The following is a 52,738-nucleotide window of genomic DNA, read 5'->3' as shown; positions in this document are numbered from 1 at the left end:
GCAGGCTCCCTCCCACAAAGGACTGGTGTTTGTCAGCAAACTCTATGTACACCACCACATCACTGTGGGAGCGAGCCTGCTCGCGAAGAGGCCGGCACCTTCAACATCACTGCTGTCTGACACGCCGCCATCGCGGGCAAGTCTTGCTCCCACAGGGGATTGGGGGGGGTGGGTTGAATTGGATCGGGTAGTCCATTCGGACGAAGCCACACATCGCCAGTCGCCATAACGTGCCTCTACAACAATAAAATCCATGTCGAGGTTCGCCATGCGAAAAGCCACTTGTGCCCTGTTCATCCTCGTTTGCGCCGGCAGTACCGCCAGCCTGTGCGAGTTGTTCAAGAATGAAGCCTACCGCCCGACCACGGCGTATTTCAGCTGTTCGAGCGCGGCCATCAACTGTTATCCGCCGCTGGTGCGCAATCTGCTCCCATAAAAAAACCACCGGCCCTGTAAACAAGACCGGTGGTTTTCAGTGTTTCAAGGATCAGGTCGGCAACACACCCCGTGACCGCGACAGGGTCAGCGCCAGGTCTTCGATCATGTCTTCCTGACCGCCCACCGTACCGCGTCGCCCCAATTCCACCAGCAACTCACGAGCCGCAATGCCGTACTTCTGCTCGGCACGCTTGGCAAACAGCAGGAACGAACTGTAGACCCCCGCATACCCCAGGGTCAGGGCATCGCGATCGAGGCGGATCGGTTGGTCCATCATGGGCACCACCAGGTCTTCGGCAACGTCCATGATCCGGTACAAATCGACGCCACTGTTGACTCCCATCCGCTCCAGCACCGCCACAAACACTTCCAGCGGCGTATTGCCGGCCCCGGCGCCGAGCCCCGCGACCGAACCATCGATTCGCGCAGCGCCCGCTTCGATCGCCGCCAGCGAGTTGGCAATCGCCATGCCCATGTTGTGGTGGCCATGGAAACCGACTTCAGTCCCGGTATTCAGCCCGGCGCGCAAGGTGCCGATCTTTTGCGTCACTTCGTCGGGCAGCATGTAGCCGGCCGAGTCGGTGCAGTAGATGCAATTGGCGCCGTAGCTCTCCATCAGCCGCGCCTGCTCCAGCAGTTGTTCGGCGCTGACCATGTGCGCCATCATCAGGAAGCCGACGGTGTCGAGGCCCATCTTCGCCGCCATACCGATGTGCTGGCCGGACACATCCGCCTCGGTGCAATGGGTCGCCACGCGAATCGTCGACACCCCGTGTTCATGGGCCATCTTCAGGTGATCGAGGGTGCCGATCCCCGGCAGCAACAACGCCGAGACCTTGGCCTGCTTCATCAACGGGATCACCGCCGAGAAATATTCCTCGTCGCTGTGGGCCGGAAAACCGTAGTTCAGCGACGCGCCGCCCAAGCCATCGCCATGGGTGATTTCGATCAGCGGCACACCAGCCGCATCCAGGCCGGTCGCAACGCTGATCATCTGCTCCAGGCTGATCTGGTGCTGCTTGGCGTGCATGCCGTCGCGCAGGCTCATGTCGTGCAGACGGACGCTTTTACCTTGTAAATTCATGCTCATCTCCACTCAGCGAACGGGCAGTTGCAGGGCGCCCTTGTGGGCTTCTTCGGCGAACATCTCGGCGGTGCGCAAGCCGGCGGCGGTCATGATGTCGAGGTTGCCGGCGGATTTGGGCAGGAAGTCGCCCAGGCCCTCGACCTCGATGAAGATCGACACCTTGCGCCCGTCGAACACCGGCCCGTTGATCAGCTTGTAGCCGGGCACATAGCGCTGCACTTCACGAACCATTTCCAGCACCGAGGTGCGGATCGCATCCTGGTTCGGCTCGTCATCGGTCAGGCAGTGGATGGTGTCGCGCATCATCAGCGGCGGCTCGGCCGGGTTGATCACGATGATGGCCTTGCCGCGCCGGGCACCGCCGATCCGTTCCACCGCACCGGCCGTGGTGCGGGTGAATTCGTCGATGTTCTGCCGCGTGCCCGGGCCCACCGAACCGGAGGAAACGGTGGCGACAATCTCGCCATAACTCACCGGTTGCACCCGCGACACCGCCGCCACCATCGGGATGGTTGCCTGGCCACCGCAGGTGACCATGTTGACGTTCATCGCCAGCGTTGCCGCGTGTTCCTTGAGGTTGACCGGCGGCACGCAAAACGGGCCGATGGCCGCCGGCGTGAGATCGATCATGATCACGCCCAGCTCGTTGAGCTTGCGGCTGTTTTCGGCATGGACGTAGGCCGAGGTGGCATCGAAGGCGATGCGAATATCGTCGTCAAGAACGTGGGGCAGCAAGCCGTCAACACCCTCGGCGGTGGTCTTCACCCCCATTTCCCTGGCACGTTTGAGCCCTTCGGATTGCGGGTCGACGCCGACCATCCACACCGGTTCGATCCACTCGGATCGATACATTTTCATCAGCAAGTCGGTGCCGATGTTGCCGGGGCCGATAATGGCCGCTCTGAGTTTCTTGCTCATCCGGTTAAATCCCCACAGGTCAGGCGCAGAAAGACACCCGGGCACTGCCCAGGCCATCGATGGTCAATGAGAAACTGTCGCCGGCACGGGCCGGTTCCAGCGGCACCAGCGAGCCCGAGAGAATGATTTCCCCCGCCTTGAACGGAATGCCGAAGGCGCCCAGGGTATTGGCCAGCCAGGCCACGGCGGTCAGCGGATTGCCCTGCACCGCCGAGCCGAGGCCCTCACTGAGGGGCGCACCGTTTTTCGACACGCGCATGCGCAGGTTGGGCAGGTCCAGCTCGCGCGGGTCGACCTGGCTGTCGCCCAGCACGAACACCCCGCAGGACGCATTGTCGGCAACGGTGTCCTGGATGCGGATGCGCCAGTCGTGGATCCGCGAATCGACAATCTCGAAACACGGCATCACGTATGCGGTGGCGTCCAGCACATCGGCTTCGGTGATGCCGGGGCCGACCAGATCGCGCTTGAGCTTGAAGGCAATCTCACCTTCGGCCCGGGGCTGGATCAGCTTATTGGCAGACAGGGAAATCCGGGCGTCATCGGCGAAGGACATTTGCCGGGTGATAAAACCGAAATCCGGCTGATGCACATTGAGCATCTGCTGCACCGCCGCCGAGGTCACGCCGATTTTCTTGCCGACGATCTCATCCCCGGCCGCCACTCGCCGTTCGATGCTGTAGAGGGAAATGTGGTAGGCGTCTTCGATGCTGATCGCCGGCCAACGCTCGGTCAGCGGCGCCAGCGTGCGGCCGCTCAGCAGCGCCTGATACAGCTCTTCGCCGAACTCGCGGCGCAATTGCACGCTCATCGGCGGGCCTCCCCGAGGAATGCGAGGCACTGGCGATTGAACCGTTCACGGTGCTCGACCTGGACCCAATGTCCGCATTCGCTAAGCAGCACGAATTGAATATTTCGGCAGTGCTGCATCATGGTGTGTGCGCCCGACACCGGGCAGAATTTGTCGTTCATGCCCCAGAACCCGAGGATCGGGCACTGCAATTCGCCCAGGCGCTCGGTCATGTTCGACACTTGCATGGTCGACAGCACGCAGACCGGCTGCTGCTGCACCACGGCCACTCGTTCGTTGACCGTCTCGTCGCTGATCAGGGTGTCGTCAAACAATTGCAGCGCCAGCAAGCGACGCATGCCCGCCGCGTCGTTCAGCTCACCCTTGGCGAAGGCCGCGCCCATTTTCTGGATGCCTTCCATTTGCAGGTAGTACTGCTCTTTTTCCATCAGGCCACCGGGGGCCATCAGCACCAGGCGGCTGACCCGTTGCGGCTGGTCGAGCGCCAGTTTGATCGCGATGGCGCCGCCCAGGGAGTTGCCGACCAGCACGCATCGCTGGATATCCAGGGCGTCGAGCAGACCGCTCAGGGCGGTGACGAAGAAATCGAGGGTGTAGAGGGTGTCGGGTTTGTCCGAAGCGCCGTAGCCCGGCAGGTCGGGGACGATGACGCGGTAGCCCGCGTCGGCGAACACCGGGTAATTCTGTTTGAAGTTGCTGTGACCGCTGGCACCCGGTCCGCTCCCGTGAACGAAAATAACCGGCTCGCCGCTGCCGATGTCTTGCTCGCCGATATCTTGATAGTGCAGCTGCAGTCCATCCGGCAGCGTAACGAAGTGCCCTTGCGCTGAAGCGCCCATAAGGTGTCCTCCCGGCCTGTTGTTGTCATCGGATTATTCCGAGGGGCCGGGCAATCAACATCGTCCGACAGGACTACGCGACGGCAGGAGCCGGCTTGCCGGCGAAGGCGTCCGCCTTGGCGGTGCACGGCTCGAGGTCCTCTTCGCTGGCAAGCCAGCTCCTACACAGCCTCGTCCTCTAGTCTTATCGGACGTTGGCCAATGGAGTCGCCAGACCTAGCATCGGAAGCATTTCCGAACCACAAGACGAGGCACCCCATGCTTGATCCGATGGACTTTCGCGGCAAAGTGGTACTGGTTACCGGCGGTGGCAAAGGGGTCGGGCGCGGCATCAGCCAGCGCTTTCTCGAATGCGGCGCCGACGTCGTGATCTGCGGTCGCGAAGCCCCGCAGACCTTGCCAGCCAGTGGCGGGCGTGAGGCGCTGTTTGTGCCTTGCGATCTGCGGGATGTCGAGCAATCGGGGCAGTTGATCGAGCGAATTGTCGAGCGCTTCGGTCGCCTCGATGTGCTGGTCAACAACGCCGGCGGCTCACCGAACGCCGAGGCCGCCAGTGCCTCGCCGCGCTTCAGCGAATCGATCATCCGCCTGAACCTGCTGGCGCCGCTGAATCTGTGTCAGCAGGCCAACCGGGTGATGCAGGCGCAGCCCGAGGGTGGCGCGATCATCAATATCTGCAGCGTCAGCGCCACCCGCCCGTCTCCCGGCACCGCCGCCTATGGCGCGGCCAAGGCCGGGTTGCTCAACCTGACCACCTCGCTGGCCGTGGAGTGGGCGCCCAAGGTGCGGATCAACGCCGTGACGGCCGGGTTGATACTCACCGAGCAGGCAGCCATGCATTATGGCGACGACGCCGGAATCGCCCGGGTGGCAGCGACCATTCCGTTGCAGCGCCTGGCAAATCCTGAAGATATCGGCGATGCCTGTCTGTACCTGGCCTCATCGCTGGCACGTTATGTCAGCGGCGCGGATATTGCCGTGCACGGCGGCGGTGAACGACCTGCGTTTCTTGACGCGGCCCAATCCCATTGAAAACCAGGAGTTGCACCATGTCTGCGATTGCCAGCCACAGCGTCCTGCTCGACCTCAGCCTGCCAGCCGCGTGGGCGAAATTGCGCGACCTGAGCCTCGCCCCGCACTACGTACCGGGCTTGACCGGTTGCCAGTTTCACCCAGGCGCCCATGAAGGCGTGGGCGCCAGCCGCCGGGTGTTTCGAAAGGGTGGGCAATGGCTGGATGAGACCGTGGTGCAATGGCAGGAAGGCGTCGGCTTTGTGTTGGTCCTGCACAAGGCCAGTGGCGGCGCACCCTTCCCCTTTCGCGAGGCCTGCTTCAGCTACACCCTGCAAGCCGAGGGCGACGCCACGCGCATTACCACCCGGATGAGCTACAGCCTGCGCGGTGGCCGGCTGGTGGAGGGGTTGCTGGGCAAGGCGTTCAACAAGGTGGTGCGCGAGATCGCCCTAAACCTCAAGGCCTATTACGAAACCGGCAAAACCCAGAATGCCGATCTGGTTCAGGGACGTACGTTGAACTCTGCCCTGTAAACACCACTTTCCCTGTGGGAGCAAGGCTTGCCCGCGATGGCGGCTTGTCAGGTGGCATTGATGCTGGATGTGCCGACCTCTTCGCGAGCAGGCTCGCTCCTACAGTGGACTTGCGTCGACCATTGAAACTGGAATCGAGGCTTAACCTTGTGGGAGCGAGCCTGCTCGCGAAAGCGGTGGGTCAGCCGACATCACTATTGGATGTGCCGGCCTCTTCGCGAGCAGGCTCGCTCCTACAGTGGGTTTGCGTCGACCATTGAAACTGGAATCGAGGCTTAACCTTGTGGGAGCGAGCCTGCTCGCGAAAGCGGTGTGTCAGTCGACATCACTATTGGATGTGCCGGCCCCTTCGCGAGCAGGCTCGCTCCTACAGTGGGTTTGCGTCGACCATGGAAACTGGAATCGAAGCTTAACCTTGTGGGAGCGAGCCTGCTCGCGATGGCGGTGGGTCAGCCGACATCACTATTGAATGTGCCGGCCCCTTCGCGAGCAGGCTCGCTCCTACAGTGGATTTGCGTGGACCATGGAAACTGGAATCAAGGCTTAACCTTGTGGGAGCGAGCCTGCTCGCGAAAGCGGTGTGTCAGTCGACATCACTATTGGATGTGCCGGCCCCTTCGCGAGCAGGCTCGCTCCTACAGTGGATTTGCGTCGACCATGGAAACTGGAATCGAGGCTTAACCTTGTGGGAGCGAGCCTGCTCGCGAAAGCGGTGTGTCAGTCGACATCACTATTGAATGTGCCGGCCCCTTCGCGTTCAGGCTCGCTCCTACAGAGGTTGATTTCGCTCCAGAAGGCCTTCATCGAACGGATCTTGCCGTCGGCATCGAACTCCATCACGTCGATCACGTGCAGAGAACACGGCTGCCCTGCCCACTCCATGTCGACCCGAAACGGCATCGCACCGCAACCGTTGAGTGTTGCACGCACCGGCCCCGTCAGCGTCGCCGATACTTTGCCGGTGCCCAGCCCTTCACGGTAGAAGCGTTCGATGGCGACGATGCCCTGCAGCGGTGTTTGGCCGACCGGGTCTTCAACGACGGCGTCAGGCGCGTAGAGATCGAGGATGCCGTCGATATCACCGGCATCCACCAACTCCACATAGCGCGCCATGATCGCCTGAATCTGTTGTGCACCGATCATTCAGACCACCTCGAACAATGCGGCAGCGCCCATGCCGCCACCGATACACATGCTCACCACCACGTAACGCAAACCGCGGCGCTGGCCCTCGACCAATGCGTGCCCGACCATTCGCGCACCGGACATCCCGAAAGGATGCCCAATGGAAATCGCCCCGCCGTTGACGTTCAAGCGGTCGGCGGGAATACCCAGGGTGTCGCGGCAGTACAGCACCTGGCAGGCGAATGCTTCGTTCAGCTCCCAAAGGCCGATATGGTCCATGGTCAGGCCATGGCGCTTGAGCAGCTTTGGAATCGCATAGATCGGGCCAATGCCCATCTCGTCCGAATTGCAGCCCGCAACCGCCATGCCGCGATAAATCCCCAGCGGTTCCAGGCCACGTTTTTCCGCCATTTTCGCGCTCATCAACACCGAGGCCGAAGCGCCGTCGGACAGTTGCGAGGCGTTGCCGGCGGTGATGAAGCGGCCCTTGTCGCTCCACTGGCCACCCGGCCATACCGGCTCGAGCGCATTCAGGCTTTCTCGGGTGGTGTCGATGCGGTTGCACTCGTCGCGCAGCAAGGTCACGGTTTCAAAACGGGTTTCGCCCGTGGCCTTGTCGACGATGGCCTTGCGGCTGGCCAGCGGTGCCAGTTCACGGTCAAAGCGTCCGGCACTCTGGGCCAGGGCGGTGCGCATCTGGCTCTGGTAGCTGTATTCGTCCTGCTCTTCACGGGAAATGCCGTAACGTGCGGAGACGATCTCGGCGGTTTCGATCATCGGTATATAAGCGTGCGGATCGAGTTCGATCACCGCGCCGGACTGGTTGCGATACAGGTTCTTGTGTTTGTTCTGCACCAGGGAAATCGACTCCAGGCCACCGGCCACGGCGATATCGATTTCGTCGCACATGATGCCTTTGGCGGCCATGGCAATGCTCATCAACCCCGACGAGCATTGGCGCTCGACCGCCATCCCGGCGACGGAAGCCGGCAAGCCGCCGGCAATCGCGCACAGGCGCCCAAGATTGTAGGACTGGGTGCCCTGTTGCGCGGCGGCACCGATGATCACATCGTCGACTTCCCCCGCCTCGATGCCGGCGCGGCGAACGGCTTCGCGCACCACGTGGCCACCCAGTTGCGGCGCTTCGGTGTCATTGAACGCGCCGCGAAAGGCCTTGCCGATGGGCGTGCGGGCGGTCGAAACGATGACGGCTTCTTTCATGCTCAATTCCTCGGAAATACTGCTGACTGACTCAGGCGGGGTAATAGCGGCTGATGGTGTCGACCACGCAACCGGGGCGTTCCTCGCCCTCGATCTCGACGCTGACGCGGATGGTCGCCTGAACGCCGCCCTTCACTGCCTCGACCGCGACCAATTGCGCGCTGCCCCGTACTCGCGAGCCGACGCGGACCACGGCGGGAAAACGCACCCGCTCGCAGCCGTAATTGACGCCCATGGCCAGGCCGCGCACCTCGACGATCTGCGGAAGAAACAGGTTGACCAGGGACAGGCTCAGGTAGCCGTGGGCAATGCAGGTGCCAAAGGGTCCGCTGGCAGCCTTGACCGGATCGACGTGAATCCATTGGTGATCGCCCGTGGCCTCGGCGAACCGGTCGATGCGTTCCTGCTCCAGAAGCAGCCAGTCACTGACGCCCAGGGCCTCGCCCACGGCGTCGGACAAGGCCAGGGGCGTGTCGAATATACGTGGCATGTTCAAGCCCTCTGGCTGGACACCGACAACACTTCGCCGGTCATGTAGGAGCTGTAATCGCTGGCCAGGAACATCATCACGTTGGCCACTTCCCAGACCTCGGCGGCGCGCCCGAAGGCTTCGTTGGCGGCGAGCTGATCAAGCACCGCCTGGGGTGCGGATTTGCGCAGGAAATCGTGCAAGGCAATGCTCGGACTGACCGCGTTGATGCGGATGCCATGTTCAGCGGCCTCCACCGCCGCGCAACGGGTCAGCGCCATGACCCCGGCCTTGGCGGCGGCGTAATGCGCCTGTTCTTTCTGCGCCCGCCAGCCCAACACCGAAGCGTTATTGACGATGACCCCGGCCCGCCGCACGATCATCTTCGGCAGCATGGCGCGGGTCATGCGCATGGTGCCGGTCAGCGTCACATCGAGGACCCGGTTCCACTCATCGTCGGACATCTCCACCAGCAGCCGTGAACCGCCGAGCCCGGCGTTATTGATCAGTACATCGACGCCCTGCAGATCCCGCTCGGCGCCGGCGATCAGTTGCTGCACCTGGGTTTCGTCAGCGACGTTACAGACCTGGCTGAAAACCTGTTCAAGACCGGTGGTCTGGCGGATCTTCGACACCGCTTCGGCCAGCCGGCCTTCATGGATATCGCTGATCATCAAGGCGCGGCAACCTTCCTCGGCCGCACGCACGGCGGCGGAAAAACCGATGCCGGCGCCCGCCGCCGCGGTGATCAATACCGACTTGCCGCGCAGCAGGCCGTGACCTGCAACATAGTGAGGAACAGACATGCAAAACTCCTTGATCAGGTGCGCGGACGCGGTTCCTTGGGCATTCCCAAGGCGCGCTCGGCGATGATGTTGCGCTGGATTTCGTTGCTGCCGCCGTAGAGGGTGTCGGCGCGACTGAACAGGTACAGCGACTGCAAGCGGGTGAGTTGATACGGCGCGGCTTCGAGCAATTCGGCTTCGGCGCCGAGCACGTCCATCGCCAACTTGCCGAGGCTGGCGTGCCAGGTCGACCAGAACAGCTTGTAGATGGTCGCCTCCTTGCGCAGCGACCCGTCCTGCGCACCGGAAAGCATGCGCAGCGAGTTGTAGCGCATGATCCGCAGCCCGCTCCAGGCGTCGGCCAGACGCTGGCGCATCACCGGATCGCGCGCGGCACCGTTGGCCTTAGCGATGGCGATGATTTCGTTGAGTTCGTTCTGGAACTGCATCTGCTGGCCAAGCGTCGAGACACCACGCTCGAACCCGAGCAGCGCCATCGCAATCTTCCAGCCCTCCCCCGGCTCGCCAATGATGTTGGCGGCGTCGGTGCGGGCGTCGTCGAAGAACACTTCGTTGAATTCCGAGGTGCCGGTCAATTGCTCGATCGGCCGTACGGTAATTTCTGCCTGGTCCATCGGCACCAGCAGGAACGACAAGCCGCGATGGCCCACGCTGCCGGGCTCGGTACGGGCGATCACGAAGCACCAGTCCGATTCATGGGCCAGCGAGGTCCAGACCTTTTGCCCGTTGATCACCCAGCTACCGCTGGTTTCGTCCAGCGTGGCGCGGGTCTTGACGTTGGCCAGATCCGACCCGGCGCCCGGCTCGGAATAGCCCTGGCACCAGAACTCGGTGCCGCTGACGATGCCCGGCAGAAAGCGCCGATGTTGCTCGGCAGTGCCGAACGCGGCGATGGTCGGACCGGCCAGGCCTTCGCCGATATGGCCCATGCGTCCGGGACCGCCGGCGCGGGCGTACTCTTCGTGGAAAATCACTTGCTGACTGATCGACAGGCCGCGTCCGCCGTGTTCCGGCGCCCAGCCGACGCATGTCCAGCCACCCTGGGCCAGTTTGCGCTCCCAGGCTTTGCGTTCCTCGGGAAACATGTGCTCATCGCCCGGCCCGCCGCGAAAGCGCAGGGGCTCGAATTCACCGCAAAGGTTGGCGCCCAACCAGTCGGCCACTTCCCGACGGAAACCCTCGTCCTGCTCACTGAAACTGATCTTCATGGCTGCTCCCCGAGAATCACTGTGGCAATCCGCTCGCGATGCCAGGCCGGTCGTCCGAGAAAGCTCTCGCTGGCGCGGGCGCGCTTGAAATAGAGGTGCGGGTCGTATTCCCAGGTGAAACCGACGCCGCCGTGCAACTGGATCGATTCGGATGCGCAGTGGAAACAGGTTTCAGAGCACTGTGCCTTGGCCAGCGCCGCCGCCAGCGGAAGTTCGGCGGCCACTTGCGGGTCGCCCGACGGATCGAGGACTTCCTGGGCCACGCATGCCGCGTAATAACTGGCCGAACGGGCGCATTCGACTTGCAACATCATGTCGGCGGCACGGTGTTTGAGGGCCTGGAAACTGGCAATGGGACGGCCGAACTGCTGGCGCTCCTGCATGTAGGCAACGCTCAGGTCGAGCACCTGCTGGGCACCACCCGTCTGTTCGGCGGCCAGGCCGATGCAGGCCAATTGCAGGGTTGTCTCCAGCGCAGGCCAGCCGGCACCGAACTCGCCAAGCAGGCAGTCGGCGTCGAGATACAGGTTCTTGAGCTGGATCCGGGCCTGGCGCCGGGTCTGGTCCATGGTCGGCAACATCTGCCGCTCGATCCCGGCGCGCTTCGCGTCCACGGCGAACAGGCTGATACCCGACTCGCCGGCCGTTCCGGGCGATCGCGCGGCAACGATCAGGAGGTCGGCGCCATGGCCGTCGAGGACATGCTTGAGGGTACCGTCGAGTACGAACCCGTCACCTTCGGCAACCACGGTTGACTGGATATCCTGCGCCGACCAGCCATTCGCGCTGCTGAAGGCCAGGGTCGCGGTGAGGCTGCCGTCGGCGATCGACGGCAACCAGCGTTGCTTCTGTTCCTCGTTGGCCGCCAGCAACAACGCAGGCGTGGCCATGCAGGCGGTGGCGAAAAACGGTGAGCACAGCAGGCGACGGCCCATCTGTTCCAGCAAAATCGCCAGTTCGACGAAGCCCAGGCCAAGCCCGCCGTACGCTTCGGGAATATGGATCGCCGGCCAGTACATTTCGCGGCACAGCCTCTGCCAGAGAGCCTCGTCGAAACCTCGCTCGCTGACCATTGCCGCTCGCACGGCGGCAGAGTCCGACACATCGGCGAGAAAACCCTCGGCCGATGCGCGGATCATTTCCTGTTCGTCGCTGAATGCAAACTCCATCGCGGCGCCTTCTGCTCGTTAAGCGGGGCGCGCATGGCGCAACACCCCTTTGAGCTTCGAGTTTGGCGTCCGCCGAACGCGGCAGAATCGTTAGCCCTGCCTAGTCCGAACGGGCGATGTCGCGGTGATGGTTTTGCGAAGGGAGCCGATCAGCGGCAATCGGCTGCGAGGTGGACGAGCAGCGCTGCGTGGTCCGGTTTCAAATAGGGTTCGACTTCCCCGACCTTGCACGCTGCCAGTCCTTGCAGTTCCGGCTCCAGGGGCTCCTGGGCGAACAGGAGCCCCACTGGACGGTTGCTGCCTTGCAACTGCGCAACTGTCAGCGGTGTCACCGGCCGGCCCATGTAGTAGACCAGGCGGATATCCGGCTCACCAACGCTGTAGGCTTTCTGGCCCGGTTGCCCGGCGGCCAGCGTGGCGACCTGCTCAAGGCCACCGACCCGATGCGACAACACCCGGGCTTCGACGAACATGTAAAACACCACAAACCCGGCCAGCATCACGTAAGGAACCATGGCCAGGCATGCCCGCCAGCGCCCCTTCGCGGTGTCGAACACCGCGGCCCAATGCATCGCCAGCAGCAATGCCATGGAAGGGTAAATCGGCAGCAGATACTTGCCGTGCTTCTCGGTGAAACAGGAAAAGACCAGCAGCGGCAGCAGGCTGCAACACAGCAGCATGGCGGCCTCGCGGCGCGCGCGGATCATTGCCCAGAAGCGCCGGGGCTGAACAAACACGATCAGCCAGAACGGAAAGAAATCACCGGCCAGGTACAACAGATAGGCGTACCAGGCCTCGGCACCTTGACCGTCGATCTTCTTCACGATGTCTTCGTTGACGATCGATGCCCAGATGCCCCATCCCTGGTTCATGGACACTGCCACATACCAGGAGCCGCCCAGCACCAAAGCAATCAGCCAGCCCCAGCCGTCGCACAGATAGGCCTTGGCCCGGGCATCGCGATAGATCAGGGCGTAAGCCAGGATCGGCGCCGTCACCCACAACAGGCAGACGGGGCCCTTGGTCAGCAGTGCACAGCCTAAAAGCACATAGCTGAGTCGGCTCCAAATGGCACGGCCCTGCTGGAAAATGAAGTGCCAGGCCGCCAACAACGCGCCGAAACACAGCAAGGTCAGCAGCATCTCGATTTCCGAGCGACGGGCGAACAGGCTGAAGGCCCCGTTCGCGGCCAGAAACACCACCGCGAACAAACCGGCCTGGCGTCCGGCCTGCCTGACGCCGTACAGATAGGTGCCGATGCAGCACACCGTCGCGGCCAGCGCCGACGGCAAGCGGACGCTCCATTCGGACAAACTGCCCAGCACCGCTGTTGAAACCAGGCCCGCCCAATAGAAAAACGGCGGCTTGGACAGGTACAAGTCGCCGTTCATGTAGGGCAGCAGCCAGCTCCCCGCCTCACGCATTTCCCGCACGGTGACGGCTCTGCGGGCCTCGTTGACACTGAGGAATGGCACACTGCCCAGTCCCCAGAAAAACAGCAACGCAATGGCTACGGCGGCGAGCAAGGCGACAGTGCGCAACGACAAAGAACTCAGGATTAACCTCATCAGGATTTCTCCCCACGCAATACCTGAGAACTCTTCGTTTTGGCGAGCCCGAAGAACAGATCGGGCTCACCGATGATGTACAACTCGAGTAATCCTGCTTTCCTTGCTTTACTCATGGGTTCTCTCAATCCCAACTAAAACGATACACATGTCCAGGCTGTCCCGGATGGCATTGGCCGTTATCGGCATCGGCGCCGACGATCGACCATTCGGCACGGGATGTTTCGCCCAATTCATGGGCGGCCTCGGGTTTGAAACACTTGCCCAGCAACTCGTCCGGGACCAGGGCATAGGCCTTGGGATTCTCGCGCAGCCACTTCGCCGCTTGCTCGACCGTCGAATCAGCCATGCCGAAATGCACGATCGGCTGACGGGCCAAGAGCCAGTGCCCCTCACGCCAGTTGACCAGCACCAGGTCCGCGCCGTGCGTCATGGTATTGGCCTGCGCCATGATTGCTTCGTGGGGGTTGTCGCCTTCCTTGATCGGTTCGATGAAACCACGGGCGAACCACAGCGCGAACCAGCATGCGACCAGTACCGGGAATACCCGGCGCAAGCGTGGGCGTTGCTTGAACCAGCGTCCCAGCAGCCACGGCATCAGTGGCGCGGCCGCCAGCACCAGCCCCGGCAGCGCCGGGTAGATGTACAACTTGCGCTTGCCGGCACTGATGCAGAAGAACAGCACCACCAGCGCGACCCAGCCGAGCAGCACCAGCACGCGGCCGTCGCGCTTTTGCAGTTGCCGGCGCCAGGCCGGTATCAGCCAAGGCAGCGCCAGGACCAGCGGCAGCCAGTATTGCGGGATGACGTTGGTGAAGAAGTACCAGAACGGTTCGCGGTGATCCCACGAGGCGGCGTAGCGCCCGGCCGTCTGGCGCAGGAGGATTTCCCGGGCGTAGGCGACTTCGTCAGCCGTGCCATTGAACACGATGGTCAAGGCCAGTGGCAGCAACCAGACAGCAATTGCCGCCAGCATCACCAGCAACCCCAGCAGCCACTTGCGCGCCTCGCCCGGCATCGCCACCACACCAGTCCAGCGCTTGCGCACCGCGTAGCCATACGGAATCAGCAGCAGCGCCGGCAAAAAGCCCACGCCTTTGGTAATCACCCCGATACCCATGGCCGCGCAGCCTATGTAGAACCAGCGCCACGCGGGGCCGAGCAACAAGTGACGCGCCAGACCGTACAGGCCCAGCGTGGTGAACAGCACCAGGAAGCTGTCGATCTGACCGGTGCGCAGGATGCTGTAGGTCTGATAGGTAGCCAGGAACAACAGCGCGGCATTACGCCCGATGCGCTGGTTCCACAACCGGCGCCCCAGGTCGTAGACCATCGCCGTGACCGACACCGCCGAAAGCAACCCCGGAATATAAAGGGCCAGGTTGGGCTTGCCAGTGAGCCAGGCGAAAAACGCCACCGTCCACATGAAAATCGGCGGCTTGTCGCCGTAGATCTCACCCGCACGGTGCGGAATCAGCCAGGAGCCGTGATGCAACATTTCCAGGGCCACGCCGAGGAAACGTTCCTCATCGACGTTCTGTGCCTGACGCAGCCCCAGGCCGGCGCCGACCAACAGCAAGGCGAGCAGCATCAGGCCCAGGCATTCGATCCTGGGCGATAACGATCGGCGCATGACTTATTCCTTGAGGTGTTTGCTTTTGGCAATCAATTGCAGGTTGCGCAGGTACACGATCGAACCAAAGGCCTGACCGGCAATGAACACCGGGTCCTGCCGGTAGATGGCGTACGCCAGCAGCAAGGTGCTGCCGACGATGCTCAAGTACCAGAAACTGGTGGGAATCACGCTGCGCTTCTTGTATTCGCTGTACAGCCACTGCAAGACAAAACGGCCGGTGAACGCGATCTGGCCAACGAAGCCGATGACCAGCCACAGGGTTTCACGGGTCATGGTTATCATCCTTCGATCTCTTGGGCAGTGGTATTCAGGCGCGTGCGCTTGATCAGCCACCAGACGCCGATCAGGTCGAGAATGCCCACCAGGGCGCGGTCGATGTTGCCGTACTTGGACACCCCGGCCGTGCGTGGCCGGTGGTTGACCGGATGGACGATCATTCGGCCATTGTGGCGCTGGATCAGTGCCGGAATGTAGCGGTGCATATGGTCGAAATACGGCAGGCGCAGAAACGCCGCCCGTTCGATCAGCTTCAATCCGCAGCCGGTGTCCGGGGTGGAGTCCTTGAGCAGGCGGCGACGCAGGTTGTTGGCAAAACGCGAGGCCCAGCGCTTGCTGGCGGTATCGCGGCGGTTGACCCGGTGCCCGGCGACCAGCTGTACATCGACCATGCCCTGCTTGCCCTGCACCAGTGCCAGCATGCCGGGGATGTCCGCCGGGTCGTTCTGGCCGTCGCCATCGAGCGTGGCCAGCCATTGCCCACGGGCCTCTTGCGCCGCGTGGTACAGCGACGTGCTTTGCCCCAGCGACTGCTCGTGCCGCAGGATGCGCAGGGTACTCAGGCCGTCGTGCTTGAGCTGCCGCAACTCGTGCAAGGTGGCGTCGGTGCTGCCATCGTCGACCACGATGATTTCATAGGATTCATCAGCCAGGGCCGCGCGAACTTCTTCAAGCAAGGGCTTGAGGTTGTTCGCTTCGTTCTTGGCTGGAATCAATACCGATACAAAAATGTCCTGGCTCATAGAGTCCCCTCTTTTTTTTCATTTTCTGTTATCAGAGGTGAACGCTTCATATCTGATAAAACTGCCGATACCACTTCACAAACTCCTTCACGCCGGTGGCAACGGCCACCTGCGGACTGAAATCGATCCACTCTGTCAGGGCCGAGATGTCGGCCCAGGTCTTGACTACATCCCCGGCCTGCAGCGGCATGTAATTGCGCTTGGCCGGTGTGTCCAATGCCAATTCCAGGCATTCAATGAAATCCATCAGCGCCACGGGCTGGCCGCGACCGATGTTGAACAGGCGATTGACGCCCTTGTCCGGTGCGGACGGCACCGGCGGACGGGTACGCAGACGGGCGATACTTTCGACGATGTCGTCGATGTAGGTGAAGTCCCGCGCCATCTCGCCCTGATTGTAGACATCGATGGGCTGGTCTTTAAGGATGGCCTTGGTGAACTTGAACAGCGCCATGTCAGGCCGGCCCCAGGGCCCGTACACGGTAAAGAAGCGCAGACCACTGGACTTGATGCCATACAGATGGCAATAACTGTCGGCCAGCAGTTCATTGGCGCGCTTGCTGGCCGCGTACAACGAAACCGGGTGATCGACGGCGTCTTCGACGCTGAACGGCAGCTTGCTGTTGCTGCCGTACACCGAGCTGCTCGAGGCGTAGATCAAATGCTCCGGACGATGGTGCCGGCAGGCTTCCAGGACATTGACGAAGCCCACCAGGTTGGATTGAGTGTAGACATCCGGGTTGTCCAGCGAATAACGCACGCCGGCCTGGGCAGCCAGGTGCACCACTTCGGTAAACCGCTGCTCTTCGAACAAGGCCAGCAACGCCGGTTTGTCGACGATGTCCATTTTCCGGAAACTGAAGCCCGGCAAGGCCTCCAGTTCCTTGAGTCGCGCCTGCTTGAGCGTGACGTCATAGTAATCGTTGAGGTTGTCGATGCCGACCACCTCATGACCGTCCAGGCACAAGCGCCGGGCGGTATGAAAGCCTATGAAACCGGCGACGCCGGTGACCAGAATGGTCATGACCCGTCGGTCAACACGTTGTGCCGGGTGAAAAACAACGTCAATCTCATGCTTGGCTCCATATCTCTTGAAAAATCGATGACGTTGTCGATGTGCAACAGCACGCGGCACCCAATCATGCCAGACTGCCGTGCGCAGCGACGCATACGGTGCCCGGCAGATTGTAAAAATGCCGTTAACATTTCATTCAGGTTTCGTGTTTCCGCCCGGATGAAACAACGATTTGTGTTGCCATCGACGCACGCCCATCTAAAGTGCATTGACGCAAAGAATACATGAACCGGGTAAGGATGCAGAACCATGAGCACCGAGCAAGCGACAACTTTTGACGAACCGCGCCTCAACAGCACGGAAATTCGCATTTTGGGTTCGTTGATCGAGAAACAGGCCACCAGCCCGGAAACCTATCCCCTGACCCTCAATGCCCTGGTAATTGCCTGCAATCAGAAAACCAGCCGCGAACCGGTGATGAACCTGACCCAGGGTCAGGTCGGCCATAGCCTGCGCGCCCTCGAAGGACGCGGTTTCACCAAATTGGTGATGGGCAGCCGCGCAGATCGCTGGGAACACAAGGTCGACAAGGCCCTGGAGCTGGTGCCGGCCCAGGTGGTTCTGATGGGGCTGCTGTACCTGCGCGGCCCGCAAACCGTCAATGAACTGCTGACCCGCAGCGGGCGCATGCATGACTTCGAAGATACCGAGCAGGTCGTTCATCAACTGGAGCGCCTGATCGCCCGCGACCTGGCACTGTTGATCCCGCGCCAGGCCGGGCAGCGGGAAGACCGCTACATGCACGCCATGGGCGATCCGGCAGACATCGAAGCGATCCTCGCCGCGCGGCAGAACCCGGTCGAACGCAGTGGCGGCAGCGGCGTTTCGGTCGAGCGGATCGAAGAGCTTGAAGCGCGAATTGCGGCGCTGGAAGAGCGGTTGGCGCGGTTGGAGTAAAACCGATAACTCAAATCCAATGTGGGAGCGAGCCTGCTCGCGAAAGCGGTCGTCCAGTGACACTGATGCTGGATGCGCCGCCGCCTTCGCGAGCAGGCTCCCACATTGGTGTTGTAATGTCCCTTACTCCCCGTCCCAGTAATCCACCCCATCCGCCTGCCGGGCCACGGCGACGAATCCCGAGGCGTTGCCCTCGACATCAACCTTGAAGTCATCCATCACCGCATACTTTCCGGAGTCCGGGTATTCACAGATGTCCGGTGATTGCTGGGTACTGACTGCCAGGTAACGTAATTCGGCATCGCTGGTGTTGATGATCTGGTGCGCCGACTCCGGGCCGCCCGGCGGGCAGGCAATCACGTCACCGGCACGGATCGCAAAGCGCTCGGCCCCCAGTCGCACTTCCCCTTCCCCAGCCACGATATAGAACATTTCTTCGTTGACCCGATGGCTGTGAAACGGGCTGCCACGCATGCCGGGCTCCAGCGCATACAAACGATAACCGAGCTTCTGCGCGCCCAGTTGCTGGCCAATGCGTGCCTGGCGCTGTCGATAGCGACCGGCGGCTTCACCGGCGGGGGCAAATGCTTCGGGCAGCGGCAGGAGTTCGGCCTGATCCAGGTTGAGAATCGCGGGATGCATGGAAACCTCGGTCACGGTGCTGGTTGCAGGAGGGCAAATCTTTGCTTGCCGGCCAGCAGTATAGATAGAGGTTTATCTGCAAGACCGGGCTGCCTCCTTCGCGAGCAGGCTCGCTCCTACACTTGACCGCATTTCATCTGGAGGAAACCGGTCGAATGTGGGAGCGAGCCTGCTCGCGAAGAGGCCAGTACAGTCGGCAAACCAAACCTGGGATCAACCCCGGGCAAACTCTACCGCTTTCTGGAACTGCTCCGGCGTCGGCCACACACCGGTATAAAGCACAAACTGCTCCAGCGCCTGGATCGCAATCACTTCCAGCCCGGTGATCACTTGCTTGCCCTCGGCACGACCGCGCACGATCAGCGGCGTTTCCGCGGGAATCGCCACCACATCGAAGACGATGTCCGCAGCCACAATCGCATCGGCATCGAACGCCAATTGGTCGGCTTCCGGCCCGCCGGTCATGCCGACCGGGGTGACGTTGATCAGCATTTGCGGGCGCCGCGAGCCCAGTTCGGCTTGCCATGGGTAATCCAGGGATTCGGCCAGGGCGCGGCCGGCCTGCTCGTTGCGGGCCACGATCAGGCCGTTCCTGTAACCACCATCGCGCAAGGCGCTGGCCACGGCCTTGGCCATGCCACCGCTGCCGCGCAGGGCAAAGGTGGTGTCCTTGGGCACTGCGTGGGTGCCCAACAACTGGGCAATCGCGATGTAATCGGTGTTGTAGGCCTTGAGGTGGCCCTTGGTGTTGACGATGGTGTTGATCGACTGGATGGCGGCGGCCGAGGCGTCCAGCTCATCGACCAGGGCAATGCAGGCTTCCTTGAACGGCATGGACACGCCACAACCGCGAATGCCCAGGGCACGAATGCCGCCCACCGCACCCGGCAAGTCCTGGCTGCTGAAGGCCTTGTAGTAGAAATTCAGCCCCAACTGTTCATACAGATGATTGTGAAATCGCAGGCCAAAGTTCCCTGGCCGCCCGGAGAGGGACATGCACAGCTGGGTGTCTTTGTTCGGGTTCATCTGCATGCGAATCTCCTTGCAATGCACTTTCAGATGGACGGGATTAGCCGGCCATCGTGTTCTGATCGATCATGGTGGCGTGCCTGCACGCGGTTTCAAGCGACCGTAAGCAAGCCGGTACAGACCTTACACAAAATTTACCCAACGGCTGTGCTGATTTTCGAAAAAACGCTGTCTTAGTTGTATCCCCGCGACGATCCTTGGGTCTATTGCAGACACAAGCGCCGGGTCGAAGAACCGAGGAATTATCATGAACCGTAAAATCCCCACAGTTGCCTTGCTGATTGGCGCCCTGGCTGTCGCGGGGCAGGCGCAAGCCCATGGTGGTGGTAATGACGCGGCGGTATTTGGCGCGATCGTCGGTACGGCCATCGTCGGCTCGGCCCTGATCAACGCCAACCGGCCGGTGTATGTCGCGCCACAACCGGTCTATGCCCAACCGGTCTATGCCCAGCCTGCGCCGGTCTACTACGCACCGCCCCCTCCGGTTTATTACCAGCCGGCGCCGGTGTACGTGCAACAACCGATCTACTACCGTCCGGCACCGGTCTACTACGGGCCACCCCGTGGTTATTACTACGGCCATCCCCACGGTTACGGTCGCTGGTAACAGTTCATCAGGCCCCGCCCGAAAGCGCGGGGCTTTTTTATGCCCGGGATTTGATCCCCTGTAGGGGTTGCCGTTCGTCGGCCCACGTCTGGATAAATCTCGTCAGTGTCGCTATCGGGACACTATCGGCGGCTCAAGCGGGCAAGATTGACTCGCCCCGCCCCTTTGGGGAAAACCGTCATATTTATGTCATGTCAGAGCCGCAAGCTTGAACCTGTCCGCCAACAACAGGTTGATAACAACAAGGACGCCCCTCATGCCCACGCAAAACCCGCACCGTATCGTCGGTTTATGCACCTCCAGCAAGGTGTACAACGCCCTGACCGAACTCAGGCACCTTGAAGGTCATCGCAGCGCCAAGTTCCTCTCGCTGCTGACGCAAAACCTGGTGCGCAAAGGCCTGCTCAACGAGCAGGAAGTGGTCCATATGCTCGATCAGGTGGTCGACTGAGCGACAGATGGTCACTTGGCCTCAACGGCGTCAATGAGCACTATCGAAAAGGGTGATTGTCGGAAAAATCGCCAGCCCCGTAAGGTAGCTCCATAGATTGATGGAGGTACCTTTGATGTCTCAAGTCCAGATCATGTCCGTTATCGGCAGCGCCGTTCCCGCACCGCTCAGAGCGTCGGGCCTGCTTGCCTGCTGGTATCTGGTGCTCGACGGCGAGCCGATCAGCGGTCCGCTCACCTCGCTGCCGGCCGCCCAGGCAATGTCACAGCGTGTCAGCTTGGGCCAGACGGGCAAACTCAATGCCTAAGGCAGCTGAACCCGCGGTTTGGTTTCGAGGAAAATATCCCAGCTCGACATGAACAGGGCCGCAATCAACGGCCCGATGACGAAGCCATTGAGGCCAAAGATCGCCAGGCCGCCGAGGGTCGAGATCAGGATCAGATAGTCCGGCATCTTCGTATCCTTGCCCACCAGGATCGGTCGCAATACGTTATCCACCAGGCCGATCACGAAAATCCCGAACAACCCCAGCACTACGCCCTGCCAGATCGCCCCGGTGAACAGGAAAAACACCGCCACCGGCGCCCAGACAATCCCCGCCCCCACCGCCGGCAACAACGATAGAAACGCCATCAATACTGCCCAGAGCAACACGCTCGGTATGTCCAGAAACCAGAAAATCAAACCGCCCAACGCGCCTTGCGTGATCGCTACCAGCAGGTTGCCCTTCACGGTGGCCCGCACCACGCGATTGAATTTGAGCTGCAAACGGCGTTTCTGGTGTTCCTGCAACGGTACGGCGGAGCGGACTTTACGCGCCAGTTCGGCGCCGTCCCGCAGAAAGAAGAACAGCAGGTAGAGCATGATGAAGAAACTCACCACGAAATCGAAAGTGCCCTGACCGAAACTGAAGACCTGTGTGGCGACAAACTCATTGCCCGACACCGCACTCTTGATGATTTTCTCCCGCAACCCGTTCAGCTCGCCAACCCCGAACCGATCGAGCAAGTGCTGAAAGTACGGCGGCAGGCTGTGTTTGAAATGGGTCACGTACCCGGCAATGTCCAGTTCCCCGCTTTCGATGCTTTTGTAGAGCGTTGCGCCTTCCTGGACCAGAAAGATGCCGAGGACTATCACCGGCAGGATCGCAATCACCAGGCAGATGCTCAAGGTGAGCAGCGACGTGATGTTGCGTTGCCAGCCGAACTTCAATTGCAATCGGCGCTGCAGCGGCGCAAAGAGGATGCCGAGGATGACCGCCCAGAACACCGCACCGTAAAACGGCAGCAGGATCCAGATGAACGCGATGCTCACAAGCCCCAGCAGGACCGTCAGCGATTTGTCGTGCAGTGTCTCTTCGTTCATGTCTGATCCATGCCGATGCGCCGGGACGCGAAGGTACGTCCTGATGCTTAGGCCGCAACGGCTCGCGCGAGTGCCATCGGGATGTTCACCAAGCATAGATCCCGATCAATAAACCCTCCGGGGCAAGGTGCCTTCAGTGTGCGGCCCCCTGCAGGTAGTGACGGATGCGGATCTCCACTCCGCTGGTCTGGTACTGCCGGGCTGCCGCTTCGATACGCAACTCACCACGCGTGACCCGCTGGTGGTGGCGCAGGTGCTCCAGCCAGGACTCGTCGACGAAACACTCCAGCCACTGACGCGGATTCTCGCTGTCCTGCACCAGATACCAGGAAATCGCCCCGTTGCGCCGACGCATACCGTGCACGTGCGCCATAGCGGCCTGGAAGTCCGGCGCCTGGGCGGGCTCGATGTCGTATTCCAGAGTGACCATCACCGGACCGCGCTCCCGGTCCATGCCTTCGGCCAGGATGGGTGCCGGCCAGTGCAGCGAGGGCGCCAGGTCTTCCGCCGCGGTAACCGGCAGGCGAAAGCGCAGGGCCGCGGGCAATCCCAGCAACAGCAAGACGCTGGCTCCCAGCAGCGCGACGGGAATAGACGTGCGGCTTGCCACCAGGCCCCAAAGGACTCCGCCGCCGGCCATGCTGCCGAAGAACACGAGGATATAGACCGCCAGCGCCCGCGCCCGCACCCAGCCCGGCACCGAAGTTTGCGCCGCCACCTGCAGGCTCGACAGCACGGCGATCCAGGCCGCGCCGCTGAGCAGCATCACCGGGACCAGCACGTAAAGCTGGCGCAGCAGCGCCAGGGCCACCAGCACCAGCGCGTAAAGCGCGCTGGACAGCACCACCAGACGGTCACTGCCCAGCCGCTCGCGCAAGCGAGGCAGGAGTGCGGCACCGACCACGGCACCAACGCCGACACTGCCCAGCAGTAGGCCGAAGTCGGTGGCGCTGCCGTGCATTTCTCCACGTACGATCAGCGGTAGCAGCGACATGCCGGCGCTGGCACCGAGGAAGAACGAGAACGCGCGTACGAGCACTGCCTGCAGCGGTCGGGAACTGCGACTGTAGCGCCAGCCGGCGCGCAAAGCGCCGAACAGCCGCTCCGCCGGCAACACCGCCGGGCTGGTCTCACGCTTCCAGGCTGCAAGCACACCAATCACGGCGAAGAACGAGGCGGCATTGAGGGCGAAGGTCAGCCAGGGGCCGACCAGGCTGACCAGCATCCCGGCAATGGCCGGCCCCACCGCCCGCGCGAGGTTGATGCCGACGCTGGACAGCGCCACGGCCGCCGCAAGCTCGTCCTTGCCCACCAGTTCCGGCGTGGTCGCGCTCCAGGCCGGCATCATCAGCGCAGTGCCGATGCCCATGCACAGCGTCAGCGCCAGCAGCAGCCACACAGTGGTCAGCCCGAGCAGGGTGAGCACTGCGAGCAGCGCGGCCACCGCAGCCATCCAGAGTTGTACGCCAAGCAGGTAGCGGCGCTTGTCGACGATGTCGGCCAGGGCGCCGGCCGGGAGCGCCAGGAAAAACATCGGCAGGGAACCGGCCACCTGCACCAGCGCCACGTTCATTGGGCTGGCCGACAGCGAGGTCATCAGCCAGCCGGCCCCCACTTCGTGCATCCAGGTGCCGATGTTGGAGGCGACACTGGCCAGCCACAGCCAGCGGAAGGTTTTCTGACGCAACGGGCTCCAGGGTGAGGCGGCGGGTAAAGCCATGTCAGAACCAGCCTTCGAGGGGGATCTGAAGATCAGGTATAGACGAAATCGGCACCGGCCGTCGTTGCCACAGCGGCAGGTGATCGTCCCGCAGATCTGTAGGAGCTGGCTTGCCAGCGATGAGGTCCTTCAGATAGGCATTGCCGTTGAGGCCGTCTTCGCTGGCAATCCAGCTCCTACAGGGTATTTCGTGCTCAGGCGAACTCTTCGCGCAACATCGCCACAAACGCCTCCCGCGCCGGGTGCACCCCGGCGTTTTCATGCCAGTAGAACAGGTTGTCGATGGCCGTCAGTTCCGGGAACTCATACCCCACGCACCCCGCCCCCTTGGCGTATTGATCGAACACACCCTTGGGCACCAGTGCCACGCCGGCCCCGGCGCTGACGCATCCGACAATCGCACCATAACTGGCCAGGCTGACAATCGGCAGCGCCTGGCCGTGGCGCAACAGCCAATGCTCCAGCGCCGCCCGATACGGACAGCCCTGGGGCCACATGAACACGGTTTTGTCGTGCAAATCCGCCATGTCGCGCACCGGCCCCAGTGACGTCGAGGCAATCAGCAGCAGGTCTTCGCGGTACATCGGTGTGCGCTTGAGGTGGGAGCGCTCGACATCCACCGCGACGATGGCGCCGTCGAGCCGATGGCTCAGCGTGTCATCCAGCAACTGGCCCCAGGTGCCGGTGGTCAGCTCCAGCGCCACCGCCGGGAAGCGCTTGTGGAATTTCGCCAGCAAGCGCGGCAGGCGACCGGTCGCCGAAGACTCGATGGCACCAATGCGCAACGATCCGGACGGTTCGGCGGAGGGATCCACCGCGCGCTTGGCTTCGGCGGTCAGCGCGAGAATTTTCGAGGCGTAGGCCAAAAAGGTCTGGCCCGACGGACTGATGCGCAGGCCGCGCCCCTCACGCAGAAACAACGCGACCCCCAACTCCGCTTCGAGCGCCTTGATCCGGGCGGTGATGTTCGATGGGACGCAATGCAGCAACTCGGCCGCACGGGCAATGCTGCCAACCTCGGCCACGGTCTTGAACATGCGGATCTGTGCCAGCTCCATATACATCACTCAAAGTGAACGGTTTGCGCAGTATAAGTCAGTTGTAGCGAGCGATCAGGGTTCTGATACTCACTGCACCTGCCTCTCGGTGCACGACCATGAATGTACTCACGCCCTCCCCCGCCTCTTCCTTGAAAATCTTCCTGGCCATGGCCTTTGTCGTGGTCTGCTGGGGATATTCCCCGACCGGCATCCACATCGGCTTGCAGGCCTACGACCCTGTGCACCTGGCGTTGTTGCGCTTTCTGCTGGCGTCGCTGTTCATGGCGGTGGTCGCGGTGATCAGGGGCATTCGCCTGCCCAACCTTCGCGACATGCCACTGCTGATGGCGCTAGGTTTCTTCGCAGTGAGCCTGCATCACGTGGCAATCAATGTCGGCCAACAGGGTGTCAGTGCCGGTGCGTCGAGTGTGCTGGCGCAGTCGACGCCATTGTTCAGCACCTTGCTGGCGCGTTTTGTGTTCAAGGACCGGGTAAGCCTGTGGCGCTGGGGTTGCGTGATCCTGGGATTGATCGGCGTGGTGATTGTGGTGGCGGGCGATCATGGCCTGGACAGCATCGACACCCATGGCGTGTTGATCCTGTTGGCGGCGCTGTCCTGGAGCCTTTACTTTGCCCTGCAAAAACATCACACCGGGCGTTACGACGGCCTGACGCTGGTGTGCTACACGGTCTGGTCCGGGACGGCGTTGCTGCTGATTTTCCTGCCGGGGCTGGTGGATCAAGTCGCCAATGCCCCATTGCGCGTGCAGTTCGCGGTGGTTGCCCTGGGGATTTTCCCCAGTGCCCTGGCTTATCTGGCGTGGGCGTATGTGCTGGCCCATGTGGACCTGAGCCGGGCGACGATGACGCTGTACCTGGTGCCGCCGGTGGCGATGATGATTGCGTCCGTGGGGCTGGGTGAGCAGCCGACCTTGATGGTGGCGGTCGGCGCGATGGTGGTGTTGATCAGTGTGCTGGCATTGAATCTGGAGCGGCGGCCGGTGGTTCAGGTGGCGCGCGCCTGAACAATGAAAATCCCTTGTGGGAGCGAGCCTGCTCGCGATTAGGCCGGCACATTCAACATTGAAGCAGCCTGACACACCGCCATCGCGAGCAGGCTCGCTCCCACAGGGGGATTTGCGGTGTTGCCGCAATCAGCTGGGTGAAAACCGGTCCCGGCTATTGGTCAAATGCAGCCACATCGCCGCCCGCGCCGCGTCCGGGTCCTGGCGCTTGATGGCGTTGAGAATCGCCTCGTGTTCCAGATTGGCCAACTGACCCAGCTTGCTCAAATCCACCGCGCCACGTTCGGCCGCGTTGACCCGGGTGCGCGGAATCATGGCGCTGCCCAGGTGCTGCATGATTTCGGTGAAGCACACATTGCCGGTGGCTTCGGCTATCAGTAGATGAAAGCGCCGGTCAGCCTCGACGCAGCTGTCGTTGTTGGCCAGCAGGTTTTGATAATCGTCGAGCGCTTCACGCATCTGCGCCAATTGCCGCTCGGTACGACGGATCGCCGCCAGCGCCGCCGCCTGGGTTTCCAGGCCCATGCGCAACTCCAGAATGCTGCGCACCCCCAGCGCGGTATCGACATTCAGCCGCAACCCCTGCTCCGGCGCGCGCTCCAGCACAAAGGTGCCAATGCCGTGACGGGTTTCCACCAACCCCGAGGCCTGCAATTTGGAGATTGCCTCGCGCACCACGGTGCGGCTCACGCCGTGCTCCTGAACGATCGTGTTCTCCGACGGCAGCTTGTCGCCGGGCCGCATCTGCCCCAGCAGGATGCTCTGGGTCAGCTTGGCCACCAGATCGTGGGCCAGATTGTGGCTGCGTTTGCGGGCAGGTGCGTCGAGGTCTTCTTGCATGGCGATCATCCAAAGGCGGAGCTATCGGAATCGTAGCACCGCGCTTGTCTGGAATCTCGAAAATACTCACTCAACTTGTATGACAACACTCAACAAACACTGCACACCACCCCACTTTAGAGCCACAAAAAATCAAAAATAGAATAACAAATCTCTGAGCAATGGCGATTTTGTTGGGTGCAAGCGGTTGCGGAGCGAAAAAATGTAGTTGTATGATGTCTAGCAACAACGTCACACCTGTCACACCCCGCATAAAAATAACGAGTGGGAGAAAACGCAGTGAATACATCCATTTCCGCAATGGACAACGGCACCGATTCGGTCTTGAAGTCCGCGATCTCGAAAGTCAAACGTCACGTCTTGCCGCTGTTCGTCATCATGTTCATCGTCAACTACATCGACCGGGTGAACATCGGCTTCGTCCGCGCCCACATGGAACACGACCTGGGCATCGGCGCTGCCGCCTACGGCCTCGGTGCCGGCCTGTTCTTCATCGGATACGCGCTGTTCGAAGTGCCCTCCAACATCCTTCTGCAAAAAGTCGGCGCACGCCTCTGGCTGACCCGCATCATGCTGACCTGGGGCCTGGTGGCCGCGGGCATGGCGTTCATACAGAACGAAACCCACTTCTACATCCTGCGATTTCTCCTGGGCGTGGCTGAAGCCGGTTTCTTTCCCGGGGTGATCTACTACTTCACCCGCTGGCTGCCCGGCGCGGAGCGTGGCAAGGCGATTGCGATTTTCCTCAGCGGCTCGGCGATAGCCTCGCTGATCTCCGGTCCCTTGTCCGGTCTGCTCCTGCAAATCAACGGCCTGGGCATGCACGGATGGCAATGGATGTACTTCATCGAAGGCATGTTCTCGGTGGGCCTGTGCTTCTTTGTCTGGTTCTGGCTGGACTCCAAACCCCACGACGCCAAATGGCTGACCCGCGACGAGCAGGACGCACTGGTCAAGGCCATCGACGACGAACAGCTGGCCCGCGAAGCCGCGACGCCGGTCAAACCGTCACTGGGCAAACTGCTCAAGGACCGGCAGATCATCCTCTTCTGCGTGATCTACTTTTTCATCCAGCTGACCATCTACGCCGCGACCTTCTGGCTGCCGAGCATCATCAAGAAGATGGGCGACCTGAGTGACTTCCAGGTCGGGATGTTCAACTCGATTCCGTGGCTGCTGTCGATTGTCGGCATGTACGCCTTCGCTTCGCTGTCGGCCAAATGGAAGCACCAGCAAGCCTGGGTCGCTGCCGCCCTGCTGATCGCCGCTGCCGGGATGTTCATGTCCACCACCGGCGGGCCGGTCTTCGCCTTCGTGGCGATCTGCTTTGCCGCGCTGGGTTTCAAATCGGCGTCGTCGCTGTTCTGGCCGATTCCCCAGGCCTATCTGGATGCACGCATCGCCGCGGGTGTCATCGCGCTGATCAACTCGGTGGGCAACCTCGGCGGTTTCGTCGCACCGACCACGTTCGGCCTGCTGGAAGAACGTACCGGGTCGATCCAGGGTGGGCTGTACGGCCTGGCCGCAACCTCGATCATCGCCGCGATCATCGTTTTCGCCGCCCGCAACACACCCAAGACTGCCCCCGTCATTGCCGCGGGCAAACCCGCGAGCCATACCGCCTGAATATTGTTTTTGAGAAGGACAAGAAAAATGACCGCACACGAAACCGCCAAGGCCCCGATCATCACCAGCATGCAGATTGTGCCGGTGGCCGGCCACGATGGCATGCTGCTCAACCTGAGCGGCGCCCATGGCCCGTTTTTCACCCGCAACATCGTGATCCTCAAGGACAACGCCGGCCACACCGGCGTCGGCGAAGTACCGGGTGGCGAACGCATCCGCCAGACCCTCGAAGACGCCCGCAGCCTGGTAGTCGGCAGCCCGATCGGCACCTACCAGAAAATCCTCAATCAGGTACGCCAGACCTTCGCCGACCGCGATGCCGGCGGCCGCGGTTTGCAGACCTTCGACCTGCGCATCACCATTCACGCCGTCACCGGCCTGGAAGCCGCGCTGCTCGATTTGCTCGGCCAGCACCTGGACGTACCGGTCGCCGCCCTGCTCGGTGAAGGCCAGCAGCGCGATGAAGTGAAGATGCTGGGTTATCTGTTTTATGTCGGCGACCGCAACGACACCGACTTCGCCTACCGCAGCGAACCGGACGCCGACAACGACTGGTTCCGCGTACGGCACGAAAAGGCCATGACCGCCGAGGCCGTGGTGCGCCTGGCAGAAGCCGCCCACGCGCGCTATGGCTTCAAGGACTTCAAGCTCAAGGGCGGCGTGCTCAGTGGCGACGCGGAAATCGAAGCGGTCACGGCCCTGGCCGAACGCTTTCCCGAGGCGCGTATCACCCTCGACCCAAATGGTGCCTGGTCACTCAAGGAAGCCATCCGCTTGTGCCGCGACCAACATCATGTACTGGCTTACGCCGAAGACCCCTGCGGTGCGGAAAACGGGTACTCGGGCCGCGAAGTCATGGCTGAATTCCGCCGCGCCACCGGGTTGAAAACCGCGACCAACATGATCGCCACCGACTGGCGGGAAATGGGTCACGCGATCCAGTTGCAATCGGTGGACATCCCGCTGGCCGACCCGCACTTCTGGACCATGCAGGGTTCGGTGCGGGTCGCGCAGATGTGCCACGAATGGGGCCTGACCTGGGGCTCGCATTCCAACAACCACTTCGACATTTCCCTGGCGATGTTCACCCATGTCGCGGCCGCCGCACCGGGCGAAATCACCGCCATCGACACCCACTGGATCTGGCAGGACGGCCAGCGCCTGACCAAGGCCCCGCTGCAGATTGTCGACGGCTGCGTGCAGGTGCCGAAGAAACCGGGACTGGGGGTCGAACTGGACATGGATCAGGTCGCCAAGGCCCATGAACTGTACAAAGGCATGGGCCTGGGAGCGCGGGATGACAGCGTGGCAATGCAGTTTCTGATTCCGGGCTGGAAGTTCGATAACAAGCGGCCGTGCCTGGTGCGCTAGATCAAAAACACCGCAAATCCCTGTGGGAGCGAGCCTGCTCGCGAAAGCGTCGGCACATTCAGCATCAATGCGACTGACAAAATGCCTTCGCGAGCAGGCTCGCTCCCACAGGTGTCAGATCTGTCCACTCACCTGCGCCGCTTGCAGCAACCAGCCCTTGAACGCCGTCATCGCCGACGTTTCGGCGCGCGACTGCAAACGGGTCAACCAATAACTGCCGGTGGTGATATGAATCGCAAACGGCTGCTCGATCGCACCCGCCGCCAGTTGCCGCGAAAACATCAGTGGCGGCGCCAATGCCATGCCCGCACCTTGCAGTGCAGCCTCCATCATTGCCAGTGACGAGTCGAACACAATGCTCGCCGGCACTGCCGCCGGGCTCGAAAGGCCGGCAACCTGGAACCATTCGGGCCACTCGTCCGTGCGATACGAGCGCAACAGCGTCTGCCGCAAAAGGTCGGTAGGGGATTTCAGTTGCCGGGCAATTTCTGGCACACACAACACCGACAGCGGCGCCTCGATCACCCGCACCGCCTCAATGCCATGCCACGCCCCCGCACCAAAACGAATGGCGTAATCCAGCCCTTCGGCGGCGACATCCACGCGATTGTTGTTAGTCGAAAGGCGCAAATCTATGAACGGATGTTTCGCCCGGAAGTCCTCCAGTCGCGGCAACAACCATCCCACCGCGAAGGTCCCCACCGCCCCGACCGTCAACACTTCACGAAAATGCCCGCCCTGAAAACACTCCAGCGTTTCGGCAATACGATCGAAACACTCACGTAAAACCGGCAACAGGGTTTCCCCTTCACGGGTCAGCATCAGCCCGCGAGGCAGGCGTTTGAACAGGGTCACACCCAGTTGCGACTCAAGGCTTTTGACCTGATGACTTACGGCCGCCTGCGTAACACACAATTCCACCGCTGCCCGTGTGAAACTCAAGTGCCGCGCCGAGGCCTCGAAGGCCCGCAGTGCGTTGAGCGGTAATTGCGGCCGAATCATGACCACCCCAAAATTTTTCTAATGGCTCGTGCAAAATATCATCGGTTGTTCAGCCTCAAAAGACTGCATAGATTTGCCTTCGCCCAACCGTGGCCCGAATTGAAAAGCCGCTCATTGTGCAGCGGTGAACACCCTGTCAACTCAAGGAAGTGAATCCGTCATGTTTGTTAAAAAATCGAACAAGCTCGCGTCCTACAGTGCTTTCCTACTTTTTCTCGGCGCCAGCCAGTGTATGGCGGACGATCCTATGGAAAGCATCGTCAACGCGGCGATCAAACCGGTGATGCAACAACAGCAAATCCCCGGCATGGCGATTGCCATCACCGTCAACGGCCAGGCGCATTACTTTAACTACGGTGTCGCCTCGAAAGAAACCGGCACCGCTGTCAACGAAAATACCCTGTTCGAAATCGGTTCGGTGAGCAAAACCTTCACGACGACCCTCGCCGCCTACGCCGTGGCCAGCGGCAAGTTGTCGTTATCCGACAAGGCCAGCAGCGTTCTGCCGCAACTGCGCGGCAGCGCGTTCGACAACATCAGCGTGCTGCAACTCGGCACCTACAGCGCCGGTGGCCTGCCGTTGCAGTTTCCGGATTCGGCCGATGCGCCGGACAAGATGCTGGGCTATTTCAAGCAGTGGAAACCGGTTTATCCGGCCGGTACCTATCGACAATACTCAAACCCGAGCCTGGGGCTGTTCGGGTATCTGGCGGCCCAAAGCATGGGCGCGTCCTTTGACGACGTCATGGAAAAAACCCTGCTGCCGAAACTCGGGCTGAAGCACACCTTCCTCAAAGTGCCGCCGGATCAAATAGCGCTGTATGCCCAAGGCTACAGCAAGGATGACCAGCCGGTGCGGGTCGGCCCAGGGGCGCTGGATTCCGAGGCCTACGGGGTGAAAACCAGCGCCGCAGACATGCTTCGCTACGTCGAGGCCAACATGAATCCGTTGACGCTGGAAAAACCCTTGCAGCAGGCCATCGCCGCCACCCACACCGGTTACTACACCGTCGGCGACATGACCCAGGGCCTGGGCTGGGAGGCCTACCGCTTTCCGGTCACCCTCGAAACGCTGCTCGCCGGCAATTCGACGCCCATGGCCATGGAGGCCCACAAGGTCCAGTGGCTGAACCCGTCCCGGCCTCAAACGGACAACGTACTCTTCAACAAAACCGGCTCGACCGGCGGGTTCGGTGCTTATGTCGCGTATGTGCCGTCGAAAGACATCGGCATCGTGATATTGGCGAACAGGAACTACCCGAACGCCGAGCGAGTGAAAGTGGCTCATACGATCCTGAGTGCACTGAGCAAGTAATCTGCCTCCCTTCCCTTACCTGTGGGAGCGAGCCTGCTCGCGAAGAGGCCATAACAGGCGACAAACCCTCTCCTGCAACACCGCTATCGCGAGCAGGCTCGCTCCCACAGGTCAATCATCCGGCATTTCCGGCGGCTTGGCCGGCTTGGCCGGTTTGCCATTTTTCGTACCTTTGGCCCCTTTGGCACCCTTGTCAGCGGCCGGCTCGGCGGCCACCGGTGGTGGCGCGGGCGCGGCTGCTTCCTTCTCGGCCGCCGGCAAGGCGTCGACGGTGTCGAAGATTTTTTTCAGGTCGACCGACTTCGATTCCTCCCCCGAGCTTTCGAGTTTCTTCTCGCCGTCCTTACCCACCAGAATCACTTTCGGCAACGCCCCGGCACCGAGTTTCAGCGCGCGGATCAGCGCCATGGTGTCCTGCTGGCCCATGTCCTTGCCGTCGAGCTGGCCAGACATGTTCAACACGCTGTAGACCCTGATGTTGCGCTCGGCGACACCCTGTTTGTTGGTGGGATCTTCCAGGGATTTCTTCAGGTTCACCCAGACGGGATCAACGGTGCTCGGCGCGATGACAATCAGTGGTCGAGCCCTGCCCCTGTCGATATCCAGAGGGGAGTCGCCATCGTTGGCGAACAGGGGGCCGGCGACAGCCAGCAGGGTAGCCAGGGTCAGTGACCTGATGAGCATGCGCATCTCCTTTTGATATTCACGCTCTAATGATTGCGCATTGCGGCGTTCGTTCCGGTGACGCTTCGCAAATGTGTCCGCCTTGCCCCAAGCTTAGGTCAGGGCGGTCATTGCGCAACAGCCTGGGCTAATCTGAAAACAGGCAAAGAGCGGGTTGATCCGCCGTGAGGGCCCCTGCATGAGCGCGCAGTTGAACCACACCATCGTCTGGTGCCGCGACAAGCACCGGTCGGCACATTTCCTGGTCGAACTCCTCGGCCTGCCCGCCCCCGAGCCCTTCGGACCGATGCTGATCGTCAGGTTCGACAACCAGGTGTCGCTGGACTTCTACGACAACGATCCGCCGATCGCCTCGCAGCACTATGCGTTTTTACTGGGTGACGACGATTTCGACCGGGCCTTCGCGCGCCTGCAGGCACGCGGACAGCCGTGGTGGGCCGACCCTGGCAAACAGCGGCCGAAGCAGGTCAATGATTACGCAGGGGGGCGGCGGGTGTATTTCGATGACCCGGACGGGCATCTGCTGGAAATCTTCACCCGCGAATGAAGCTGGCGCAGCCCGTTCAGTCAGAACGCCAGTTTGTAACCGATCAATACCAGCATCGTCGCCAGGCACGGGCGCAACAGCTCATCGGAGAGGCGCCCGGTCAGGTGGCTGCCCAGGTAAATCCCCGGCAGCGAACCCACCAGCAAGTAACCCAGTACGTGCCAATCCATGTTGCCCATGCTCGCGTGGCCAAGACCGGCGACCAGCGTCAGGGGCACGGCGTGGGCGATTTCCGTACCCACCAGGCGGCGGGTCGGCAGCAGCGGATAAAGAATGAACAACGCCACAGTGCCCAGGGCGCCGGCGCCGATGGAGGTCAGCGCCACCATGGTGCCCAGGACCAGGCCGGTGATTACGGTCAGTACATTGAGCCGTGTACCGCTCGGCTTGTAGCTGCCGCCGGCGCGTTTGTGGGCGAAATCGAGCAGGCGCTTCTTGAACAGGATCGCCAGTGCCGTGGCGAACAGGACGAAGCCCAGGGCCTGCTTGATGATCGCGTTCATCGCTTCGGGAGCCGAGTGCAAACTGCTCAGGAACCACAACGTCATCGCCACCGCCGGCACACTGCCAAGGGTCAGCCAACCGGTGATTGCCCAGTCGATGTTGTTGTTCTTTCTGTGGACCAGCACGCCACTGGACTTGGTGATGGCCGCGTACAGCAAATCGGTGCCGACCGCCGTCGCCGGGTTGATGCCAAACCATAGCAGGATGGGCGTCATCAACGACCCGCCACCCACGCCCGTCATGCCGACGATGAAGCCGACGACCAGCCCGGCGACAACCAACCCGATATTCACTAAATCCATTGATACGTCCACATAGACCACAGAGGAAATCTGGCCCGCAGCATAGCGATTTTTCTTATAACCACTTATATCGATGCGATCTATCTTTATGCCTTAACTCCAATACCCATGTGGGAGCGAGCCTGCTCGCGAAGAGGGAGTGCCTGCCAACACATGAAGTGCCTGACACAATGCCTTCGCGAGCAGGCTCGCTCCTACAAGGGGTTGGGTACAGCCAGGTCGGCTATAAGGCCGCCAGGATGGAACCCGAGGGGCTATCCTGATGCCAACCGGAGTAAGGATCAAAAGGAGTTAAACATGCGCACCACGCAACTGGCCGGCACCGAAGTGCCCGTCATCGGCCAAGGCACCTGGCAAATGGGCGAAGACCGCTCCCGGCAGGCCGACGAAGTCGCGGCATTGCGATTGGGCATCGAACTGGGCATGACCCTGATCGACACCGCCGAAATGTATGCCGAAGGTGGCGCCGAGGAAGTGGTGGGTGAAGCCATCGCCGGCCAGCGCGAGAAGATTTTCCTGGTCAGCAAGGTCTACCCGCACAACGCCAGCCGCAAAGGCATTCCCCAAGCCTGCGAACGCAGCCTGCGTCGATTGAACACCGATTACATCGATCTCTACCTGCTGCATTGGCGCGGCCAGTATCCGCTGGAGGAAACCGTCGAAGCCTTCGAACGCCTGCGCGAAGCCGGCAAGATCGGCCGTTGGGGCGTGTCCAATTTCGACGTCGATGATTTGCAGGAACTGAACACCCCGGCCTGCGCCACCAATCAGGTGCTCTACAACCTGGAGGAGCGCGGGATAGAATTTGATTTAGTGCCTTGGTGCCAGCAGCACAGGATGCCCGTCATGGCCTACTGTCCGATCGGTCAGGGCGGGCAGATGCTGGCCAATGCTACGCTCAAGCAGGTGGCGGCCCGTCATGGCGTGACGCCTGCGCAGGTGTCGCTGGCCTGGCTGCTGCGCCAGAAGGGGGTGATCGCCATCCCCAAGGCGGTCCTTCCTGCGCATGTGCGACTCAACGCCCAGGCTGCCGGGCTGCAGCTTGAAGCCGGGGATCTGGAGGCGCTGGACCAAGCGTTTCACGCGCCCAAACGCAAGCAGCGGCTGGCCATGGTCTAAACCATTACGCTGTCAGAGGGCTTCGTCATGAGAAGCACCGATCCACCGGACGCCTTCAACCTGCAACGCTTCATCCAGGCGCAGGGCCCGGTGTTCGACCGGGTTCAGGCCGAACTGAACGCCGGTCACAAGCGCAGCCACTGGATGTGGTTCGTCTTTCCGCAATTTGCCGGGTTGGGTGACAGCGAAATGTCCCGACGCTTCGCGATCCGCTCCCGGGAAGAGGCGCAGGCTTACCTTGATCACCCTCTGCTGGGCGCCCGGTTGCGTACCTGCACCCAGGAAGTGCTGAACATCCGGCAGCGTTCGGTAGCGGCGATTTTCGGCCATCCGGACGACCTGAAATTTCATTCGTCGATGACCCTGTTCGCCCAGGTCGCGGCCGAAGACAGCCCGTTTCATCAAGCCCTGAACCAGTACTTCCACGGCATCCTGGACGACTGGACGCTGTCGCTGCTGGACTCAAAACAGGCCCAGTTGCCCCCCAATCAGCGTTGAGAAATCGTCGTCGACGAACGGCAGGATCGCATCCGCCACAGGCTGCAATTGCCGGGTGATGTAGTGGTCGTAATCGATGGGCGCGCTGCGGATTTCCAGCGGCTCGGGGCCCGCGACGGTGATCACGTAGCTGATCCAGCCACCGTTCTGGTACTGCCGCGGGCGGCCCTGGCGGTCGTTGTAATCGTCGGCGATGCGCGCTGCCCGCACGTGGGGCGGGACGTTGCGCTGATAGTCGTCGAGGGTGCGGCGCAGGCGCTTGCGGTAAATCAGGCGGTCATCGAACTCGCCGCCCAGGGTTTTGCTCACGTAGTCGCGCACATAGTCTTGATAGGGCTTGCGCTGGAAGATGCGCAGGTAAAGCTCCTGCTGGAATTGCCGGGCCAGCGGCGACCAGTCGGTACGCACGGTTTCCAGGCCTTTATAGACCATCTCCTCACTGCCGTCGGCACGGGTGACCAACCCCGCGTAACGCTTCTTGCTGCCCTCCTCCGCACCGCGAATGGTCGGCATCAGGAACCGCTTGTAGTGGGTTTCGTATTGCAACTCCAGCGCGCTCTCCAGGCCATACTCTTTACGCAGGTGCTCGCGCCACCACTGGTTGACGTGATCCACCAGCGCGCGGCCGATCTGCGCGGCTTCCTGCTGGCCGTGGGCGCGACGCAGCCAGACGAAGGTCGAGTCGGTGTCGCCGTAAATCACCGTGTGGCCCTGGGCTTCGATCAACTGACGGGTGCGCAGCATGATCTCGTGGCCGCGCAAGGTAATGGACGACGCCAGCCGCGTATCGAAAAAGCGACAACCGCTGGAACCGAGCACGCCGTAGAACGCGTTCATGATGATCTTCAGCGCCTGGGACAACGGCGCGTTGTGCTCGCGCTTGGCGGTTTCCCGGCCTTCGGCGACGCGGGCGACGATGGACGGCAGGCAATGCCGGGTGCGGGAAAATCGCGCACCGCGAAAGCCCGGCACCGAGTCGGCGTCATCGGGATGTTTGAGCCCTTCAATCAGGCCCACCGGATCGATGAGAAAGGTGCGGATGATCGAGGGATAAAGGCTTTTGTAGTCGAACACCAGCACCGACTCATACAGCCCCGGTTGCGAGTCCATGACAAAACCACCGGGGCTCGCTTGCGCAGGTTTGCCGCCCAGGTTCGGTGCGACGAAGCCCTGGCGGTGCATCAACGGCATGTAGAGATGGGTGAACGCCGCCACCGAGCCGCCCATGCGGTCGGCCGGCAAACCGGTGACACTGGCCCGTTCCAGTAGAAACGTCAGCAGCTCGGTCCTGGCGAAAATCCGTGTGACCAACTCGCAGTCCTTGAGGTTGTATTTGGCCAGTGCCGGCTTGTCCTCGGCGAACATGCGGTTGATTTCGTCCATGCGCTGGTACGGGTTGTCGATGGCCTTGCCTTCGCCCAACAGGGTTTGCGCGACGTTTTCCAGGCTGAACGACGGGAAACTCCAGGTCGCCGAACGCAGGGCCTCGATGCCGTCGATGATCAGCCGGCCGGCAGCGCTAGCGAAATAATGGTTGCCGTTGCCGTGTTCACGCCACTGCATTTCCTCGCCGCCACGCCCGAGCTTGAGCGGTACGCCCAGTTGCCGGGCGTGTTTGTGCAGCACCCGCAGGTCGAACTGCACGAGGTTCCAGCCGATGATGGCATCGGGGTCATGTCGGGCGAACCAGTCGTTGAGCCTTTTCAGCAGCAGCGTTCGCGACTCGCAGTATTCGAGCAGGAAATCCACCGCACTGTCGTCGCCATTAGCCGGGCCGAGCATGTACACCTGGCGCTCGCCACACCCTTCCAGGGCAATGGAATACAACTCGCCCTGGGCGGTGGTTTCGATATCCAGGGACACCAGCCTGAGTTTCGGCCGGTAATCGGGATCGGGTTTCATCTGCGCATCGAGCAACAGGCCCTCGGGCCCTGGCGTGCCGTCAAAGCGCACCGGTGCGGTGATGAAACGCTCCATCAGGTAGCGTTCCGGCGGGCGCACGTCAGCTTCGTACACCTCGACACCGGACCGACGCAGTGCGATTTCCAGACGCATCAACTGCCCGTGCTGCCGGCAATACAGGCCGAGCACCGGGCGATGTTCGAAATCCTGCAAGGCCAAGGGGCGCAGCTCGACGTTTTTTTCGTCATGCAACAAGGCCTCGGCCTGCTCGCGCTGGCTGGCCGGAATGAACGCCACCGACGGCTGATAAGGCAGGCGGAGGCGCCGGGGACCGCCGTCGGTCGCCAGCCAGAACTCGACTTCCGTACCCGCCGGGGTATCGCGCCAATGCCGGGTCAGGACGAAGCCCTGGGGTAAATCCACCACTGCAAACCTCGGTTTTGATTCAGGATGTTGATTCTACGCGTCATTCAGCAGGCACTGTAGAACCCTGTGGGAGCTGCGGTGCGACGATTCGACTTGCCAGCTCCCACAGGGTTCGTGGTGTATTCGTGATCGGGGTTTATCAAAGAAAATCCGCCAAATGGCGTTTTTTGCGTGTTATCTGCCGCTTTCGCCCTTGCCCTGCGCGCTTGGGTCTACGATTCTTCAAGGACAACGACAACACCCGGAAAACCGCCATGAAAACCGTCGCGCAACTGCTCAAGTTGAAAGATCAGAAAAACCAGGAAGTGCACCAGATCAAACCCGATCACATGGTGCTCGAAGCGCTGATGAAGATGGCCGAAAAAAACGTTGGCGCCTTGCTGGTGGTGGAGAACGACCAGGTACTGGGCATCATCAGTGAACGGGATTACGCGCGCAAACTGGTGCTGCACGGACGTTCTTCGGTGGGCACGCCGGTGCGCGACATCATGGTGTCGCCGGTGATCACCGTGGACACGCACCAGACCGTCGACACCTGCCTGGGCATCATGTCGGACAGGCGCCTGCGTCACCTGCCGGTGGTGGAAGACGGCAAGTTGATCGGCTTGCTGTCGATCGGTGACCTGGTCAAGGAAGCCATCGCCGAGCAGGCTGAGCTGATCCAGCAGTTGGAACAGTACATTCGCGGAGAATGACTAAAACTCACCGCATATTCCCTGTGGGAGCGAGCCTGCTCGCGAAGACGGAGTGTCAGCCAATGCATGCTTTGACTGACTTACCGCCTTCGCGAGCAGGCTCGCTCCCACAAGGTGTGTGTGGTTCAGGCCGGCCAGTGCCGGGCGAAAACCGGCGCCAGTGTGGGGTGGCGGTCGATGCGCTCCAGCCAGGCGTAAAACCCCGGCCGGGTACTGCGCAGATGCTCCCGGCTTCCCGCCCAGCGCGATATCACCGCCGCCAGCACGTCCAGCGCGCCAGGTGTCTCGTCGTCCAGGTACAGCTCTGCCGAAAACTGATCGGCAAACACTTCCCAACTCCAGTGCAGCCGCGCGCGACTGCCAGCGATCAGGTTTTGCCGCGAAGCTTCATCCGCTTCGGCCAGCCAGCGTTCCGGAAAATCGATGACGCCGATGGCGGCATAACAATTGCTCACGATATAGACCATGCCCCGTATCGCCTGATCGCGGTCGGCAGGTTTTTTCGGCAGCAGGTTCGACTCGGGAAATGTCAGCCCCAAATGAATCAGGATGGCCGCACTCTCGGTGAGGATGCTGCCGTCAGGCAATTGCAGTGTCGGGATCTGCTTGAGTGGATTGAGCTTGCGTAAATCCTGGGCGGCCTCGGCAGATGACTCGACATCGATGAAGCGAAAGGGAACCCTGCAAAGCACAAGCGCCGCCTCGATCGCCGCGGCGCCGGAGTTTTGATAACCATAGAGCTGATACATGCACACCTCCTTGCGATGACTCGCGCCAGCTATCCAGTGTAGAAGCCGCCACCGATCGCGCCGCGTTCGTCCGACGACTGCATCATCAGTCTCACAACAGGTAGGACGATCGCCCTATCGATAACATCGATGTTCACCATCACGTCAATGAAGTTCTCTTAAAAATCCTGCGGCGTAACATCTGCTCCATACCAACCCATTACACCCCGGAGCACACGATCATGAAACGCCAGACCCTCCTCAGCATCGCTTTCTCGGTTTTCGCAGTGAACGCTTTCGCCGCGACTTCGGCTCAACCTGTAGTCGCTGAAGGCGGCTCGGATCGCCTGATCGAACATCGTGTGGCTGAAGGTGGCTCTGATCGCCTGATCGAAAGCCGTGTGGCAGAAGGTGGCTCTGATCGCCTGCTCGAAAAACGCGCTGTGGCGGCTGATGGCTCCGATCACCTGCAAGGCAACCGTGTCGCCGCCGATGGCTCCGATCACCTGCAGGGTAACCGCGTCGCTGCCGATGGTTCCGATCACCTGCAAGGCAACCGTGTCGCTGCCGATGGCTCGGATCACCTGCAAGGCAACCTTGTCGCTGCCGATGGCTCCGACCACCTGCAGGGCAACCGTGTCGCCGCCGATGGCTCCGATCACCTGCAAGGCAACCGCGTCGCTTGACTGAATCGCTACATCGCAGCACCCAAAAAGCCCGGCCTGATCAGCCGGGCTTTTTTCGTTTTCTTCCCGACATTTCAGCGCGCCATACAGCGCTGGTAACGCTCGTCCACCCGTTTGGCAAACCACGCCGTGGTGAGTTTGCGGGTGATTTTCGGGCTTTGCAGCACGATCCCCGGCAGCACCTCACGGGGCAATGGCCGGCCTTCGGCCTGTTCGGCCAACGCGAACACCCGCTGGTAGAGCCGGGTGTTTTCGAACGCCAGCGTGTTGCCCTCCTCCAGTTGATCCCTGATCGTCGGATTGCGCATACCCAATTGCTGGCCGAGGGTGCGCACGGCCCTTTCCGTGGTGCCGGGCATGATCGAGTCATAGCGGACCAGATCACCATCCAGCGCCAGCGGGATACCTGAAGCCCGGCTCACGGCATTCTGGAACGCGGCATTGCGGCTGGCGTACCAGCCGGCGTTGAAATCAGCGAAGCGATACAGTGGCTGTGGGTAGCTCACCGGGTAACCGAGCAAATGCGCGATGCCGAAATACAGGCCGCCACGGCGGGTAAAGACTTCACGGCGGATCGAGCTGTCCACCGGGTAGGGATAGTCCTTCGCGTGCTGCTCGGCGAAGTCGATGCTGACCTGCATCGGTCCGCCGGTATGCACCGGATTGAAGCCTGCAAACAGGGTCTTGCCCATCGGCACCATGCCGATGAAGTCGTCGAAAATCGCGCTCAGTTCCTTTTCGCTGCGCGCTGCATTGAGCCGGTCGCTGTAGCTTTTGCCAGTGGGCGAACGCACCTGCAACGCGCCGCTGACCAACAGGCCGGGAATGTGCGCCTTGGCCGCCCGGCGGTCGATCTCGTCACGGGCAATCTTGCCCAGGCCCGGTACGGGCGGATCGGCCTGGAAGGTCGACTCCTGCTCGGTGACGGCCAGTACCGCACAGAGGTTTTGCGTGGTGGGCGCAATGTTCTGTGCGGCAAACGCGGCGTAGATGTCCGTGGCCCAGCCTTGGCGGTCAACGGCTTGAGCCGGCAGCAGGCGCACGATTTGCGCCTTGACCTCGGCGGGTGTGCGCACCGGTGGCTCCCGGGTCTGTTGGCTGCCGCATCCGGCCAGCACCAGCAAGGCGGCGATGCTCATGATCAAACGATGGGCTTGCATGTTGCTCCAGGAAGTCGGTAAAGCCGGGTCAACCATAAGGCCGATGGCAGGGTGATGGCTATGACCGTCGCGACGATGCGCTGTTCCTCAACCCTGACACGAACCCTGTGGGAGCGAGCCTGCTCGCGAAAGCGGTGGGTCAGTCAGCATGGATATTGGATGTGAGGGCCTCTTCGCGAGCAGGCTCGCTCCCACAGGGGATCTCTGCCGCTCAGATCATGGAATCTCCCACAGGAGGTCGTTGGACACACGGTCTGGCTGCCCGGCCTGTTTGGACCATACTTGCTCCACTCAGTGAGGAGGACAGGCACATGCATCGTAGCGACGTGTTGATCATCGGTGCCGGCCCGACCGGGCTGGTACTGGCACTGTGGCTGAGCAGACTGGGTATTCGCGTGCGGATTATCGACAAAACCTCGACGCCCGGCACCACCTCCCGAGCGCTGGCGGTTCAGGCGCGGACACTGGAGCTGTATCGACAGCTCGACCTCGCCGACGCCGTCGTCAAGAACGGCCATCGCGTGGCGGCAGCCAATTTCTGGGTCAAGGGCGAGCCCGTGGCCCGCTTGCCCCTGAACCGGGTCGGCGAAGGCCTGACGCCCTACGCGTTCCTCGAAATTTATCCACAGGACGAGCACGAGCGCCTGCTGATCGACCGCCTCGAAACCTTCGGCATTACGGTAGAGCGCAACACCGAACTGCTCGGGTTCGATGAAACCGGTGACAGCATCACCGCCACCCTGCGCCTGCCCGATGGCCAGCAGGAAACCTGCCAGGCCTGTTACCTGGCCGGCTGCGACGGTGCCCGGTCGATTGTGCGCAAGGCCCTGGACACCGGATTCCCCGGTGGCACCTATCAGCAGATTTTCTATGTCGCCGATGTCCAGGCCAGCGGGCCGGCGTTCAATGGCGAACTGCACGTGGATCTCGATGAAGCGGATTTTCTCGCCGTGTTCCCGTTGGCCGGCGAAGGTCGTGCACGCTTGATTGGTACGGTCCGTGACGAACGCGCCGAACACGCCGAAACCCTGCGATTCGAGGACGTCAGCAGCCGGGCCATCGGCCATATGCAGGTGAAGATCGAGCAACTGAACTGGTTCTCCACCTACCGCGTGCATCATCGGGTGGCGAATCATTTCCGCACCGGGCGCGCATTTTTACTCGGCGACGCCGCCCATGTGCACAGCCCCGCCGGTGGTCAGGGCATGAACACCGGGATTGGCGATGCGATCAACCTGGCCTGGAAACTCGCGGCCGTATTGAGCGGCGGCGCCGAGGCCCGACTGCTCGCCACCTATGAAGCCGAACGCATCGCGTTCGCCCGCAAACTGGTGGCCACCACCGACCGGGTCTTCACCTTCGTCACCGCCGAAGGGCGCATGGCCGACCTGCTGCGCACACGCCTTGCGCCGTTCCTGCTGCCGAAAATGGCCTCGTTCGAAACGTCCCGCGAATTTCTCTTTCGCACGGTGTCGCAGATCACCCTGAACTACCGAGGGATGCCCTTGAGCACGGGCGTGGCCGGGCACGTTCACGGCGGCGACCGCTTGCCCTGGGCGCACGATGGCGAGGGGGACAATTTCGAATCGCTGAAATGTCCGACCTGGCAAGTGCATGTGTATGGCGACACCAGCGACGAGATGATCGCCTGGTGCAACGAACATCATTTGCAGCTGCATGTGTTTGACTGGCGACCGGCGTTCGAAACGGCAGGCCTGGGGCGAAACGGCTTTTACCTGTTGCGGCCGGATACGTATGTGGCGATAGCCGAAACGTGCTCGGATCCGAAGGTGATCGAGCGGTATTTCAGCCATCACGGGATCAGGCCGTTTTTTGGCAAATCCTGAAACCATCACACCCCCCCCTGTGGGAGCGGGCTTGCCCGCGATGGCGGCGGTAGATTCAACATAAATGTTGAACAGGCTGGCCTCATCGCGGGCAAGCCCGCTCCCACAGGGGCTGTTGGCTGGTTTTAGATCCCGGCCAGGGCCAGGTCCATCGCAAAGTAGGTAAAGATCAGATCCGCCCCCGCCCGCTTGATCGCCCCCAGGCTTTCGCGCACCACGCGCTCTTCGTCGATGGCCCCCGCCTGCGCGGCGAACTTGATCATCGCGTACTCGCCGCTGACCTGATACGCCGACAGGGGCAGGCGCGAGGCTTCGCGGATGTCGCGGATGATGTCCAGGTAGGCACCTGCCGGCTTGACCATCAGCGCATCGGCGCCTTCCTGTTCGTCCAGCAACGATTCGCGCACCGCCTCGCGGCGGTTCATCGGGTTCATTTGATAGCTTTTGCGGTCGCCCTTGAGCGCGCTGCCCCCGGCTTCGCGGAACGGGCCATAGAGCGCCGAAGCGAATTTGGTCGAGTAGGCCATGATCGCCGTCTGGGTGAAACCGGCCTCATCCAGTGCCCGGCGGATGGCCCGGACCTGGCCGTCCATCGCCGCCGACGGCGCAATCACGTCGGCACCGGCGCGGGCCGCCGCTACGGCTTGCTTGCCAAGGTTGATCAGGGTCTGGTCGTTATCCACTTCATGGTTGTGCAGCACGCCGCAATGGCCGTGATCGGTGTATTCACAGAAACAGGTGTCGGACATGACGATCATGTCCGGCACCGCGTCCTTGGCAATGCGCGACATACGCGACACCAGACCGTCTTCGCGCCAGGTGTCGCTGCCATTGCTGTCCAGGTGATGGGACACGCCGAAGGTCATCACCGACTTGATCCCGGCCCGGGCATAACGCTCGATTTCACCGGCCAGTTTCGATTCCGGAATGCGCATCACCCCGGGCATGCTTTTGATCGGCACGAAGTCGTCGATCTCTTCTTCGACGAAGATCGGCAGGACCAGATCGTTCAGGCTGAACTCGGTTTCCTGGAACAGGCTGCGCAGGCTCGCATTGCGGCGCAGACGGCGTGGACGTGCTTCGGGGAACTGGCTGGACATGGGCAAATCCTGAAAATCGGAGATTATATGTACTCAAAACCCTGTGGGAGCGGGCTTGCCCGCGATGGCGGCGGTACATTCAACATAGATGTTGGATATGCCGACTTCATCGCGGGCAAGCCCGCTCCCACAGGGGGTAGTGATTAGTTGGAGACGGGGTTCGGGATTTCCAGCCCGCGCTTCACCGCCGGCCGCGCCAGGAAGCGCTCCAGCACCCGGGTGACGTTAGGGAAATTATGGATACCCACCAGATCGCCGGCCTCATAGAAGCCGATCAGGTTGCGCACCCACGGAAAGGTGGCGATATCGGCAATGGTGTAGCGCTCGCCCATGATCCAGTCCCGGCCTTCCAGGCGTTTATCAAGGACAGCCAGCAGGCGCCTGCTTTCTTCGACGTAGCGGTCACGGGGACGCTTGTCTTCGTAGTCCTTGCCGGCAAATTTGTTGAAAAAGCCGAGCTGGCCGAACATCGGGCCGATCCCGCCCATCTGGAACATCAGCCACTGGATGGTTTCATAACGTGCCGCCGACTCCTGGGCCAGCAGTTGCCCGCTCTTGTCGGCCAGATAAATCAGAATCGCCCCGGACTCGAACAACGGTAGCGGTTGGTCATCCGGGCCGTGCGGATCGAGGATGGCCGGGATCTTGTTGTTGGGATTCAACGACAGGAATTCGGGAGACATCTGATCGTTGGTGTCGAACCCTACGCGGTGTGGCTCGTATGGCAGGCCGATCTCTTCGAGCATGATCGAGACCTTGACGCCGTTGGGGGTCGGCAAGGAGTACAGCTGAATCCACTCCGGATACCGGGCCGGCCATTTTTTGGTGATGGGGAATGCAGACAAATCGGTCATGGGGATGGGTCCACGGGAAAATTGAGAATGTCGATCATAATGCAGATGGTGCGGGGTGTGACGCGTGGCGCCATCAATACCGTTGATGGTCAAGATCAAAGGAGATCACAGCGCTCTGATGCACCAGACAGTGTATTGTGTCCACAATTTCGCAACATCCTGTCGATAACCTTTACACGCACCTGTTTAAGGTTACCGGTACATTGCTGCGCCCCGTGGCCGGAATCGAACCAAATGGGCCTCAGGGGACTCTGAGCACTGTCCGTTATAAACGGACTGGCTTAAACGACATGGAAAACACCCGACGCAGGAAATTCGCGGTATAAAGGATTGTCAGCCTTCACCCAATACGCTGAAGAACCCATTTTCGATGACGAACTTTCTGAAACTCGCCAATCGCTTCAAACACCGCGCCTTTATATTCCTGCCCGCCCTGCTGGCAGCGGGTGCGTTGTTCATGTTGCTGGAGGCCCGCGAAAGCCGCGCTCAACCGGCGGACGGCACGCAGACGCTGGTGTTCCTGCGCCACGCTGAAAAGCCTGCCGGCGGCCTGGGCCAGCTCAATTGCCAGGGCCTGAACCGCGCCATCGACCTGGCGACCCTGCTGCCGGAAAAATTCGGCAAGGCCGACTATGTGTTTGCCGCCAACCCGACACGCAATGTCGAGGAAGGCGAGCTAAACAATTCCTACAGCTACATCCGCCCGTTGATGACCATCAGCCCCAGTGCGATCAAGCTCGGCTTGCCGGTGAATATCAATTTCTCGGCCAACGACACCAGCGACCTGGCCGAGGAACTGCTGCATGACAAGTATCACAACTCGGTGATCTACACCGCCTGGTCCCACGGCTACCTGCCGGAGCTGATCAACAAGGTCGCCGGGGACGCCGTCGGTGAGAAGCAGACCATCACCGAGGATTGGGAATCCAATGATTACGATTCGCTGTATGTGCTGACCCTGACCTGGCATAACGGCAAGGCCAGCCTGCAAAGCCACACCTACAAGCAAGGGCTGAATAATGGGCCTGAGACTTGTCCGATTTGAGTTCTCCACTGCCTGTTGGGGCCTCTTCGCGAGCAGGCTCGCTCCCACAGGGAACAGATTCAATGTGGGAGCGAGCCTGCTCGCGAAGGGGCCGGCAAACCCACCATCACCCCCGCAGACTGCCCCGCTCCCGCAAATACGCCAGCACCGCCCCCCGCTCCCCGGCAAACTCGATCCGCGCGCCCTTTTTCTCCCGCTGAAACGCATACATCGGGTCGTAATACTCAACCAGTAGCCCTTCGATCCAGCTCCGGTGCAAATCCACCGCGCCGCTGCGTCCCTGCTCCGCCAGGGCGTCTTCCATCAGCACCAGCATCCGCCGATGCCGCTCGCCACCCAGGCGTTTCTGCACATTGTTCAGACTGTCCAGCAAGCGTTCGGAAAACAGCACAAAACCGTCGTCGCCATGCACGCGGATGAACTCGGCACACAGGTCCACCACATAATCACGCAGGATCCGCTCGACCCGTCCTTGCAGGCTGTCTTCGAGCCAGACCATCGGAAACTGCTGCATCCCCTGATACAGCGACAACGGCAACGCGCAACTGCCGATGGCCCGGCTCTCGTCTTCCAGCACGAATTGCTCACAGCCAAGGGCGCGCTTTTTCAGCAGGTCCACGGCAATACGATTCTCAAAGTCGATATTGGCCGGCTGGCCCGTGGCGCGTTTACCAAAACTGGAACCGCGATGATTGGCGTGACCTTCAAGGTCCAGCCCGTTGTTCAATTGCGTCAGCACTTCGGTTTTGCCGGTGCCGGTCATACCACCCAGCAGCACGAAATCGCACTGGGCAACGGCCTGATCGACCGTATTCAACAGGAAATTGCGCATGGCCTTGTAGCCGCCAGCCACCCGCGGATAGTCGATACCGGCCTCGTCCTTGAGCCACTGCTGGACGATCTGCGAGCGCAGTCCGCCGCGAAAACAATACAAATACCCATCGGGATGCGCCCGGGCGAAGTCCGCCCAGGCCTGGATGCGCTCGGCCTTGACCGCGCCGGACACCAGTTGATGGCCCAGGTCAATGGCGGCGTGCTGACCCTGTTGCTTATAGCAGGTGCCGACCCGTTGCCGCTCGTGATCGTTCATCAGCGGCAGGTTGACCACACCGGGGAAGGCGCCCTTGGCAAACTCGACCGGCGCGCGGACATCCATCATCGGCCGGTCGTTGAGGAAGATATCGCGGTAATCGGTGCTGTCGACAGCCATCAGGACACCTCGACCGCGTGTGTCTGTCGTTCGATCAGTTCACCAATCGGTGCCAGGTCCAGGCCCAGCCCCGCAGCCACCTTCAAGAACTGCTCGTTGCTGTCCGGGGTGACGGCGATCAGCAGCCCGCCACTGGTCTGCGGGTCGCACAGCACGCGTTTATGCAGTTCCTGCAAGCGTCCGAGCTTGCTGGCGTAGCTGTCGTAATTACGCAACGTCCCGCCGGGAATGCAGCCCTGTTCTAGGTAATACTCGACCCCCGCCAGACGCGGCACCCGGTCATATTGGATACGTGCAGTCAGGTTGCTGCCGTCAGCCATTTCCACCAGATGCCCGAGCAGCCCGAAACCGGTGACGTCGGTCATCGCCGTCACGCCATCGAGCTTGCCAAAGCGGCTACCGGGTTTGTTCAGGGTGCACATCCAGTCACGGGCCAGGCCGATGTCGGCATTGCGCAACTTGCCCTTTTTCTCGGCGGTGGTGAGGATGCCGATGCCCAACGGTTTAGTCAGGTAAAGCAGGCAACCGGCGGTGGCGGTGTCGTTGCGCTTCATGTGGCGTTTTTCCACCAGGCCAGTGACGGCCAGGCCGAAGATGGGTTCCGGCGCATCGATGGAATGCCCGCCAGCCAAAGGGATGCCTGCCTCATCGCACACCGAACGGCCGCCGCGGATCACTTCCCGGGCAATCTCCGGCGCCAGCACGTTGACCGGCCAGCCGAGGATCGCAATCGCCATCAACGGGTCACCACCCATGGCGTAAATATCACTGATGGCATTGGTGGCGGCGATACGGCCGAAATCGAAGGGATCGTCGACGATTGGCATGAAAAAGTCCGTGGTCGATACCACGCCGCGCTCTTCATCGATGGCGTACACCGCCGCGTCGTCACGCGAGGCATTGCCGACCCAGAGTCTGGGGTCCAGATTCTGCGCCCCGCTGCCGGCCAGAATCACTTCCAGTACCTGGGGGGAAATCTTGCAACCGCATCCAGCGCCGTGGCTGTACTGGGTCAGACGGATCGGTTCACTCATCGGGGGTACCTCGTAGGATCGATGAGGCCGATTCTAGCCTTGTGGGAGCGGGCTTGCTCGCGAAAGCGGTGAGTCAGGCACGTCAACGTTGGATGACACTCCGCTTTCGCGAGCAGGCTCGCTCCTACAGTGAGAGGGGTTATGGCAACAAAATCACCTTGTCACCACTGCCCTGATTGACTTCCGCGTAGCGCGCCAACCCTTCGGCCAACGGCGACTCGAACAGCCCCTGGGGCAATGGCAACAGGTCCTGATCGAAGAATTGGCCGAACTGATCGAGCATCGCCGCGCAGGCCTGTACGCCGTACAGCAGCGAGTTGATCCCTACCACCGAGCCGCCCTTGCGATACAGCGCCAGTGCCGGCAGCTGCACCATGCCATCCACCGGTGCGGCGATGATCGCGATACGGCCGAAGGTGGCCAATGCTGCGACGGAGGCTGGCAGCCAGAAGCCCGTGGTGTCGAAAATCACGTCAGCGCCACCGGTGAACACCGCATTCACCTGCGCCCCCAGGTCCTCGGGCTTGTCCAGTTGCAGCGTCCGGTAACCCTGGGCTTGCAAATCCTTGACCTGCTCCGGCCGCCGCGCCGCCGCCAGCACCTGGGCACCGCGCACTTTCGCCAATGCCAGCGCCGCACTGCCGACCGCCCCGCCGCCGATCACCAGCAAACGGGTTTCAGCGGTCACCAGGCTGCGCTCCAGCGCATCCCACGCCGTGGTATAGGGCACGCCAAGGCTGGCGGCCTGGGCAAAACTCAGATGACTGGGCTTGATCGCGACGCCCTTGGCCGGCAGTTTGACGAACTGTGCATGGGATCCATCGGCGAAAAAGCCCAATTCACGACCCGTGCCCCAGACCTGCTGGCCGATCAGTGCTTGCGGACCTTCAACGACGATGCCGGCGAAATCACGACCGGGAATCCTTGGCAACGTGGTGTAGGGAAAACGTCCCAGGACGTTCTTCACATCGCTTGGGTTGAGCCCGGCGGCCTTGATTTCGACCAACACTTCATCGGCACCGGGCACGGGGGTGGGCACCTCGACGTAGCGCAGGGCCGCGAGATCGCCGGTTTTGTCGAACTGCAAAGCTTTCATGTGGTTTTCATCCAGTAGATAAGGGATTCAGGAGATCCAGCCAGCGACCAACTGACGGCCCATCGGCCAGAGTTTTTCACCGGCCAGCATGCCCAGCAGGCCTACCAGGGCGATGGCTGGCGGTGCGGGGGAACGAAAATCCAGGGCACCGTAGATCAGGCCGACACCCAGGCCGATCGACAGGGAAATGAAGTAGCTCATGGCAGACTCCGCGGGCAATTGAGGTATGCCTGAAGTCTAGAGCGGGGTGGCCTCGAGCATCGGCCAAGTGCTTCTGAATTTCGGCCAAAACACCGCTACGCGAACCTGTAGGAGCTGGCTTGCCAGCGAACGCGGTGCTTCAGGCGACAACTGTATTGCCTGTGAGGACGCAATCGCTGGCAAGCCAGCGCCTACAGGTTTTGGGTCGAATACTGCGAAGGCGCGACACCCAGTTCCCGGCGGAACATGTCGCTGAAGCTGCTGGGGGAATAGCCCAGTTCCCGGGCAATCGCACTGACCGGTACGCCCTGGATCAACTCTGCCGCCGCCGTCGCCAGTTGCACCTGGCGCCGCCACTCGGCAAAACCCATGCCCAGGCCCTCCTTGAACAGTCGCGCCAGGGTACGCACGCTGGCACCGGCGGTTTCGGCGTGCTGTTCGAAAGGTATGTCCAGGGATGGCTGGGCCATGACCGCCTGGCACAGGTTCATCAGCCGCCGGTCGGAATCGTCCGGCAAAGGGATTTTCATCAGCGAGCGCCGGGCCCGCTTGAGCTCCAACAATGCCAGCCCTACCAATGCGTCGTAATACTCGGGGGCACCGTGGTCGCCCTGCTCCACCAGGCCGACGATCAACTCCCGCAGCAGCCCGCCGACCTCAATCACCTGCACGCTGTCATCAAGCGTTGCCGCCAGGGAAGGTCGCAGGTAGATGTTGCGCATTTGCAGGTCCGTCACCACGCGAATCCCGTGGGGCACCCCCGGCGGCAGCCACACCGCCCGTTGCGGCGGCACCACCAGCGCCTCATGGGGTGTCTCGACCCACATCACTCCGCTCATCGCGTACAGCAACTGCCCCCAGACATGCTCGTGCGGCTCGATGAACAGCCCGCGCGGATAGGTACGCGCCAGCGGTTGCACGGGCACATCGGTGTCACTCAGATCCGGCGGGGCAGCAAGGGCCATGGGCTATGATCATTAGCTTTGGAGGGAAGGCTTTATGTTAACCAGACCCCGGACAGGCCGCCAGGAGCGCAACCGTCTGACAATTTGACTGAATTTTCCGTCTGACCCGCGATCCGTTTATGTACCACAGGGAGGAATACGGGCCATATGAACAACGCAAAACTCTTCGTCATCGAGTACACCCTTCATGGCGTCCCCAAATCGTTCATCATTCGTCTGGAAAAAATGGACAACGCCGAAGCCTGGCATTGGGCGAGTTGCGACGCGGGGGTGGGCCGGATCCCGCGCTTTGGCCGGGAAAAAGTGCAAAAGACCAGCAAGCCGATGGCAGAGAAGTTCGGTGTGGAAAACGTCAAGTGGCGACCGGCGAACTGATGCCTTGGCGCCTGCCGCCCGAAAAAAAGCGGAGCCCGAACGGGCTCCGCTTTCCAATGCGTGATCGCTGTCAGCCATGAGCGCACTTGCAACCTTGATTGGCACACTCTTCACCGTGCTCATGGTGCTTGGCGCAGGCCTCACAGCAAAAGTGCTTGCCGTGACGCACGATCGGATGCTCACCAAGCTTGCAGTTACATTTAGGGCAGTCACATTTACGGTCATCGGTCATGGTGCTGACTCCTTATGCAGTGGTCGGGGCCGAACAAAACACCCCGTCCTACCAGTGTAGGAGCCGGCTTGTCGGACCGCCGCACCGCAGCGAAGGCGGCCTCGAGTCCTGCATCGCCCATAAAGACACCTTCGCCGGCAAGCCGGCTCCTACAGGTGTTGCGTCAGCCGTAAATTGTTCATTCATCCCCGGTCCTGGTGGGAGCTGGCTTGCCAGCGATGGCGGTCTCGAGTCTTGCACCGCCCATGAAGACGCCTTCGCCGGCAAGCCGACTCCTACAGGTGTTGTGCCAGCCGTAAATTGTTCATTCATCCCCGGCCCTTGTGGGAGCTGGCTTGCCAGCGATGGCGGTCTCGAGTCTTGCACCGCAAATAAAGACGCCTTCGCCGGCAAGCCGGCTCCTACAGGTGTTGCGCCAGCCGTAAATTGTTCATTCATCCCCGGTCCTTGTGGGAGCTGGCTTGCCAGCGATGGCGGTCTCAAGACTTGCAGCGCCCATGCGAACGCCTTCGCCGGCAAGCCGACTCCTACAAGTGGGGCGTGTCAGATACGGAACTGCCCGACCAGGCCGCCCAGGCGCTGCCCCAGCTCCGCCAGACTGCGCGATGTCTGCGCACCCAACTGGGTCTCGCCAGCCACGTTATCCACCGCCACCGCAATCTGATGCACGCTGCGGTTGATCTCTTCGGCCACGGCGGTCTGCTCTTCGGCTGCACTGGCGATTTGCGCGTTCATCGAATTGATGGTGGCGATCAGTTGCGCCATGGTGTCGAGGGACGCGCCGGCTTCGTTGGCTTGGGCCGAAGTACCATCACCGGCCTCACTGGAACGACGCATGGCTTCCACCGCCGACTGGGTACCGGCCTGCAAGCGATCGATCATGCCCTGGATTTCCTGGGTGCTGATTTGCGTGCGACTGGCCAGCGCTCGCACTTCATCGGCCACCACCGCAAAACCGCGTCCGGCTTCACCGGCGCGGGCCGCTTCGATCGCCGCATTGAGCGCCAGCAGGTTGGTCTGTTCGGCAATCGAGCGAATGACCCCGAGCACGCTGACAATCGATGACACGTCCTTTTGCAAGCTGTCGAGGGAGACGCCGCTGCTGCGAATGTCATCCACCAGCGCATGAATCTTCACGATGCTGCCGGCCACCACGCGCTTGGCAGCCTGGCCTTCTTCATCGGTCTGCTGCGCGGCCACCGCGGCGTTCTGCGCGCTCTTGGCCACTTCCTGGGCGGCGGCCGACATTTCATTGATCGCCGTGGCCACCTGATCGGTCTCGTGACGCTGGCGCTCCATGGCCTGGTCCGAACGGTGAGCCTGGTCGGAAACCTGAGTCACCAGCCCGGTCAGTTGCGAGGTCATTTCGGTGATCTGACGTACCAGGCCGTGGATTTTGTCGACGAAACGGTTGAACGAACCGGCCAGCTCACCCAGTTCATCCTGGCTGGTGATGGTCAGGCGCCGGGTCAGGTCGCCCTCGCCCGCCGCGATGTCGTCGAGGTTGGCTTTCATCAGGTTCAGCGGACGCAAAATGGTGTTGGCCAATAACATCCCGGCCGCCGCAATCAGCAACAGCACCACCACGGCCACACCGACGATGCTCAGCACCACGCCTTGCATGCGCTCCTGAACCTGAGCCTCGACCGCGGCCACTTGCGC

General features: G+C 61.6%; 55 protein-coding genes and 1 pseudogene (1 of these 56 running past the window's edge). 19 read left to right on the top strand and 37 right to left on the bottom strand.

What is annotated here, in order from left to right; all coding sequences use genetic code 11:
* Nucleotides 1–268 precede the first annotated feature (268 nt).
* The gene (locus BJ917_RS31990; RefSeq protein ID WP_177435575.1) at nucleotides 269–436 is read left to right on the top strand and encodes a hypothetical protein; all 168 of its coding nucleotides are present in this window, start codon (nucleotides 269–271) and stop codon (nucleotides 434–436) included.
* 51 nt (nucleotides 437–487) lie between these two features.
* Here the strand turns inward: BJ917_RS31990 and dmpG are convergent, their stop codons facing one another.
* Genes dmpG through BJ917_RS09460 form a run of 4 tightly spaced genes read right to left on the bottom strand, consistent with a single transcriptional unit; the run spans nucleotide 488 to nucleotide 4,093 of the window.
* Nucleotides 488–1,522, bottom strand: a complete 1,035-nt coding sequence (gene dmpG, locus BJ917_RS09475; protein ID WP_121103193.1) for a 4-hydroxy-2-oxovalerate aldolase — start codon at nucleotides 1,520–1,522, stop codon at nucleotides 488–490.
* 12 nt (nucleotides 1,523–1,534) lie between these two features.
* Entirely contained in the window at nucleotides 1,535–2,443 is a 909-nt protein-coding gene (locus tag BJ917_RS09470; protein WP_096509993.1) for an acetaldehyde dehydrogenase (acetylating), read from the bottom strand.
* A gap of 19 nt (nucleotides 2,444–2,462) precedes the next feature.
* Complete coding sequence (locus BJ917_RS09465) at nucleotides 2,463–3,254, bottom strand: fumarylacetoacetate hydrolase family protein (RefSeq protein WP_121103192.1); 792 nt, start codon at nucleotides 3,252–3,254, stop codon at nucleotides 2,463–2,465.
* Nucleotides 3,251–4,093, bottom strand: a complete 843-nt coding sequence (locus BJ917_RS09460) for an alpha/beta fold hydrolase (RefSeq protein WP_121103191.1) — start codon at nucleotides 4,091–4,093, stop codon at nucleotides 3,251–3,253. The genes BJ917_RS09465 and BJ917_RS09460 overlap by 4 nt, the downstream gene beginning before the upstream one ends.
* A 258-nt stretch (nucleotides 4,094–4,351) precedes the next feature.
* Between BJ917_RS09460 and BJ917_RS09455 the strand changes: the two genes are divergently transcribed.
* Nucleotides 4,352–5,125: an SDR family oxidoreductase gene (locus BJ917_RS09455; RefSeq protein WP_121103190.1), complete on the top strand. Its 774-nt coding sequence runs from the start codon at nucleotides 4,352–4,354 to the stop codon at nucleotides 5,123–5,125.
* 17 nt (nucleotides 5,126–5,142) lie between these two features.
* The gene (locus BJ917_RS09450) at nucleotides 5,143–5,640 is read left to right on the top strand and encodes an SRPBCC family protein (protein WP_096509989.1); all 498 of its coding nucleotides are present in this window, start codon (nucleotides 5,143–5,145) and stop codon (nucleotides 5,638–5,640) included.
* A 717-nt stretch (nucleotides 5,641–6,357) separates the two neighbouring features.
* Here the strand turns inward: BJ917_RS09450 and BJ917_RS09440 are convergent.
* The 11 genes from BJ917_RS09440 to BJ917_RS09390 form a co-directional block, all read right to left on the bottom strand.
* A complete protein-coding gene (locus BJ917_RS09440; RefSeq protein ID WP_121103189.1) occupies nucleotides 6,358–6,783 on the bottom strand; it encodes a steroid Delta-isomerase in 426 nt (141 codons plus the stop codon).
* Nucleotides 6,784–7,986, bottom strand: a complete 1,203-nt coding sequence (locus tag BJ917_RS09435; RefSeq protein WP_121103188.1) for an acetyl-CoA C-acyltransferase — start codon at nucleotides 7,984–7,986, stop codon at nucleotides 6,784–6,786.
* 31 nt (nucleotides 7,987–8,017) lie between these two features.
* Complete coding sequence (locus BJ917_RS09430) at nucleotides 8,018–8,476, bottom strand: MaoC family dehydratase (protein WP_096509986.1); 459 nt, start codon at nucleotides 8,474–8,476, stop codon at nucleotides 8,018–8,020.
* A 2-nt stretch (nucleotides 8,477–8,478) separates the two neighbouring features.
* The gene (locus BJ917_RS09425) at nucleotides 8,479–9,261 is read right to left on the bottom strand and encodes an SDR family oxidoreductase (RefSeq protein WP_121103187.1); all 783 of its coding nucleotides are present in this window, start codon (nucleotides 9,259–9,261) and stop codon (nucleotides 8,479–8,481) included.
* Nucleotides 9,262–9,275: 14 nt separating this feature from the next.
* Entirely contained in the window at nucleotides 9,276–10,469 is a 1,194-nt protein-coding gene (locus BJ917_RS09420; RefSeq protein ID WP_121103186.1) for an acyl-CoA dehydrogenase family protein, read from the bottom strand.
* Nucleotides 10,466–11,638 carry an acyl-CoA dehydrogenase family protein gene (locus tag BJ917_RS09415; protein WP_121103185.1) on the bottom strand — a complete coding sequence of 391 codons (1,173 nt, stop codon included), beginning with the start codon at nucleotides 11,636–11,638 and terminating at the stop codon, nucleotides 10,466–10,468. Before BJ917_RS09415 ends, BJ917_RS09420 begins: the two co-directional genes overlap by 4 nt.
* 149 nt (nucleotides 11,639–11,787) lie before the next feature.
* A complete protein-coding gene (locus tag BJ917_RS09410; RefSeq protein ID WP_256658533.1) occupies nucleotides 11,788–13,206 on the bottom strand; it encodes a glycosyltransferase family 39 protein in 1,419 nt (472 codons plus the stop codon).
* A 124-nt stretch (nucleotides 13,207–13,330) separates the two neighbouring features.
* Entirely contained in the window at nucleotides 13,331–14,839 is a 1,509-nt protein-coding gene (locus BJ917_RS09405; protein WP_121103184.1) for a glycosyltransferase family 39 protein, read from the bottom strand.
* Nucleotides 14,840–14,842: 3 nt separating this feature from the next.
* Entirely contained in the window at nucleotides 14,843–15,121 is a 279-nt protein-coding gene (locus BJ917_RS09400) for a lipid-A-disaccharide synthase N-terminal domain-containing protein (protein WP_096515267.1), read from the bottom strand.
* Entirely contained in the window at nucleotides 15,121–15,861 is a 741-nt protein-coding gene (locus tag BJ917_RS09395) for a glycosyltransferase family 2 protein (RefSeq protein WP_121103183.1), read from the bottom strand. Before BJ917_RS09395 ends, BJ917_RS09400 begins: the two co-directional genes overlap by 1 nt.
* A 46-nt stretch (nucleotides 15,862–15,907) precedes the next feature.
* Nucleotides 15,908–16,885: an NAD-dependent epimerase/dehydratase family protein gene (locus tag BJ917_RS09390; RefSeq protein ID WP_096509980.1), complete on the bottom strand. Its 978-nt coding sequence runs from the start codon at nucleotides 16,883–16,885 to the stop codon at nucleotides 15,908–15,910.
* Between the two features lie 300 nt (nucleotides 16,886–17,185).
* Between BJ917_RS09390 and BJ917_RS09385 the strand changes: the two genes are divergently transcribed.
* Entirely contained in the window at nucleotides 17,186–17,833 is a 648-nt protein-coding gene (locus tag BJ917_RS09385; protein ID WP_096509979.1) for a YceH family protein, read from the top strand.
* Between the two features lie 123 nt (nucleotides 17,834–17,956).
* Here the strand turns inward: BJ917_RS09385 and BJ917_RS09380 are convergent, their stop codons facing one another.
* On the bottom strand, nucleotides 17,957–18,475 hold the full coding sequence (locus BJ917_RS09380; protein ID WP_121103182.1) for a cupin domain-containing protein: 519 nt from the start codon (nucleotides 18,473–18,475) through the stop codon (nucleotides 17,957–17,959).
* A gap of 213 nt (nucleotides 18,476–18,688) precedes the next feature.
* Entirely contained in the window at nucleotides 18,689–19,507 is an 819-nt protein-coding gene (locus tag BJ917_RS09375; RefSeq protein ID WP_121103181.1) for a shikimate 5-dehydrogenase, read from the bottom strand.
* A 244-nt stretch (nucleotides 19,508–19,751) separates the two neighbouring features.
* Between BJ917_RS09375 and BJ917_RS09370 the strand changes: the two genes are divergently transcribed.
* The 3 genes from BJ917_RS09370 (at nucleotide 19,752) to BJ917_RS09360 (ending at nucleotide 20,869) form a co-directional block, all read left to right on the top strand.
* Nucleotides 19,752–20,111: a hypothetical protein gene (locus tag BJ917_RS09370; RefSeq protein ID WP_121103180.1), complete on the top strand. Its 360-nt coding sequence runs from the start codon at nucleotides 19,752–19,754 to the stop codon at nucleotides 20,109–20,111.
* Nucleotides 20,112–20,367: 256 nt separating this feature from the next.
* Nucleotides 20,368–20,562: a hypothetical protein gene (locus BJ917_RS09365; RefSeq protein WP_096509975.1), complete on the top strand. Its 195-nt coding sequence runs from the start codon at nucleotides 20,368–20,370 to the stop codon at nucleotides 20,560–20,562.
* Between the two features lie 115 nt (nucleotides 20,563–20,677).
* The gene (locus tag BJ917_RS09360) at nucleotides 20,678–20,869 is read left to right on the top strand and encodes a hypothetical protein (protein WP_096509974.1); all 192 of its coding nucleotides are present in this window, start codon (nucleotides 20,678–20,680) and stop codon (nucleotides 20,867–20,869) included.
* On the opposite strand, the gene BJ917_RS09355 is transcribed toward BJ917_RS09360, so the two are convergent.
* From BJ917_RS09355 to BJ917_RS09345, 3 genes are all read right to left on the bottom strand, one after another.
* Nucleotides 20,866–21,927, bottom strand: a complete 1,062-nt coding sequence (locus BJ917_RS09355; RefSeq protein WP_096509973.1) for an AI-2E family transporter — start codon at nucleotides 21,925–21,927, stop codon at nucleotides 20,866–20,868. The genes BJ917_RS09360 and BJ917_RS09355 overlap by 4 nt on opposite strands.
* 133 nt (nucleotides 21,928–22,060) lie before the next feature.
* A complete protein-coding gene (locus BJ917_RS09350; protein ID WP_121103179.1) occupies nucleotides 22,061–23,647 on the bottom strand; it encodes an MFS transporter in 1,587 nt (528 codons plus the stop codon).
* Between the two features lie 194 nt (nucleotides 23,648–23,841).
* Nucleotides 23,842–24,705 carry a LysR family transcriptional regulator gene (locus BJ917_RS09345; RefSeq protein ID WP_096509971.1) on the bottom strand — a complete coding sequence of 288 codons (864 nt, stop codon included), beginning with the start codon at nucleotides 24,703–24,705 and terminating at the stop codon, nucleotides 23,842–23,844.
* Between the two features lie 98 nt (nucleotides 24,706–24,803).
* Here BJ917_RS09345 and BJ917_RS09340 point away from each other — a divergent pair, with 98 nt between their 5' ends.
* On the top strand, nucleotides 24,804–25,712 hold the full coding sequence (locus BJ917_RS09340; RefSeq protein ID WP_096509970.1) for a DMT family transporter: 909 nt from the start codon (nucleotides 24,804–24,806) through the stop codon (nucleotides 25,710–25,712).
* 129 nt (nucleotides 25,713–25,841) lie between these two features.
* On the opposite strand, the gene BJ917_RS09330 is transcribed toward BJ917_RS09340, so the two are convergent.
* The gene (locus BJ917_RS09330) at nucleotides 25,842–26,552 is read right to left on the bottom strand and encodes a FadR/GntR family transcriptional regulator (protein WP_121103178.1); all 711 of its coding nucleotides are present in this window, start codon (nucleotides 26,550–26,552) and stop codon (nucleotides 25,842–25,844) included.
* 279 nt (nucleotides 26,553–26,831) lie between these two features.
* On the opposite strand from BJ917_RS09330, the gene BJ917_RS09325 reads away from it, so the two are divergent.
* Both BJ917_RS09325 and gudD read left to right on the top strand, forming a co-directional pair.
* Nucleotides 26,832–28,178, top strand: a complete 1,347-nt coding sequence (locus BJ917_RS09325) for an MFS transporter (protein ID WP_121103177.1) — start codon at nucleotides 26,832–26,834, stop codon at nucleotides 28,176–28,178.
* A 27-nt stretch (nucleotides 28,179–28,205) separates the two neighbouring features.
* Nucleotides 28,206–29,549, top strand: coding sequence for a glucarate dehydratase (gudD, locus tag BJ917_RS09320; protein ID WP_121103176.1), 1,344 nt, complete (start codon nucleotides 28,206–28,208; stop codon nucleotides 29,547–29,549).
* Between the two features lie 114 nt (nucleotides 29,550–29,663).
* On the opposite strand, the gene BJ917_RS09315 is transcribed toward gudD, so the two are convergent.
* A complete protein-coding gene (locus BJ917_RS09315) occupies nucleotides 29,664–30,551 on the bottom strand; it encodes a LysR family transcriptional regulator (protein WP_096509966.1) in 888 nt (295 codons plus the stop codon).
* Between the two features lie 160 nt (nucleotides 30,552–30,711).
* Between BJ917_RS09315 and ampC the strand changes: the two genes are divergently transcribed.
* A complete protein-coding gene (gene ampC, locus BJ917_RS09310) occupies nucleotides 30,712–31,866 on the top strand; it encodes a class C beta-lactamase (RefSeq protein ID WP_121103175.1) in 1,155 nt (384 codons plus the stop codon).
* A 111-nt stretch (nucleotides 31,867–31,977) separates the two neighbouring features.
* On the opposite strand, the gene BJ917_RS09305 is transcribed toward ampC, so the two are convergent.
* The gene (locus tag BJ917_RS09305; RefSeq protein ID WP_096509964.1) at nucleotides 31,978–32,550 is read right to left on the bottom strand and encodes a DUF4174 domain-containing protein; all 573 of its coding nucleotides are present in this window, start codon (nucleotides 32,548–32,550) and stop codon (nucleotides 31,978–31,980) included.
* A gap of 178 nt (nucleotides 32,551–32,728) precedes the next feature.
* On the opposite strand from BJ917_RS09305, the gene BJ917_RS09300 reads away from it, so the two are divergent.
* Complete coding sequence (locus BJ917_RS09300) at nucleotides 32,729–33,097, top strand: VOC family protein (protein WP_096509963.1); 369 nt, start codon at nucleotides 32,729–32,731, stop codon at nucleotides 33,095–33,097.
* 20 nt (nucleotides 33,098–33,117) lie between these two features.
* Here BJ917_RS09300 and BJ917_RS09295 read toward each other — a convergent pair whose 3' ends face one another.
* Complete coding sequence (locus tag BJ917_RS09295; protein WP_121103174.1) at nucleotides 33,118–33,903, bottom strand: sulfite exporter TauE/SafE family protein; 786 nt, start codon at nucleotides 33,901–33,903, stop codon at nucleotides 33,118–33,120.
* Between the two features lie 297 nt (nucleotides 33,904–34,200).
* Here BJ917_RS09295 and BJ917_RS09285 point away from each other — a divergent pair, with 297 nt between their 5' ends.
* On the top strand, nucleotides 34,201–35,022 hold the full coding sequence (locus BJ917_RS09285; RefSeq protein ID WP_096509961.1) for an aldo/keto reductase: 822 nt from the start codon (nucleotides 34,201–34,203) through the stop codon (nucleotides 35,020–35,022).
* Nucleotides 35,023–35,049: 27 nt separating this feature from the next.
* Nucleotides 35,050–35,520 (top strand): DUF1810 domain-containing protein, encoded by a 471-nt coding sequence (locus tag BJ917_RS09280; protein ID WP_096509960.1) that lies wholly within the window; start codon nucleotides 35,050–35,052, stop codon nucleotides 35,518–35,520.
* Here BJ917_RS09280 and BJ917_RS09275 read toward each other — a convergent pair.
* Entirely contained in the window at nucleotides 35,485–37,845 is a 2,361-nt protein-coding gene (locus BJ917_RS09275) for a DNA polymerase II (RefSeq protein ID WP_121103496.1), read from the bottom strand. The genes BJ917_RS09280 and BJ917_RS09275 overlap by 36 nt on opposite strands.
* 257 nt (nucleotides 37,846–38,102) lie before the next feature.
* On the opposite strand from BJ917_RS09275, the gene BJ917_RS09270 reads away from it, so the two are divergent.
* Nucleotides 38,103–38,543, top strand: coding sequence for a CBS domain-containing protein (locus BJ917_RS09270; RefSeq protein WP_096509959.1), 441 nt, complete (start codon nucleotides 38,103–38,105; stop codon nucleotides 38,541–38,543).
* 125 nt (nucleotides 38,544–38,668) lie between these two features.
* Here the strand turns inward: BJ917_RS09270 and BJ917_RS09265 are convergent, their stop codons facing one another.
* Nucleotides 38,669–39,292 (bottom strand): glutathione S-transferase family protein, encoded by a 624-nt coding sequence (locus BJ917_RS09265; protein ID WP_096509958.1) that lies wholly within the window; start codon nucleotides 39,290–39,292, stop codon nucleotides 38,669–38,671.
* Nucleotides 39,293–39,513: 221 nt separating this feature from the next.
* On the opposite strand from BJ917_RS09265, the gene BJ917_RS09260 reads away from it, so the two are divergent.
* A complete protein-coding gene (locus tag BJ917_RS09260; protein WP_121103172.1) occupies nucleotides 39,514–39,957 on the top strand; it encodes a hypothetical protein in 444 nt (147 codons plus the stop codon).
* A gap of 74 nt (nucleotides 39,958–40,031) precedes the next feature.
* On the opposite strand, the gene BJ917_RS09255 is transcribed toward BJ917_RS09260, so the two are convergent.
* Nucleotides 40,032–41,117, bottom strand: a complete 1,086-nt coding sequence (locus tag BJ917_RS09255) for a DUF1615 domain-containing protein (protein WP_121103171.1) — start codon at nucleotides 41,115–41,117, stop codon at nucleotides 40,032–40,034.
* A 311-nt stretch (nucleotides 41,118–41,428) separates the two neighbouring features.
* Here BJ917_RS09255 and BJ917_RS09250 point away from each other — a divergent pair, with 311 nt between their 5' ends.
* Complete coding sequence (locus tag BJ917_RS09250; RefSeq protein WP_121103170.1) at nucleotides 41,429–42,964, top strand: FAD-dependent oxidoreductase; 1,536 nt, start codon at nucleotides 41,429–41,431, stop codon at nucleotides 42,962–42,964.
* A 125-nt stretch (nucleotides 42,965–43,089) separates the two neighbouring features.
* On the opposite strand, the gene hemB is transcribed toward BJ917_RS09250, so the two are convergent.
* The gene (gene hemB / locus BJ917_RS09245) at nucleotides 43,090–44,064 is read right to left on the bottom strand and encodes a porphobilinogen synthase (RefSeq protein WP_121103169.1); all 975 of its coding nucleotides are present in this window, start codon (nucleotides 44,062–44,064) and stop codon (nucleotides 43,090–43,092) included.
* A gap of 143 nt (nucleotides 44,065–44,207) precedes the next feature.
* Nucleotides 44,208–44,918: a glutathione binding-like protein gene (locus BJ917_RS09240; protein ID WP_096509953.1), complete on the bottom strand. Its 711-nt coding sequence runs from the start codon at nucleotides 44,916–44,918 to the stop codon at nucleotides 44,208–44,210.
* 370 nt (nucleotides 44,919–45,288) lie between these two features.
* Between BJ917_RS09240 and BJ917_RS09235 the strand changes: the two genes are divergently transcribed.
* On the top strand, nucleotides 45,289–45,963 hold the full coding sequence (locus tag BJ917_RS09235; protein ID WP_096509952.1) for a histidine phosphatase family protein: 675 nt from the start codon (nucleotides 45,289–45,291) through the stop codon (nucleotides 45,961–45,963).
* A gap of 106 nt (nucleotides 45,964–46,069) precedes the next feature.
* On the opposite strand, the gene mnmH is transcribed toward BJ917_RS09235, so the two are convergent.
* From mnmH to BJ917_RS09210, 5 genes are all read right to left on the bottom strand, one after another.
* Nucleotides 46,070–47,173 (bottom strand): tRNA 2-selenouridine(34) synthase MnmH, encoded by a 1,104-nt coding sequence (gene mnmH, locus BJ917_RS09230; RefSeq protein WP_096509951.1) that lies wholly within the window; start codon nucleotides 47,171–47,173, stop codon nucleotides 46,070–46,072.
* Entirely contained in the window at nucleotides 47,173–48,207 is a 1,035-nt protein-coding gene (selD, locus tag BJ917_RS09225) for a selenide, water dikinase SelD (RefSeq protein WP_096509950.1), read from the bottom strand. The genes mnmH and selD overlap by 1 nt, the downstream gene beginning before the upstream one ends.
* Before the next feature lie 139 nt (nucleotides 48,208–48,346).
* Entirely contained in the window at nucleotides 48,347–49,303 is a 957-nt protein-coding gene (locus BJ917_RS09220; protein WP_096509949.1) for a zinc-binding alcohol dehydrogenase family protein, read from the bottom strand.
* Between the two features lie 27 nt (nucleotides 49,304–49,330).
* Nucleotides 49,331–49,504 (bottom strand): DUF1427 family protein, encoded by a 174-nt coding sequence (locus BJ917_RS09215; protein WP_096509948.1) that lies wholly within the window; start codon nucleotides 49,502–49,504, stop codon nucleotides 49,331–49,333.
* A gap of 191 nt (nucleotides 49,505–49,695) precedes the next feature.
* The gene (locus tag BJ917_RS09210) at nucleotides 49,696–50,469 is read right to left on the bottom strand and encodes a helix-turn-helix domain-containing protein (RefSeq protein WP_121103168.1); all 774 of its coding nucleotides are present in this window, start codon (nucleotides 50,467–50,469) and stop codon (nucleotides 49,696–49,698) included.
* Between the two features lie 147 nt (nucleotides 50,470–50,616).
* On the opposite strand from BJ917_RS09210, the gene BJ917_RS09205 reads away from it, so the two are divergent.
* Nucleotides 50,617–50,844, top strand: a complete 228-nt coding sequence (locus tag BJ917_RS09205) for a DUF6555 family protein (protein WP_096509946.1) — start codon at nucleotides 50,617–50,619, stop codon at nucleotides 50,842–50,844.
* A 70-nt stretch (nucleotides 50,845–50,914) separates the two neighbouring features.
* Here BJ917_RS09205 and BJ917_RS09200 read toward each other — a convergent pair whose 3' ends face one another.
* From BJ917_RS09200 to BJ917_RS32665, 3 genes and pseudogenes are all read right to left on the bottom strand, one after another.
* On the bottom strand, nucleotides 50,915–51,076 hold the full coding sequence (locus tag BJ917_RS09200; protein ID WP_096509945.1) for a metallothionein: 162 nt from the start codon (nucleotides 51,074–51,076) through the stop codon (nucleotides 50,915–50,917).
* A 543-nt stretch (nucleotides 51,077–51,619) separates the two neighbouring features.
* Entirely contained in the window at nucleotides 51,620–52,375 is a 756-nt protein-coding gene (locus BJ917_RS32670) for a methyl-accepting chemotaxis protein (protein WP_372237715.1), read from the bottom strand.
* A 102-nt stretch (nucleotides 52,376–52,477) separates the two neighbouring features.
* Nucleotides 52,478–52,738: pseudogene (locus BJ917_RS32665) on the bottom strand (cache domain-containing protein) (its annotated part continues 558 nt past the right edge of the window); the annotation flags it as partial.

This window comes from Pseudomonas sp. WPR_5_2, assembly GCF_003634475.1.
GTDB classification, from domain to species: domain Bacteria; phylum Pseudomonadota; class Gammaproteobacteria; order Pseudomonadales; family Pseudomonadaceae; genus Aquipseudomonas; species Aquipseudomonas izuensis.
Note: the sequence above shows the minus strand (reverse complement) of the source record. Positions and strands in the feature narration are given on the sequence as shown.

What these genes read in the sequence shown, in the direction of transcription:
- BJ917_RS09200 (WP_096509945.1), bottom strand. Translation starts at nt 51,076, where the DNA reads ATGACCGATGACCGTAAATGTGACTGCCCTAAATGTAACTGCAAGCTT.
- BJ917_RS09420 (WP_121103186.1), bottom strand. Translation starts at nt 10,469, where the DNA reads ATGAAGATCAGTTTCAGTGAGCAGGACGAGGGTTTCCGTCGGGAAGTG.
- BJ917_RS09455 (WP_121103190.1), top strand. Translation starts at nt 4,352, where the DNA reads ATGCTTGATCCGATGGACTTTCGCGGCAAAGTGGTACTGGTTACCGGC.
- BJ917_RS09350 (WP_121103179.1), bottom strand. Translation starts at nt 23,647, where the DNA reads ATGGCTTTACCCGCCGCCTCACCCTGGAGCCCGTTGCGTCAGAAAACC.
- BJ917_RS09380 (WP_121103182.1), bottom strand. Translation starts at nt 18,475, where the DNA reads ATGCATCCCGCGATTCTCAACCTGGATCAGGCCGAACTCCTGCCGCTG.
- BJ917_RS32670 (WP_372237715.1), bottom strand. Translation starts at nt 52,375, where the DNA reads ATGGAGCGCCAGCGTCACGAGACCGATCAGGTGGCCACGGCGATCAAT.
- BJ917_RS09300 (WP_096509963.1), top strand. Translation starts at nt 32,729, where the DNA reads ATGAGCGCGCAGTTGAACCACACCATCGTCTGGTGCCGCGACAAGCAC.
- BJ917_RS09460 (WP_121103191.1), bottom strand. Translation starts at nt 4,093, where the DNA reads ATGGGCGCTTCAGCGCAAGGGCACTTCGTTACGCTGCCGGATGGACTG.
- BJ917_RS09365 (WP_096509975.1), top strand. Translation starts at nt 20,368, where the DNA reads ATGCCCACGCAAAACCCGCACCGTATCGTCGGTTTATGCACCTCCAGC.
- BJ917_RS09340 (WP_096509970.1), top strand. Translation starts at nt 24,804, where the DNA reads ATGAATGTACTCACGCCCTCCCCCGCCTCTTCCTTGAAAATCTTCCTG.
- mnmH (WP_096509951.1), bottom strand. Translation starts at nt 47,173, where the DNA reads ATGGCTGTCGACAGCACCGATTACCGCGATATCTTCCTCAACGACCGG.
- BJ917_RS09370 (WP_121103180.1), top strand. Translation starts at nt 19,752, where the DNA reads ATGAACCGTAAAATCCCCACAGTTGCCTTGCTGATTGGCGCCCTGGCT.
- BJ917_RS09260 (WP_121103172.1), top strand. Translation starts at nt 39,514, where the DNA reads ATGAAACGCCAGACCCTCCTCAGCATCGCTTTCTCGGTTTTCGCAGTG.
- BJ917_RS09430 (WP_096509986.1), bottom strand. Translation starts at nt 8,476, where the DNA reads ATGCCACGTATATTCGACACGCCCCTGGCCTTGTCCGACGCCGTGGGC.
- BJ917_RS09405 (WP_121103184.1), bottom strand. Translation starts at nt 14,839, where the DNA reads ATGCGCCGATCGTTATCGCCCAGGATCGAATGCCTGGGCCTGATGCTG.
- BJ917_RS09410 (WP_256658533.1), bottom strand. Translation starts at nt 13,206, where the DNA reads ATGAGGTTAATCCTGAGTTCTTTGTCGTTGCGCACTGTCGCCTTGCTC.
- BJ917_RS09220 (WP_096509949.1), bottom strand. Translation starts at nt 49,303, where the DNA reads ATGAAAGCTTTGCAGTTCGACAAAACCGGCGATCTCGCGGCCCTGCGC.
- BJ917_RS09440 (WP_121103189.1), bottom strand. Translation starts at nt 6,783, where the DNA reads ATGATCGGTGCACAACAGATTCAGGCGATCATGGCGCGCTATGTGGAG.
- BJ917_RS09395 (WP_121103183.1), bottom strand. Translation starts at nt 15,861, where the DNA reads ATGAGCCAGGACATTTTTGTATCGGTATTGATTCCAGCCAAGAACGAA.
- BJ917_RS09285 (WP_096509961.1), top strand. Translation starts at nt 34,201, where the DNA reads ATGCGCACCACGCAACTGGCCGGCACCGAAGTGCCCGTCATCGGCCAA.
- BJ917_RS09435 (WP_121103188.1), bottom strand. Translation starts at nt 7,986, where the DNA reads ATGAAAGAAGCCGTCATCGTTTCGACCGCCCGCACGCCCATCGGCAAG.
- BJ917_RS09205 (WP_096509946.1), top strand. Translation starts at nt 50,617, where the DNA reads ATGAACAACGCAAAACTCTTCGTCATCGAGTACACCCTTCATGGCGTC.
- BJ917_RS09235 (WP_096509952.1), top strand. Translation starts at nt 45,289, where the DNA reads ATGACGAACTTTCTGAAACTCGCCAATCGCTTCAAACACCGCGCCTTT.
- BJ917_RS09375 (WP_121103181.1), bottom strand. Translation starts at nt 19,507, where the DNA reads ATGCAGATGAACCCGAACAAAGACACCCAGCTGTGCATGTCCCTCTCC.
- BJ917_RS09315 (WP_096509966.1), bottom strand. Translation starts at nt 30,551, where the DNA reads ATGATTCGGCCGCAATTACCGCTCAACGCACTGCGGGCCTTCGAGGCC.
- dmpG (WP_121103193.1), bottom strand. Translation starts at nt 1,522, where the DNA reads ATGAATTTACAAGGTAAAAGCGTCCGTCTGCACGACATGAGCCTGCGC.
- BJ917_RS09415 (WP_121103185.1), bottom strand. Translation starts at nt 11,638, where the DNA reads ATGGAGTTTGCATTCAGCGACGAACAGGAAATGATCCGCGCATCGGCC.
- BJ917_RS09330 (WP_121103178.1), bottom strand. Translation starts at nt 26,552, where the DNA reads ATGCAAGAAGACCTCGACGCACCTGCCCGCAAACGCAGCCACAATCTG.
- BJ917_RS09360 (WP_096509974.1), top strand. Translation starts at nt 20,678, where the DNA reads ATGTCTCAAGTCCAGATCATGTCCGTTATCGGCAGCGCCGTTCCCGCA.
- BJ917_RS09215 (WP_096509948.1), bottom strand. Translation starts at nt 49,504, where the DNA reads ATGAGCTACTTCATTTCCCTGTCGATCGGCCTGGGTGTCGGCCTGATC.
- BJ917_RS09425 (WP_121103187.1), bottom strand. Translation starts at nt 9,261, where the DNA reads ATGTCTGTTCCTCACTATGTTGCAGGTCACGGCCTGCTGCGCGGCAAG.
- BJ917_RS09270 (WP_096509959.1), top strand. Translation starts at nt 38,103, where the DNA reads ATGAAAACCGTCGCGCAACTGCTCAAGTTGAAAGATCAGAAAAACCAG.
- BJ917_RS09305 (WP_096509964.1), bottom strand. Translation starts at nt 32,550, where the DNA reads ATGCTCATCAGGTCACTGACCCTGGCTACCCTGCTGGCTGTCGCCGGC.
- BJ917_RS09470 (WP_096509993.1), bottom strand. Translation starts at nt 2,443, where the DNA reads ATGAGCAAGAAACTCAGAGCGGCCATTATCGGCCCCGGCAACATCGGC.
- BJ917_RS09465 (WP_121103192.1), bottom strand. Translation starts at nt 3,254, where the DNA reads ATGAGCGTGCAATTGCGCCGCGAGTTCGGCGAAGAGCTGTATCAGGCG.
- BJ917_RS09250 (WP_121103170.1), top strand. Translation starts at nt 41,429, where the DNA reads ATGCATCGTAGCGACGTGTTGATCATCGGTGCCGGCCCGACCGGGCTG.
- BJ917_RS09450 (WP_096509989.1), top strand. Translation starts at nt 5,143, where the DNA reads ATGTCTGCGATTGCCAGCCACAGCGTCCTGCTCGACCTCAGCCTGCCA.
- BJ917_RS09280 (WP_096509960.1), top strand. Translation starts at nt 35,050, where the DNA reads ATGAGAAGCACCGATCCACCGGACGCCTTCAACCTGCAACGCTTCATC.
- BJ917_RS09390 (WP_096509980.1), bottom strand. Translation starts at nt 16,885, where the DNA reads ATGACCATTCTGGTCACCGGCGTCGCCGGTTTCATAGGCTTTCATACC.
- BJ917_RS09385 (WP_096509979.1), top strand. Translation starts at nt 17,186, where the DNA reads ATGAGCACCGAGCAAGCGACAACTTTTGACGAACCGCGCCTCAACAGC.
- BJ917_RS09240 (WP_096509953.1), bottom strand. Translation starts at nt 44,918, where the DNA reads ATGACCGATTTGTCTGCATTCCCCATCACCAAAAAATGGCCGGCCCGG.
- BJ917_RS09295 (WP_121103174.1), bottom strand. Translation starts at nt 33,903, where the DNA reads ATGGATTTAGTGAATATCGGGTTGGTTGTCGCCGGGCTGGTCGTCGGC.
- BJ917_RS09255 (WP_121103171.1), bottom strand. Translation starts at nt 41,117, where the DNA reads ATGCAAGCCCATCGTTTGATCATGAGCATCGCCGCCTTGCTGGTGCTG.
- hemB (WP_121103169.1), bottom strand. Translation starts at nt 44,064, where the DNA reads ATGTCCAGCCAGTTCCCCGAAGCACGTCCACGCCGTCTGCGCCGCAAT.
- selD (WP_096509950.1), bottom strand. Translation starts at nt 48,207, where the DNA reads ATGAGTGAACCGATCCGTCTGACCCAGTACAGCCACGGCGCTGGATGC.
- BJ917_RS31990 (WP_177435575.1), top strand. Translation starts at nt 269, where the DNA reads ATGCGAAAAGCCACTTGTGCCCTGTTCATCCTCGTTTGCGCCGGCAGT.
- BJ917_RS09345 (WP_096509971.1), bottom strand. Translation starts at nt 24,705, where the DNA reads ATGGAGCTGGCACAGATCCGCATGTTCAAGACCGTGGCCGAGGTTGGC.
- BJ917_RS09265 (WP_096509958.1), bottom strand. Translation starts at nt 39,292, where the DNA reads ATGTATCAGCTCTATGGTTATCAAAACTCCGGCGCCGCGGCGATCGAG.
- BJ917_RS09355 (WP_096509973.1), bottom strand. Translation starts at nt 21,927, where the DNA reads ATGAACGAAGAGACACTGCACGACAAATCGCTGACGGTCCTGCTGGGG.
- ampC (WP_121103175.1), top strand. Translation starts at nt 30,712, where the DNA reads ATGTTTGTTAAAAAATCGAACAAGCTCGCGTCCTACAGTGCTTTCCTA.
- BJ917_RS09210 (WP_121103168.1), bottom strand. Translation starts at nt 50,469, where the DNA reads ATGGCCCTTGCTGCCCCGCCGGATCTGAGTGACACCGATGTGCCCGTG.
- gudD (WP_121103176.1), top strand. Translation starts at nt 28,206, where the DNA reads ATGACCGCACACGAAACCGCCAAGGCCCCGATCATCACCAGCATGCAG.